Origin of the sequence: Lentibacter sp. (assembly GCF_965658795.1) — a bacterium.
Classification (GTDB): domain Bacteria; phylum Pseudomonadota; class Alphaproteobacteria; order Rhodobacterales; family Rhodobacteraceae; genus Lentibacter.
In genome coordinates this window covers 1-48,109 of sequence record NZ_CBFHTG010000020.1, presented here as the reverse complement: position 1 = coordinate 48,109, position 48,109 = coordinate 1, and the positions used below count along the sequence as shown (strand labels likewise).

Here is a 48,109-nt window from a genome sequence, read left to right as displayed (position 1 = left end):
ATGCGTTCGGTCAAGATGCGAGTTTACACTCAGATGAGATTTGGCTCAGGTTAGTCAACTACGTGAATGAAAGCATTCATCTGGAGCCAATCGAACTATGCCAAATAGTTCTGTATCGCTTGCATCTAGTGGGAGCCATCGGGCTGAAACTGCGCGAAGACCGACCGTGGGATTGGATATTTGACACGAACCGACCAGTGGCAGCGCAGCAAATTGACCAGACAACCAAGCTACGAGTTCATCCTATGTTGTACGCGGCTCTAAACATCAGGAAATAATTCACAGGCCCAAGAGGCTTCGAAAAAACAACGAAGAGTGACTGTCTATTCTTAAGTCTCCAAAGAGCGCGCTGGTGTAACCCACCAGTGGCCGCTTTGGCCCCCTCATCCCCCCCACCGAACGCCCCGTTACCTAATTTTCCGTTACCAAAACTCCGGTTCAGGCGGTGCACGGGGGGTGCACGCATGGTGCACGCTTTTCACCCCCCTGTTTTGCCCCGTCGGGCCACGGGTTAACGCCACCGTGCGGGCACCGGTGGGCGGGGTGTTTAAATATGACGCTCTTAGTCAGCTTTTTGCCGTTGTCTGCCCTATACAATCCCGCGCGCGGGGCTATCTTGTGCGCAAAGACCCCTCAGTCAGGCAGTTGAAAAATGAGCAAAGATCCTCTCGTCGTTTTCACCCCTTCAGGCAAACGTGGCAATTTTCCTGTGGGAACTCCGATACTTACAGCCGCGCGCCAGCTTGGCGTCGATCTTGATTCTGTGTGCGGCGGGCGCGGGATTTGCTCCAAATGCCAGATCACGCCCTCTTACGGCGAGTTCTCCAAGCACGGTGTTACCGTCGCCGACAACGCCCTCAGCGAGTGGAACGCCGTTGAAGAGCGCTACGACAGCAAACGCGGCCTCCCCAAGGGCCGCCGCCTCGGCTGCCAGGCCACCGTCCAAGGCGACATCGTCATCGACGTCCCGCCCGAAAGTCAGGTGCACAAACAGGTCGTGCGCAAGCGCGCCGAGGCGCGTGATATCATAATGAATCCAACGGTTAAGCTCTATTACGTTGAAGTCGTAGAGCCTGATATGCACGAGCCGTCGGGCGACCTTGAGCGCCTGCGTGACGGTCTCAAAGCACAGTGGAATGTCGACGTCCCTCGCGCCGATCCGCATGTGCTAGGGCACCTCCAATCCGCCCTGCGCAAAGGCGCTTGGAAAGTCACCGTCGCCGTGCACCAAGGCCATGCCGAGGCCTCCCCCTCGATCATGCAGGTCTGGCCCGGGTTCCACGAAGGCTCCATCTACGGCCTCGCCGTCGACCTCGGCTCCACCACCATCGCGGGCCACTTGTGTGACCTGCAAACAGGCGAAGTCGTGGCCTCGTCTGGCCTCATGAACCCGCAAATCCGCTTCGGCGAAGACCTCATGAGCCGCGTCAGCTACTCCATGATGAACGCGGGCGGCGCGGCCGAAATGACTGCCTCGGTGCGCGCGGGCATGAACGATCTGTTCGAGCAGGTCGCCACCGAAGCAGGCATTGATAAGACGTTGATTATGGACGCGGTTTTTGTCTGTAACCCAGTCATGCACCACCTCTTTCTCGGCATTGATCCGTTCGAACTGGGCCAGGCCCCCTTTGCACTGGCCACCTCTGATGCCCTGCGCCTTGAGGCCCGTGACCTCGGGCTGAGCCTGCACCCCTCCGCACGCGTTTACCTGCTGCCCTGCATCGCGGGCCACGTGGGGGCTGATGCCGCCGCCGTCGCGCTCTCGGAAGCCCCAGACAAATCAGAAGACCTTGTGCTGGTCGTGGACGTAGGCACCAACGCCGAAATTCTTTTGGGCAACAAATCCAAGGTTCTCGCCTGCTCGTCGCCTACTGGCCCGGCCTTTGAGGGCGCGCAGATCAGCTCAGGCCAGCGCGCTGCCCCCGGAGCCATCGAACGCGTCGAAATTGACCCAGCCACCAAAGAGCCGCGCTTCCGTGTCATCGGCTGTGACCTCTGGTCAGATGAAGACGGCTTCGCCGAAGCTATCGCAACAACAGGCATCACCGGTATCTGCGGCTCAGGCATCATTGAAGCCATCGCCGAGATGCGCATCGCAGGGATCGTCGACGCCTCAGGCCTCATCGGCTCGGCCGAGCAAGTCGGCACGCCGCGTTGCATCACGGACGGGCGCACCCACAGCTACATGATGTGGGATGGGTCCGCCGACGGTGGCCCAACCATCACGGTCACAAACCCAGATATCCGCGCGATCCAGATGGCCAAGGCCGCTCTCTACTCGGGCGCGCGGCTTCTGATGGATAAGTTTGATGTCGCCACGGTGGATCGTGTTGTGCTTGCGGGCGCGTTTGGCGCGCATATCTCGCCCAAACACGCCATGGTGCTCGGCATGATCCCTGATTGCCTCATCGAGAAAGTCACCTCCGCAGGCAACGCCGCAGGCACAGGTGCGCGCATCGCACTTCTCAACAGCGAGGCCCGCGCCGAGATCGAGGCGACCGTGCGCAAGATCATCAAGATCGAAACCGCCGTAGAGCCGCGCTTTCAAGAGCATTTCGTCAATGCCTCTGCCATTCCCAATTCGGTGGAACCCTTCCCGATTTTGGCCGACGTTGTGACGCTGCCCGACGTCAGCTTCAACAGCGGCGATGGCGCAGGTGGCGGCCGCCGCAGACGGCGCGGCTAAAGCTTTGTTTGCAAGGAGATAACGGCTCCGCTAGGGTCGCCTCACTGTAACAGTCAGGCGGCCCTTTATGTCTTTGCGCTCTCTTATTCTGGTGCTTGCCCTCCTTGTGGGGCTCACCGGCCTGACGGCCCTGCGCATCGGCGCGCCTGAGCTTTTCGGCGCTGATGCTGTCTCTTCAGATTATATGATCTTCCATCTGGTGGGCAAGCTGGCTGCCCTTGGCCGCGTGAGTGAGGCCTACGACCCCGACAGCTTCAGGGCGTTTTTGCAGGCCAGCACGGGCAGCGCTGTCTTCATGACATGGACCTACCCACCCCATTTCAATCTCCCCCTGCAGGCGCTGGCGGCCTTGGGCGCGGGCTGGGGCTATCTTGTGTTTATGCTCGCCTCGCTTGCGCTTTTTGTCGCCGCGCTGTTCCGCCTTGGCCGCGAGGCCGCGATATGGGCCATTGCCCTCAGTTTGCCAGCCATGGTCATGAGCCTGCTCACAGGTCAGAACGGCTTGCTTACAGCGGGGCTGATGGCGCTCTTTGCCAGCCTTGCCCTTGCGCCCGTCTCGGCGCGCGCGGGCCTCGTGCTGGGCCTGCTCACCTATAAGCCCCATCTTGGCCTCGGCCTTGGCCTAGCGGCACTCTTGCGTGGCGGCTGGCGCATGGTCACCGTGGCCAGCCTCACAGCACTTGGCCTCGCCCTGCTCGCCGCTCTGGTCTATGGCGCAGATGTCTGGCTCGCCTTTCTGGAGGGGGTCAAAACCTCAGGCACGCTCTTACAGGCAGGCGAATACAAGTTCGCCCGCATGGTCACGCCTTTCACGCTTCTGGCCTCTCTGGGCCTTGAGACATCTGTTGCCATGTTGGCCCATCTGGCGTGGGTCTTCATAAGCTTTGGCGCACTCACCTACGCCTGCCTCAAAGGCTGGCGCATGGCCCACGTGATCAGCCTCGCCATTCTCGCGGGCACAACGCTCAGCCCTTACGCCTATGATTACGACCTTTGCGTGCTCGCGCCTGCCCTGGCGCTATCCTACCCCGCGCTACAAGGCCTCACGCAAGGCTGGCGCATCGCTCTTGGCGCAGCTGTGCTGCTGGCGTCAGGCTACGGGCTTGTGACAGCGCTCTTCGCAGGCTGGCTTGGAGACGGCTTCGGCCTTGTCTCTCTGGGGGGCATCGGGCTGCTCACCACAGCGCTCATCTGCTTTTACGCTATGGTCCAAAACGAAGCCTCTCAACAGCAGAGCGCATAGCGCTTGACCCATGCGCAACCTCGGTCTATCTGCACGCTCAGGGCGCGGGTATGATGTAGTGGTAGCCTGTCAGCTTCCCAAGCTGAACGTGCGGGTTCGATTCCCGCTACCCGCTCCAACCGGCTCTAGCGCCCAATCACGATATCGGCGCGCAGCCCGCCAAGCGCGTGGCTTTCCCCCAGCCTCAGCATTCCGCCATGCGCGCGAGCCACATCCATTGCAATAGACAACCCAAGCCCCACACCCGAGCCACTGTTCTGGTTGCGCGCGGCATCAAGCCGCGCAAAGGGGCGTAAGGCCTCCTCACGGTCTTGCGCTGCAATCCCGGGGCCGTCATCCTCCACCCGTATGCGCAGCACCCGCTCGGTCAGCATCACAGAGACAACGGCTCTGTTGCCGTAGCGCACGGCATTGCCAACCAAGTTTTCGACAGCGCGGCGGATACCGATACGGCGCAAACCAACGGTTCCACCGCCCTCGCCCTCCAGCTCTCCAAGGATCACATCCTGCCCCGCGCGCTGGCAATCCTGAACAATCTCGCGCAAAAAGCCGAACGGCTCTGTTGCCTCTGGCTCACCTTCCGAAGCGCCTTTGGCAAACGAAAGAAATTCATCGACGAGGCGCTGCATTTCTACGACATCGCGCTCCAGCGGCTCCCGCTCTTCATCCTCCAAAAGGGCCAACCCGAGCTTCATCCGCGTCAGCGGCGTGCGCAAATCATGGCTCACGCCCGACAGCATCAGCGTGCGCTGCTCGATCTGGCGCTCGATGCGGTTGCGCATATCCAGAAAAGCATGGCCTGCCGCGCGCACTTCTACGGCTCCTGACGGGCGATACTCAACCACCTGCCCCCGCCCGAAGGCCGCCGCGGCCTTTGCCAGCCGCTTGATCGGGCGCAGCTGGTTGCGCAAATAGATATAGGCCACCACTGTCATCAGCACGCCAACAAGCAACATATTGACCAAGAGCTGATGCGGGTTGGACGCCGAAACGCGCAGCCTGTCAAAGCTCAGGATTACAGGGCCACGCGCACTCTCAACCCCCACACGCAGCACACGGCCATCCGGCATATCAATCGCTGCAAGAGCATCGAGCGAGGCCAAAAGCTCGCGCCGCACAACGAGGCCTGCAAAGTCATACCAGCGCCGCCGCTCCTCGGCGATTGTGCCAGACTGCACCTCAATGGCCAGAGGTGCCGCCGAGGCGCTTACGCCGCTCTGGCTGTATTCATCAATCACCAAGCGCAGCTCAATGGCCATGGAGTGAGACATCTGCGTGGTAACGTCATCAAAGTGTCTCTGAATAAAGATAACAGAAACAACGAGTTGCAGCACCACAATGGGCAAAACCAGAATAAGCGCCGCCCGCCCGTAAAGCGAGCGCGGCATATAGTGTTTGAGCCATCCAAGAAACATGCCTAAACCTAGCGAGACACAGACAAAGAGGGAAGAGCCATGCACGATCTTGAGCGCTTTAATCCGCCAACAGGCGTGGCCGAGTGGCTCGCACCCCGCCTGCGGCGCATTGTGGCCAACAACCCCTCGCCCATGACCTACCGTGGCACCAACACCTACCTAATCGGCACAGGCGATCTGGCGCTGATTGATCCGGGGCCCGACGACCCCGCCCACCTCGCGGCCATTCTCGCAGCGCTTGAGGCAGGTGAAAGGATCACCCATATCTTCGTGACCCACTCCCATATTGACCACTCTCCGCTCGCAGCCGCGCTCTCACAGGCCACGGGCGCACCTGTTCTGGCCTTTGGCGACAGTTTGGCAGGGCGCAGCCACCTTATGACAGCGCTCGCCGCAGAAGGGCTGTCTGGCGGCGGTGAAGGCGTTGATCCCGACTTCGCCCCCGACATCCTCCTGAGCGACGGGCAGACCGTCACAGGCGAAAGCTGGGCACTCACCGCGCTGCATACCCCCGGTCATTTTGGCAACCACCTCTGCTTTGCCTGGGAGGATGCGCTCTTTTGTGGTGATCTGGTCATGGGCTGGGCCAGCTCGCTTGTCAGCCCGCCCGATGGCGACCTCACGGCCTTTATGGCCTCTTGCGCCAAGCTGCAGGCGCATGACTGGCGTATCTTCCATTCTGGCCACGGCGCGCCCATCACAGAGCCCACCGCGCGGCTTGAGTGGCTGATCACCCATCGCAAGAGCCGCGAATCCCAGATTCTTGCGTGTTTGGGCCGAAGCCCGGCTACAGCCACGGCTCTCACAGCCGAAATCTACGCCGACACGCCCAAATCCTTGCTGCCTGCCGCCGAACGCAACGTCTTTGCACATCTGATCGACCTCACAGAAAGAGGCCTCGTTGTGGCGAAACCCCAACTGTCACAGGGCGCAATCTTCACCGCCCTTTAGCGCCGAAACTTTTTCCACCCAAATGCCGAAAAACCGCTGGACGCCCCCAAACGCCATTGCTATATCGCCCACACCGTTCCGGCGTAGCTCAGCGGTAGAGCAGTTGACTGTTAATCAATTGGTCGTAGGTTCGATCCCTACCGCCGGAGCCATTTTCACCCAGTAGAGAATGAAGAGCAAACCCACCCCGTCTTGGGCATGATTTTGCGATCACAGGCTTTTCGCCCGATATGTGCCAAAGTCTGATCTGCCCCCGCTCTCACACCGTAAGTCTTTGAAGAGGCTTAAGATGCGGAGCGAGACAGGTGATAACGACAGCCCATGAAGACAGCCCGACGTTGCGGTTTGACGCAACGCGCGATGCAGGGCTTGCACGGCTCGCAGCCTTTGCCCCCCACGCAGGCGCTGCCTATCAGGCGCGGCGCAACTATGATCTGACCGCCAGTGGCGCAGGCGCGGTTTCGCAGCTGTCGCCGTGGCTGCGGCATCGGCTGATCTCGGAAGAAGAGGTGCTCACCACCGTTCTGCGCCACCACAGCCCACAAGCGGCGATGTCATATGTGCAGGAGGTGTTCTGGCGTGGCTACTTCAAAGGCTGGCTGGAGCAGCGCCCCACCGTCTGGTCATCCGCTCAAAGCCAACAGCCCCCGCTGAAGGGCGCTCAAAAAACGGTCTATGCCCAAGCGGTCGCGGGCGAGACAGGCATCGCCTGCTTTGATCACTGGTGCGAGAGCCTCAAGCGCGCGGGCTACCTGCACAACCACGCCCGCATGTGGTTTGCCTCGATCTGGATCTTCACGCTGCGCCTGCCATGGGAGCTGGGCGCTGCCTTTTTCCTCCAGCATCTGCGCGATGGCGACCCCGCCTCCAACACGCTCAGCTGGCGTTGGGTTGCAGGGTTGCACACCAAAGGCAAACACTACCTCGCCCGCGCCGACAACATCGCCACATTCACCGAAGGCCGCTTTTTCCCGAAAGGCCAGCTGGTCGAAAACGCCGCCCCGCTGGAGGAGGCACAGGAGCACCCGCTCCTGCCCTTTAGCCCCCAGACAGCCGATCACACAGCCCCCCACATCCTTGTCATCACCGAGGAAGACTGCCTCAGCGGCGCAGCCCCTGCGCCAAGCTGCCGTGGTGTTTTGGGGCTTGTCTCGCCAGAGGCCTCGCCCTTTGCACAAGCGGCGGTGCGCAACACAGTCAAAGACCTCGGGGGAGAGGCCTACACAGGCCACACATGGAGCACAGCCATAGGTGACGCCCTTACGCAAGCTGGTGTGCAAACCGCCCTCACAGCCCATATCCCCGTGGGTCATGTCGCAGATGGCATGGCAGAAGCACAGCGCCACCTTGCTCAACAGAGCCAACACCTGTTGTTTCAGACCCGCCCCTATGATGCGCTGGTCTGGCCCCATGCGACCAAGGGGTTTTTCAAAGTCAAAAAACAGATCCCTCACTTTCTGGAGGCGCTCAACCTTGCCTAAAGCGCAGATCCCCCAACACCTTGATGAAGCCCAAGTGAGCGACATCGTCGAAATGGCGCTCTCTGATCATGTGAGCTTCGCCCAGATCAAAGACCACTACGGCCTGTCTGAATCCGAGGTCAAAGCCCTGATGAGCCGCACCCTGCGCCGCGGAAGCTACGTGGCGTGGCGCAAACGCGTGCAGAGCTTTTCGGCCCGCCGCGCGCAGTATAAATAAGCCCATGGCGAGCCTCGCGCCTCATATTGTCTGGTTCAAGCGTGATCTGCGCCTGCAAGACCACGCACCGCTCTTTGAAGCGGCCAAGCAAGGCGCGCCTGTCATTCCGCTCTATATTGTCGAGCCCGAGTACTGGCGTCAGCCCTTCGCAGCACGGCGGCACTGGCACTTTATCCACGATTGCCTGAGCGAGCTTGACCAAGGCTTACAAAAGCTCGGCCAACCGCTCGTTGTGCGTGTCGGCGCGGCCTGCGATGTTGTGAAATCGCTTCATGAGCAACACGGCGCAGCCACGCTCTGGGCACATGAAGAAACCGCCGATCTCTGGACATACCGTCGCGATATCGCGCTGCGCCGCATGTGCCGCAGCCTTGGTGTCACGGTGCATGAGCGGCCGTCAAACGGGGTCGTGCGTGGCCTGAAAAGCCGCGATGACTGGAGCGCGCAGCGCAACCAGCGTGTGGCGCGGCCCGTCACGCCCAAACCTGACAGCTTGATGCCCGCACCAGAGGTCGCGCTTGCGCCGCTTCCCGCCAAAGACGACCCGCTGTTTGGCGCGCCGCTCACAGGCCTCACCCAGCAAGGTGGCCGCAGCGCCGCCATAGCCGATTTGCGCAGCTTTCTGGAAACGCGCGCAACGGGCTATCTCAAACATATATCAGCCCCCGGGCCATCCGAGCACGCCTGCTCGCGCCTGTCAGCACATTTGGCTTGGGGCACCCTCTCGACACGTGAAGTGGTGCAAGCCCTCGCACGGCGCAAGGCCGCGCTCAGCCCACTTGAGAAAGGCCGTTTTGCGCGCAACCTTACGGCCTTTGGCTCGCGCCTTGCGTGGCGCTGCCACTTTATCCAGAAGCTGGAGGACCAACCCAGCCTCGAAACCCACTGTATGCACCGCGCCTTTGAAGGGCTGCGCGAGCCAGAGCACCGCGAAGACCTGTTTGAGGCCTGGAAAACAGGGCAAACAGGCGTGCCATTTGTCGATGCCTGTATGCGCAGCCTCATCCACCAAGGCTGGATCACCTTTCGCATGCGCGCCATGCTTGTAAGCTTCGCCAGCTACCAGCTCTGGCTCGACTGGCGCAAAACAGCGCCCTACATGGCCGGGCTTTTTACCGATTATGAACCCGGCATTCACTACAGCCAGTTCCAGATGCAATCCGGCGTCACAGGTATCAACGCGATCCGTGTCTACAACCCCGTCAAACAGGGCCTCGACCAAGACCCGGAGGCGCGTTTTATCAAGCGCTGGGTACCAGAACTGGCCCACCTGAGCGCACAGGCCGCCCATACGCCTTGGGCGCAAGACGTGACACTCTTTGAAACAGGTGCAGGCGACACCGCCTACCCTGCACCTGTTGTCGACCTCACACAGTCGGCCAAAGCCGCCAAAGACAAGATCGCCGCCGTGCGACAAAGCACAGGCTATTTGCGCTCAAAAGAAGCGGTCTATCAAAAGCACGGCAGTCGCAAACGCAAGAGCAGTAGCCGCAGCAAGCCTGTTTCAAACGACCAGCTCAGCCTGTTTTAAGGCCCTATTCAAAAGTTTATTTGTGAAGAAACACAACCGAAGTACACAAATTTTTGCACCAAAAAACGTCACTTAAAAAGCTTATTGCGACTCTTTTTTGCGACATAGAGTCACAAACTTGGTTCCATTTCAGGAACAGCCCCTCCCCATAAACAGCGAGTGTTTCCAGACCAAAGGGGCATGTCGCACTGTGCTCCTATATTACGGAGCGCGCCACAGGATATTGATAATATATCAATAATATTGAATCTCAGACAGCTGGAGCGATCACAAAAATTTATCAATAATTGTCTATGCCCGCAGCACCAAGGGTTATATAAAGTATCTAAAGACGTATCAATTTCACTATGGAGACATGTGAGTGACATTTTAGGAAGCTGTGGGGGCTTGCGTTATATGTACGGTGACGAAATCTTTCCTGTTGTTGGTGTCGGCGCGTCAGCCGGCGGCCTTGACGCGCTGAAAGCCTTTGCGCGCGCAACGGCCCCCCAAACAGGGGCGGCCTACGTGGTCTTGCAACACCTGCCTCCAAACCAGCCCTCAAGCTTGAGCGAGCTCTTACAAGCCGAAACAAGTTTGCCCGTTCGCGCCGCAGCAGACGGCGACACGCTCCAACCCAACCACCTCTATGTTGTGCCCCCCGGCACAGTCGCCACGCTGGAAGGCGACACGCTCAGACTCAGCCAATACTCCAAACCCGAAGAGCGCCAACACCCGCTGGACATCCTGTTTACATCCCTCGCTGCACGCGGTGCCAGCGCCATTTGCGTTGTGCTGTCCGGCTCGGGCCACGACGGCGCCGAGGGATTGGTGCGGATCAAAGCAGCAGGCGGCCTCGCACTGGCCCAGGACAGTGCCGAAGCCCAGTTTTCCTCCATGCCCGCAAGCGCCATCGCCACGGGGATGGTCGATTATATTCTGCCCGCAAGCCAGATTGCCACATACGTTGAAGAGGCCTTGGGCAACAGCACCGAAGGCCTCACAACCGCCGACATCGCCAACGAAGACATAGAGCGCGCCCTCCCCGAGCTGACGGCCCGCCTCGCCGAGATCACCGGCAACGACTTTTCCAGCTACAAGCCCGGCACCCTCGTGCGCCGCATCAAACGCCGGATGCACCTTCTGCGCATTTCCGATGTGACAGATCTGCAAACGATCCTGCAAGACGAGCAGCAGGCGCTGCTTCTGGCACAAGAGTTTCTGATCGGCGTGACCTCGTTTTTCCGTGATCCAGAGGCTTTTGAGGCGCTGCGCAAGCTGGTGATCACGCCGCGTCTTGAGAGCAGTGAAGACACGCTCCGTATCTGGGTTCCCGGCTGCTCGACAGGCGAGGAAGCCTACTCTGTCGCCATGCTCTGTATCGAGGAGATGGAAGCCCGTGGCGATCCGCGTGTGCTTCAGGTGTTTGGCACCGATATCAACGCCGCCGCCCTCCTCGCAGCGCGCGCAGGCATCTTCGGCCCCTCCGCGATCGACAGCCTGTCAGCCGACCGCAAGGCGCGGTTCTTTCAGTTTGAAAACGGCCTCTACCGCGCGACACCACAGCTGCGGGAAGTTTGCATCTTCGCGCCCCACAACCTCCTGCAAGACCCGCCTTTCTCGCGCCTTGATCTGATCTGCTGCCGCAACATGCTGATCTATTTTGACAGCCAGCTCCAAAAGCAGGTCATCCCCAAGCTCCACTTCGCCCTGAAGCCCGGTGGCCACCTGTTTCTCGGTCCGTCCGAAGGTCTCGCAGGCCAGGACGCGTTCTTTGATGTGTGCGACAAGCGCCACCGCATCTACCAAAGAAACAACGACGCCAAGACAACCTTTTCCTCCACTCAGGATATCCGACGCAAGTCCGGCCAGAAACTAAGCTTTCAACCGGCTGCACTACATCCGTCACCCAAGTATGACCTGTCTCAAGAGAGCTTGGCCGAAGCAGAGTTTCTGCGCAGCTTTGCCGCGCCCTTTGCGCTTGTCTCAGGCTTCGGTGAGGTCCTATACACCTCCCAGAACATGAGCGGATTGATCCAGCCGTCCCACGGGGTGCCCTCCAATCTCATCGACACCTATCTGGCGCCCGAATTGCGCCAGCCTGTGCGCAGCTGCCTCAACACCGCCCAAGAGACAAACACAGTTCAACAGCGCAAAAGCGTTGTCGTGGCCAGCGGGGCCAACACAACGATCTATGATGTCAAAGTCGCGCCCGCAGGCACCGAGTTTCTCCTGATACTGGCCGAGGTGCGCGTCAGCGACATGCAAGAGCTGGCAATTTTGATGCAGCAAAACGAAGTGTCCGACAAAACAGCTCTCGAGCTCGAGAACATCAAGCTGCGCAAACAACTCGCCAACACGATGGCCGAATTTGACGCCAAAGGCCAAGAGCTGATGAGCATGAATGAAGAGCTCATGAGCATGAACGAGGAGTTACAGTCTACCAACGAAGAGCTGGAAGCCTCGCGTGAAAGCCTCCAGACCAGCAACGAAGACCTCGAAGCGCTCAATGCCGAGCTTGAAAACCTCTATGACACAACCCCGGTTGGCCTTTCCCTCGTAGATCGTGATTTGCGCTTTCTGCGCATGAACAAAAGCCTCGCAAAGATCAACGGATTTGAACGCCGTGATCATATCGGCAAAACCATCAAGCAGCTTCTTCCTGACCTAGACCCCAAGCTTGTCGAGATTTATGATAAAGTCTTCACAACGGGCCAGGCGGTGAGAGATATCAAAATCTCGGGCATAACCGAAGCCGCCCCTGGCAAAACACGCCACTGGATGACCGACTATTACCCCGTCTGGAAGCGCCAGCAGGTGGTGGCAGCAGGCTCTTGTGTGCGCGAAATCACGGATCAAGTCGAACTGCTAGAGCACGTTCAAGGCCAGAACGAGCATCAGAAACTGCTCATGGCCGAGCTTCAACACCGCGTGAAAAATACCCTCGCCATCATCAGCTCTATTTCCAAACTTCTGCTCAAAGATGTTGATGACCCCCGGGTCTATCAAAAGCGCCTTGAAAACCGGCTCGACGCGATCTCGCGCACCCATGACCTGCTGACATCCTCCAACTGGACAAAAGCCTCGCTCGCCGAAATCATCGCGAACGAGGCAGCGCCCTTTGAAGGCGACAAAGAGAAAAGAGTTGTGCTCAGCGGGCCTGATCTCATGCTGAGTGCAGAACATGCGCTCTCTATGGGCATGGGGATTCACGAGCTTATGACAAACGCCGCAAAATATGGCGCGCTCTCATCAGAACAAGGCCTTGTCACGATTCAAACAGACGTAACACACGATGGCCCCGGCCGTATCGCCCATATCGCCTGGAGCGAAAAAGACGGGCCTGAAATATTGGCCAAACCCGATCACAAAGGCTTCGGCAGCCTCGTTCTGGAGCGTGTGCTTGAGCGAGACCTGGGGGGAAGCGTGTCTGTCAGTTATCGGCCCGAAGGCCTGAGCTTTGAGCTCGAGTTTGAGCTGACCGAAGATCCGCCACAGACTAAATTCACGCCCCTAGCGACGGAAACAGCATGAAATCAGATCTTGGATACTTGATCTAGAAGGACCAAAGTTAAATGCAAGAGAGAGACATTCTTATTGTCGAAGATCACGCCCTCCTCGCGATGTTGATGGAAGAGATATTGCGAGAGGCTGGGTACAATAATATTCATATCTGCAACTCCGCAGATACGGCTCTTCGCTGCATCAAGTCATACAACATCGAGTTCGCGTTTCTTGACTTCAATCTTGGCTATGACAAATTGAGTGTGCCTGTCGCCGAAAAGCTGGGCGAAAAGGCGATCCCCTTCGCGTTCCTCAGTGGCTACACCTCAACAGAAGGCATTATTCCTGATGGCCTCGGTGAGGTCGCGCGCCTCAGCAAGCCGGCCATTCGCGAAGAAATTCTGATGTGTCTCACCGATCAGGCACAGTGCCTTTGACAGCAGCAAGCCCTTCACAGCTGTTTCCGGAGAGGCTCCGCGCCGCTCAGAACGCGTAGTCAACCTCGATGGAGCGCGCCTGAAGAGCCGCAATAACGCCTTTCAGCACATTCTTGCTCGAAATACCTTCGCGCAACGCATCTTCAATCAGCGTATCCTTGGTGGAGTGGTCGACAATATTGAGCAGCACACGCTTGCCAAGAAGCTTGTCATAGACAATCTGTTTGCCAATCCCGGCCTTGCGCCGAAGCCCAACAAACTCTCTTCCATTCTCAGCATGAAAAGCCATTTTGCGTCCTGTTCCATCGTTCAACAGGTGAGTTATAAAAACGATATTAACGAAAAGATAACGTTCAAAAGATACCTCCCCTCGTCGTGTCTTTAGCGACACAGCGCTAAGCAGAATGCCCATATTTTGCGGCAATAACGCGTCGCACCCACGATATTTTTGTCCTCTGAAACGCACCTTTTGGGTCTCATTATAAGCGGCTCTAAACCGGCTATCTAAAGATAGCTATCGGCAACCAAATCGAGCCGCACCGCGTGACACTGTGAAAGCGGCCCTGCGCCAACCCCAAAACCCCGCTTTGCGAGCAGATGCATCTAGGGTAAAGGCTGTCCCATGCGCAGCTTGCCTCCCATATCCGCCGAGCAACCCGTTCTGATTGCGGGGCCAACAGCCTCGGGCAAATCCGCCCTCGCACTCGAGATTGCCGAGGCGCAAGGTGGCCTCATTGTGAACGCTGACGCGCTTCAGGTCTACGCTGACTGGCGCCTGCTCACAGCCCGCCCCTCCGCCGAGGAAGAAGCGCGCGCAGAGCATGCGCTTTATGGCCATGTTGCGGGCACACACCCCTATTCAGTGGGCGAATGGCTTGCCGAGGTGCGCAGGCTTGCAGCAGGCAACACACGGCTGATCATCGTGGGTGGCACAGGGCTTTACTTTGCCGCCCTCACCGAAGGCTTGGCCGAAATCCCTCTCACCCCCCCGGAGGTGCGCGCCGAGGCCGACGCATTGCGCGCCACACCGGCGGGCTTGGCAGAGATGATCGCCGCACTTGATACGGCCACCGCCGCCAGGATCGACCTGCAAAACCCCATGCGCGTGCAGCGGGCTTGGGAGGTCCAGCGCAGCACAGGGCGCGGCCTCGCCGCATGGCAAGCCGACACGCCTCCGCCCGATATGCCGCTTGGCACGGTGCAGCCTTTTGTCCTGAATGCCGGGAAAGACTGGCTCAACGCCCGTATCGAACAGCGCTTTGACATGATGCTCACCCAAGGCGCGCTGGCTGAGGCCGAGGCCAATCTGGCCGATTGGTCCCCCGAGAAGCCCTCATCCAAAGCCATCGGTGCCCCTGAGCTGATCGCCCATCTCAAAGGCGGGATCAGCCTCAAAGAAGCCCGCGCGCGCGCCTGCATTGCCTCGCGCCAATACGCCAAACGCCAGCGCACCTGGTTCCGTGCCCGCATGTCGCGCTGGCATCCGCTTGAGCGCGGCTAGCGGCTCGCAGCGCAAAATGTCGCTTTTGGCACGGAGAAATGTCGCAAAATCGCCAAAATAAGTCACGCAGCCCATTGACGCCGCCCCCCCAGCTGTGGCCGTATAGGTTAACCGATGGGACAAGACCGCAACAAAGCGGCAGGGCCTCGGCCCAAAAGGGAGTGATATATGCCGCAGGTTTTATGCGCGGCTGACACGGGCGTGATCGCCTCGTGCAGCTACAGACTGTTGCCCGCATCCACACCGATGCACCACAGCCTCAAACCAACAGGCACTTTCCCAACCACGCGCGTTGCGCTGCCACATTCGCTGATGCGCCAAAGCGCGCATCACCCAAAACAGACGCCTGCGTCTGACAATCGCCTGATGAACAGGGGAACCTAAATGGGACTATTTATCCTTCGACGGCTCGGCGTGATGCTACTGACAGCGCTCTGCCTGACCTTCGTGGTCTTTTTCTTGACCAACCTCTACCCGAACCTCGAAAAACTCGCCAAAACCCAAGGCAACATGCGCATGTCAGACGAGCAAGTCTCCACATGGCTGGGCAACCGTGGCTACACACAGCCCTTGCCGCGCAAATACGCCGAGTGGCTCGGAGTGGCCCCGGGGTTCACCTACACAACAGCCGAAGGCGAGCTGACAGGCCGCTGCCTGCGCCCGGGCGTCGAGCCTGCAACAGCCCCGCGCTACTGCGGCATTCTCCAGGGCGACTGGGGCTACTCAACCGTCTTTAAAGCCCCCGTCACCGAGATCATCAGCACACGCCTTGGCCTCACCGCCAAGCTCATGTTCTGGGTCATGGTGCTGATGGTGCCCTCGGCGCTGCTTGTCGGCGTCCTCGCGGGGATGCGCGAAGGCTCCCGCACCGACCGCACCCTCTCAACCGCCTCCATCGCCACAACGGCCACACCAGAATATGTCTCGGGCGTCATCTTCATTGCCCTTCTGGCAAGCTCGCGGTTCGGCCTCTCGCCCATTCTCGCCGATGCAGGGCTGATTGAGGGCAAGACGCTCTTCAAAGGCACAGCCACATCCGCAATGGAAAGTGCCAATTTCGAGAACTTCTTCCTGCCCGTGCTCACCATCGCACTCTACGGCATGGGCTATATCGCGCGCATGACACGCGCCTCCATGGCCGAAGTCATGACCGCGCAATATATCCGCACCGCAAGGCTCAAGGGCGTCGCGTTCCGCAATATTGTCATGCAACACGCCCTGCGCAACGCACTCATCGCGCCGTTCACAGTGATCATGTTGCAGCTCCCGTGGCTGCTCAACGGTGTGGTCATCGTCGAGACGCTCTTCAACTATAAGGGCTTTGGCTGGACGCTCGTCGCGGCAGCAGGCAACAATGATATCGAGCTTCTGCTCGGGGTCTCGGTTGTCTCCGTCTTCGTGGTTCTCATCACCCAGCTTCTGAGTGATATCGGCTACGTCTTCCTCAACCCGCGCATCCGCATTTCGTAAGGGATAATGATTATGGAACCTCTTACATGGTTTGGCGCATACGCAGGCTTTTTCGGAAGCTTCCTCGCCGTCTTCGCAACCCTCGCTGTGCTGGCTGGCCTCTGTGCCATGCTGCTCTCGCTCACAGGCAACTCGGCCAAAGGCAGCTTCTCGCTGTTCAATGGCATCGCCGTGGTCACTCTGCTCGTTGTTGGCATAGGCTATATCTACAACGCGCTCAGCCCCTCGCTGAGCGGTGGCATGGAGCTGGCCGCCTTGGGCAAGATCCTTCTGGGCCTTGCTGGCCTGGGCCTCTTTGCCGCGATGCTGAGCGTGTTTTTGAACTCGCTGTTTGATGACCCCGCCGAGACACTGGGCTGGGTCTTTGGTCTCGCGCTTAAGCTCATTGGCCTCACCGTCGCCGCATGGCTGGCCTACACGCTCCTCTTTGCGGGGGCTGCCTTCCGCGAGCAGCTCGCCACGATGGACCCGTCAGCGCTGCCCACAGGCGACGCGCTTGCCCAACAAAAGAACATCGCCGTCATGCAAGGCCGCGGCATCCTCGCCTCGATCTTCATGCGCTTCATGCCTGTCTGGGTCGCGCTCACCCTGCTCTTTGCGGTCTCGATCCGCTACAAGCGCAAGCTTGGCCTCTACGGCAAGCTCTTTGACAACGCGATCGGCATGTTCGGCTTCGCTCTTGTGATGTTCTGGGTCTTCACAGCGGGCTTTAACGGCCTCTTTGACATGATCGCCACTCATGGCCCGCTTGATCAGGCCTCGGGGATGAAAAACAAAGTGCCCGGCACGCCCCTGCGCGGTGCGGAGCTTGGCGAATACCCCTACTACCTGCTCGGCGGTGACAACCTCGCGCGCGATGTCTTCTCGCGCATGGTCACAGGCTCGGTCATCGTGATCATGATCGCGCCACTGGCCACGCTCTTTGCCTTCATGGTCGGGATCACACTGGGCTTGCCTGCGGGCTACTTCTCGGGGCCAGCGCTGCGCAAAGGCAGCTTGGGCATGATCGCCACAGGCGTTGTCTTTGCCCTCGCCACCCTCGCAGCGGGCTACGGCGGCGGCTTGGCCAACTTTGTCATGCTCGGGGTTATCCTTGCGGTTCTGTTTGCGATGATGTTTCGCGCCTCGCTCGACACGGTGCTGAGCTTCTTGGCAAACCTCATTCTCGCCTTCCCGGTGATCTTGCTGTTTTACCTGCTCGTCACCCCCGAAATCGTCGAGACAGGCCTGCCGCAATATATGGCGATTGTGCTCTTCATCTTTCCCATCGTCTTTGCGGGTGTCCTGATCAGCTCACGCTTCCAGACCGACCCTGCGAAAAACAAGTTCTGGCTCTTGGTCGTGCTGATCCCCATGGTCATCCTCTATATGGTCACGATCAATGCACCTGACAGCCAGATCGACATTCTCGGCGCGCTCGATTTCTTTAACCCCGCCCCCGGTGTTCTCGTGGTCTTCGTCTCGGTGGTGTTTGTAAACTCGCCCACAGTCTTCCGCATCGTGCGCGGCCTCGCGCTCGACATTCACAGCCGCGACTATGTGGCAGCGGCGCAGACCCGTGGGGAAGGCCCGTGGTACATCATGCTCTGGGAGATCCTGCCCAACGCGCGCGGCCCGCTCATCGTCGATTTCTGCCTGCGCATCGGCTACACCACGATCCTGCTCGGCACCCTCGGCTTCTTCGGCCTCGGCCTGCCGCCAGAAAGCCCGGACTGGGGCAGCACGATCAACGAGGGCCGCAAGCTCTTGGCCATCTATGCGCACCCCGCTCTGCCGCCTGCCTTCGCGCTTCTGACGCTCGTTCTGGGCCTCAACCTCTTGGCCGACGGTCTGCGCGAAGAGAGCCTGAAAGACTGACACTTCGGCGCGGCGGCTCAGTCTGCCGCGTCACCACCAAAATGAACAAGACATTAAGGACGCAACGGAATGGTTAACGCTCACACCCCTCAAGAAGCCTCATCAGGCGGTGCACGCATGGTGCACGGGGTGTGCACGCTTATCACCCCCCCGTTTTGCGCCACACAGGGAGAACGTTAATGGCTAAAATCCAGTATGAAGGCCCGATCCTTGAGATCGACAAACTCTCGATTTCTTTCTTCACGCGGCTCAGGGAAATCCCCGCTGTGATGGACTTTTCTGTCAAGGTTGCTCCGGGCGAAGCCGTTGGTTTGGTTGGAGAATCTGGCTGCGGCAAGTCAACAGTGGCGCTCGGCGTCATGCGCGACCTTGGCAAAAACGGCCGCATCGTCGGCGGCTCGATCAAATTCAAGGGCCGCGACATGGCCTCCTTAAGCGATGACGAGCTCCGCGACATCCGCGGAAACGAAATTGCCATGATATATCAAGAGCCTATGGCCTCTTTGAACCCCGCAATGAAGATCGGCAAACAGCTCATGGAAGTGCCGATGATCCATGAGGGCGTGTCAGAAGAAGAGGCCTACAACCGCGCTCTGGAGGTGGTCACAGACGTCAAACTCCCCGACCCCGCGCGCATGCTCTCAAGCTATCCCCACCAGCTTTCTGGCGGCCAGCAGCAGCGCATCGTGATCGCTATGGCCTTGATGTCAAAGCCTTCTTTGCTGATCCTCGATGAGCCGACCACCGCGCTTGATGTGACCGTCGAGGCGGCGGTTGTGGAGCTTGTGAAGGATCTGGGCAAGAAATACGGCACCTCGATGCTGTTTATCTCCCACAACCTCGGGCTGGTGCTTGAAACCTGTGACCGTATCTGTGTGATGTATTCGGGCGAAGCCGTCGAGCGCGGCGACATCGAGACCGTGTTCAACAACATGCAACACCCTTATACACAAGCCCTTTTCCGCTCTATCCCCCTCCCCGGCGCCGACAAAAACGCGCGCCCCTTGGTGGCTATTCCGGGGAACTTTCCCCTGCCCCACGAGCGCCCGAAAGGCTGCAATTTCGGCCCGCGATGTGACTATTTCCAAGAAGGCCTCTGCGACGAAGGCTTTGTGCCCATGTCTTCTGTCGATGACACAGGCAGCCATGAAACCCGCTGCCTGAAGTTCAAAGAGATCGACTGGAACGCCCCTCTGATTGCCGCAGATACAAAGACCAAAGGCGAGATCGGCGAGGTCGTTCTTTCAATGAAAAACCTCAAGAAATACTACGAAGTTGCGGCAAATGCCCTCTTTGGCGGTGGTGACGTGCGCGTGGTCAAAGCCAACGAAACCCTCAGCTTTGAGGCCCGCGAAAGCGAGACATTGGCCATTGTGGGTGAGTCTGGCTGTGGCAAATCAACCTTTGCCAAAGTGCTGATGGGGCTTGAGACCGCAACCGACGGCACCATCGAACTGGATGGCAACAGCATCGGCAACACACCCATCGAAAAGCGCGGCTCAAAGACCGTCGCCGATATCCAGATGGTGTTCCAGAACCCGTTTGATACCCTCAACCCCTCCATGTCGGTGGGGCGTCAGATCATCCGCGCGCTCGAGGTCTTTGACATTGGCGACAGTGACGCCGACCGCCGTGAACGGATGCTGAAACTGCTGGATCTGGTGAAGCTGCCCCGCGCCTTCGCCGACCGCATGCCACGTCAGCTCTCGGGTGGGCAAAAGCAGCGCGTCGGCATCGCCCGCGCCTTTGCCGGCGATGCCCGCATCGTGGTGGCTGACGAGCCGGTCTCAGCGCTCGATGTGTCCGTCCAAGCCGCAGTTACAGACCTTCTGATGGAGATCCAGCGCGAGCATAAAACCACGCTGCTTTTCATCAGTCACGACTTGAGCATCGTCCGCTATCTCTCTGATCGCGTTATGGTAATGTACCTTGGGCATGTGGTTGAACTCGGCAAAACAGACGAAGTTTTCGCACCGCCCTACCACCCGTATACAGAAGCGCTGCTCTCGGCTGTGCCTATTGCCGACACCAGCATCCAGAAAAAGCACATCGTATTGGAAGGCGATATTCCATCCGCGATGAACCCGCCCTCAGGCTGCCCCTTCCAAACCCGCTGTAACTGGAAGAGCAAGGTCGCTGGCGGCCTTTGTGAGACAGAAGTGCCCCCTGTCAAAGACATGGGCAACGGTCACCAGATCAAATGCCACCTCTCTGATGAAGCTCTGAAAGAGATGGAGCCCGTGATCAAGCTCGCAGCAGCCGAGTAAACTTTGAGGGGAAGCGCCTAGCTTCCCCAGATAACCTTGACGTAGTTGCGCGTCTCTTTGAAGGGCGGTACGCCGCCATATTTCTTCACCGCGCCAGGCCCAGCATTGTAAGCCGCAAGCGCCAAGCGCCACGAGCCAAACTCGCTATACTGGGTTTTCAGATAGCGGGCCCCGCCTTCAAGGTTCTCATAGGGGTCATGGGGATTCACCCGCAAGGCCCGTGCCGTGCCTGGCATCAGCTGGGCCAGCCCCAAAGCGCCCTTGTGTGAGCGCGCAGACGCGTTCCAGCCGCTTTCCTGCTGCACCAGTCTCAAGAACAGATCAACAGGGACACCGTGCTTGCGCGCAACGCTCTTGGCCATGTCTACGTAAGGCCCGTTCTGGCCCTGATAGGGCTTGAACGCCTCAGTGCCCCACTTTGTCGGCGCAACCACTTTGGCTGGCTGTAGCCTGATCGAAGAGGAATACTGGGATTTCGCCCGCGTATCCAGAATCCGGGTTTGGGTTTTGAAGTGAGACTTGCTTTTCGATCCGAACAATTCGGCCGATGCGCCCGCAGGCACAAGCGAGACCGCCAAGACAGCGCTCAAGAGCATTTTGTGCATCTTCATTTCCCCCAAAAAACTTGCGGGCACATTATAGCTCACAGCTCAGATTTCCAGCATCCATTGGCTTTACGCCCCCATTTCGCAGTTTCTCGCTCATTTACGTCAAGTTTTATGCTTTCATTAACGCGGCCGTGATGATGTAAGCTCTGTCAAACACCACAGAGATTCTCAAGAAAGGCGCAACATGGCAGGCTCGGTTAACAAAGTCATTCTCATCGGCAACTTGGGGCGCGACCCCGAAGTGCGCACTTTTCAGAATGGCGGCAAGGTCTGCAACCTGCGCATTGCAACGTCAGAAACCTGGAAAGACAAATCTTCCGGCGAGCGCCGCGAGCGCACAGAATGGCACTCTGTCGCGATCTTCTCAGAACCTCTGGCACGCGTTGCCGAGCAATATCTGAAAAAAGGCTCCAAAGTTTACATCGAAGGCCAGCTTGAAACCCGCAAGTGGCAGGACCAATCTGGCGCTGACCGCTACAGCACCGAAGTTGTTCTGCGCCCCTACACCAGCACACTCACCATGCTCGACGGGCGCGGCGAAGGTGGCGGCAATGGCGGCAGCTTTGGTGGCGGCGGTGGCGGCTCCTACGGTGGCGGCCAAGACGACCGCTTCGGTGGCCCGTCAGAGCCACAGCAAGTTGGGAACAACTCCGACTTTGACGACGAAATCCCCTTCTAAATAGGGTTATTCGGGCAAAGGCCCGATCAGGCGCATATATTCCTGAGTGGCAAACCGGTCGGTCATGCCACTCAGGTAATCCGAGACAATCCGCGCAGTCTCAAGCTGCTCTCCCAAAGCATCGCTCAAAGCGTCGTGCCACTCTTCCGGCAAAAGCTCGGGGGTGGCGAGATAGCCTTCAAACAAGCCCTCCACAATCAATGAGGCGCGCGCGCGCATTCGCACAACCGACGGCGCACGATACATGCGCTCAAACAGAAATGCGCGAATGACCTTCAAGTCAGCCCAAAGCGCTGGCGAAAACCGCACAAGCGGCCGCCCCGCATGGCGCACATCAAACGCGCTTTCAGCGGCAATCTCGCCAGCCGTCGCACGGCTCGTAGAAATGACATCCTCCACCAAAACTCCGAAGAAGCGCCGCAACGCCTCGTGCTGGCGGCGCGCAGGGTCAAGCGCAGGATAGCGCGCATCAACCTCCCGAAAACACGCACCCACAATGGGCAAACCAAGCAGCTCTTCGACCTCGAACAGCCCTGCGCGCAGGCCATCGTGAATATCGTGATGGTTATAGGCAATATCATCAGACAAGGCGGCCACCTGAGCCTCTGCACTGGCATGGGTGCCCAGTTCCAGATCATGGCGCGCATCATACTCGGCCAAGGCGTAAGGCACAGGCGCCGCGACGGGCCCGTTGTGCTTGGCAATCCCTTCAAGACAATCCCACGTCAGGTTCAGCCCGTCCCAGTCCGCATAGTGGCGCTCAAGCGAGGTGACAATGCGAATGGCCTGCGCATTGTGGTCAAAGCCGCCGTAAGGTTGCATCAACGCATCCAGGCTGTCTTCGCCCGTGTGGCCAAAGGGCGTATGCCCGAGGTCATGGGCAAGCGCGACCGCTTCGGTCAGCTCCGAGTTCAGCCCCAATGCGCCACAGATCGTCCGTGCCACTTGGGCCACCTCGATAGAATGCGTCAGCCGCGTGCGGTAATAGTCGCCCTCATGTTCAAGAAAGACCTGTGTCTTGTGCTTGAGCCTGCGAAAGGCGCTGGAGTGAATAATCCTGTCACGATCCCGCTGAAAACACGTGCGAAACGCGCTTTCTGCCTCGGGGAAAAGACGGCCACGGGCTGTCTCGGGGCGGCTTGCGAAGGGCGCCATTTCAAATTGCATTGCGTCTCATCCTTGCCGCCGCTTACATCGCCCCATATATATGGCACTGAGCCGTCAGGTAAACCCGCCAGCCCGTAAGGATCCGAGCCCATGTTCGTCCCCCCCGCCGTCACAGAAAAAGCCTTTGAGCAACTCGCCGCCATTGGAGCCAGCAAAGAAGGCAAAGCCCTGCGCGTTGCCGTTGAGGGCGGTGGCTGTTCGGGCTTTCAATATGAAATCAAACTTGATGATCCGGCTGCCGATGATCTGGTGCTGGAAGGCGCTGGTGAAAAAGTGGTGATTGACGAGGTCAGCCAGCCTTTTCTCACGGGAGCCAAAATCGACTACGTCGAAGAGCTGATCGGTGCGCGGTTTGTGATCGAAAACCCGAACGCCTCTAGCTCCTGTGGCTGCGGCGTGTCCTTTTCGATGTAGGCTCAGCCACCCGCCCGCGCAAACAGCGCAAAAAAAGCGTCAAACTCGGGATAGGCCGCTTCGGCCTCCAAGAGGTGGGCATAGGCCTCTCCTGCCAGCATCCCCTCTAGCTGCAGCCGCATGGCGCCCCAGTCATCGACACGGCGCTCAGCAAGGTTGTAAAGGTATTCCGACATCGCCCGCAGCACGCCATGATGGCCGTGTGACCTGCGAAAAATCATCCGCTCGGCGCTCATCGGCTGCTCAAAGCTCGCACAGCCCGTCACCATGGCGTGCCAATTGCTCATCAGAAACTCGTGGTAGTCGTCAATCGGCGGCGTGGCTTCAGCGCTGACATCAAAGCTTCTGCGCACAGCCTGCACCCAATCTTCCCAAGCCTGAGGCACAGGGCGGCGCGCAAAGCGAAGCGCGATACAGATTTCCGCCAGCAAATCAGCGTTTTCGTCAATCAGCGCCAGCGTGCCCGCAAACATGAGGCTGCGGGCCGCCTCTTCGCTCAACTCCGGGTCGCGGCGGCCATATTCACTCAGATAAAACACAATATGTGTCAGCTCGTATGCGGCCTTCTTGTTGGGCACCGAAAACGTCTCACTGCGCGAAATAAACCGGCGCAGGCGGTCTGGCAGTCCCGTGTCCTCACCGCCAAGCGCAATGCCCCGACGGCCCAACAGCCGCGCGGCTTCAGCGCGCTGCAAATCGGACAGTTCCACATCGGCCAGCTGCATCTTCTGGGCATAGTGACAGAGGCGCTCCCCCACATCGCCGTCAAGGCCAAGCGCCTCAAGATCAAGCGTGATAGACAAAAAGAAGCGGTAGTATTGTGGAAAGAAGGTCAGCCGGCTTTCCACGTTGGCATAAAAACTTTCATAAGCGCTTAAGGTTTCAGGGCTGAAGCGCTTCCCGATCGTCTCATGGACATTGAGAAGCTCGGCATTTTCCTTGAGCCAGAACACATCATCCCCGATGCGCCGATGGCGGGCAAAGCAATGCGCCAAAGCTGTCTGTTGCGTCTTTTCCGACAGCGCAGGTTTGGAAAAATCAAGCGTGATGACATTGCCCATAACATAACCTCGATACTCTTTAAAAAAATGGCGGGGAGCCTGCCTTGCCCCCCGCCGATACGCCCGACTTTACAGCATCGGGAGAGAGACCTGTCAGTCGGCCGCAGGGGAAGACCCGCTGATATAGGCCCCTGTGGCATCGCCCGTGAGTGTGTGTGAGCTTGTTGGAGCCGATCCACTGATAAATGCGCCTGTCGCGTCACCTGCCAGCGCGTCTGTGGTTGTTGGGGCCGATCCGCTGATAAAGGCATCAGTGGCATCCCCTGCCATAAGATCAGATGAGCTTGGCGCAGAGCCGCTGATGAAAAGTTCAGAGCCGACACCGTCAAACAGGCTTGTCTCTGTGATCTCTTGAGTTGGTGTGATGAGTTTACGAAGTGCAGTCATGTTTAATCCCTCCAAGGTTGATGTTCCTTTAGCGTTATCTACTTTTGATTGTTAATCAACAACTTTCGATACCGTTAAAGTTGTATTTATAACATCCTGAAGTATGGGCACTTTTAGCCTCAAGCCGGGCCGCCCCACGGCAAAGCTCACGATACATCTCCTCCCGAATTGCCCTCTGCGCCGCCCGGAATACCCCCGCACTCCGGCTCTGGCGGAACGGTGATTCTTCCGCTACACCTGCCCCGAAGTGCACAAAGGCGGGCCCCATGAAGATCGCGACATTCAACATCAACGGCGTCAAAGCCCGATACGAAACCCTGATCACATGGCTCAAAGAAGACGCCCCCGATGTAGCGATCTTGCAAGAGATCAAATCGGTCGATGAAGCATTCCCGCGCGACGAGATCGAGGCGCTCGGGTATCAGCTGGAAACCCACGGTCAGAAATCCTTCAACGGCGTTGCCCTGCTCTCCAAAGTGCCACTGGAAGATGTCATGCGCGGCTTGCCCGGCGATGAAACCGACGAGCAGGCCCGCTATATCGAGGCCACAGTCGTCGGCGAAAAGACAGCGCTGCGCATCTGCGGTCTGTACCTGCCCAATGGCAACCCGACCCCGGGCCCGAAATATGACTATAAACTGGCGTGGATGAAGCGGCTTCACACCCGCGCCGAAGAGCTTCTGGCGCTGGAAGAGCCCTTCTTCATGGCGGGCGACTACAACGTGATCCCGCAAGACGAAGACGCCGCCAAACCCGAGAGCTGGCAGCAAGACGCGCTCGCCCTGCCCCAAACACGCGAAGCCTACCGCCGCCTTTTGGCGCTTGGCCTCACAGAAGCCTTCCGCGCCCAAACCCAAGGTGGCGGGCACTACAGCTTCTGGGATTATCAAGCAGGCGCATGGCAGCGCAACAATGGCATCCGCATTGACCACTTCCTGCTCAGCCCGGAATGTGCCGATCTCATGGTCAAATGCGAAATTCAGGCCGAAATGCGGGGCCGCGAAAAGCCGTCCGACCACGTACCAGTTTGGCTCACGCTAGACGTCTAGCTCTGAAAAGAGCGGTAAAACGCTGCCAATCGAGCGGTTGAGCTGTCCAGACCTTCCGCGGCTGCACCGTCAAGAACAGGGTGCAGAGCGGTCGCCATCTCTTTGCCAAGCTCGACCCCGAACTGGTCAAACGAGTTGATCCCGAGGATCGCCCCCTCGACAAACACACGGTGTTCATAGAGCGCAATAATCCGCCCCAACATCTTTGGCGTGAGTCTCTCATACGCCATCGTCACAGAGGGGCGATTGCCTTCAAACACACGCTGCGGATCTTCATGGCTGCGCCCCAACATCAAGGCTTGCGACTGCGCAAGACAGTTCGCCACAAGCAACGCATGGTGGTCGGCCAGATCTGGCTCATGCCCCTGCATCGCCACAAGAAACTCCGCAGGCACCACTTCTGTGCCTTGGTGCAAAAGCTGGTAAAACGCGTGCTGCCCGTTGGTGCCTGGTTCCCCCCAGACGACAGGCCCCGACCCAAAGGCCAGCGCCTGCCCCGTCTGGCTCACGCGCTTGCCATTGCTCTCCATCTCAAGCTGCTGCAGATAGGCGGGCAAGCGCGCCAAGCGCTGCTCGTAGGGCAGCACCGCGCGCGTGGCGTGGCCACAGACCTGATGATGCCAAAGCCCGACAAGCGCGTGTAAAACAGGTATGTTTTCACGCAAAGGCGCAGTCGTAAAATGTGTATCCATCTCGCGTGCGCCCGCCAAAAAAGCCTCAAACTGCTCAGGCCCGATGGCCAGCATCAAGCTCAGCCCGATCGGCCCCCAAACCGAGTAGCGCCCACCAACCCAGTCTTCAAAGCCAAACACCCGCTCCGCAGGAATCCCAAACGCCGCCGCCTTCTCCTCAGCGCTGGAGATGGCCACAAACTGTGCCGCAGGCTCAGCCACATGTGCCGCCAACCAGCGCCGCGCGGTCTTGGCGTTTGTCATCGTCTCAATCGTGGTAAAGGTCTTGGACGCCACCACCACAAGGGTCTTTGCAGGCGTCAGTTCTTTGAGCACATCGTGAATATGCGCGCCGTCAATGTTGGAGACAAAATGCACACGCGGCCCGTCGCCATAAGGCGCAAGCGCCTGCGTGGCCATGACAGGCCCAAGATCTGAGCCGCCAATGCCGATGTTGACAACATCGGTGATGTCGCTGGCCCGTATCTTGCGGGCAAAAGCCTGCATCCGCGCAAGCGTTGCGCGCACATCAGGCATCACATCGTGCCCATCGACCTTGACCACAGCCGCAGGCCCTGCCCGCAACGCTGTATGAAGCACAGCACGGCCTTCGCTTGCGTTGATCTTCTCTCCCGCAAACATCGCGGCGCGCTTGGCCTCCACATCGGCGGCCTCGGCCAGATCAAGCAGCGCTGTCAGGCTTTGCTCTGTCAGCGCGGTTTTGCTGAAATCATACAGAAGCCCGCAGGCCTCACGGCTAAATCCCTTGGCGCGCGCAGGATCCGCCTCAAAGAGCGCCGCAATCTTCGGCCGCGCCTTGCCCAGCGTAAAGACACGCGCCCACTCGGCCGCAACCTGCGCTTCAAACATCAGGGCGCCCAATGCACCGTTGTGCCTTCCAGGATCGCATTCACAGGGGCCTTTTCCGGCGGCAACGTCGCCGCGCGCTCCAGAGCTGCGCGTTTTTCATCCCCGATGATGATCAGGTGTTTCTTCATCGCCCCGTTGAGCACATTGGCCGTGAGGCTCACGCGCGGCTCAGGCTCCCCCGCCGCCGTGATCGGCACAAGCAGGGCTGTGGTCGTATCACTCAGGCCCGCCTCCAAGCCCTCGGCACCGGGAAAGAGCGAGGCAGTGTGCATATCCGTGCCCATCCCGAGCAAAACAACAGAGAGCGGCAGACAGGGGTAAAGCGTGCTTTCAACATCTGCCAATGTCTCGTCAGGCGTGTCTGCGCCCGTGTAAAACGGGTGAAACACGGCCTCCGCCGCCCGCCCCTGCAGCAGCCGCTCGCGCAACAGCCGCGCATTGGAGCGCACATGCACTTCAGGGCGCCAGCGCTCGTCTGTCAGCATCACGTCAACACGGCTCCACTCAAGCGACGCCGCACACAACGCATCAAAGATCGGCCCCGGCGTCGTGCCACCGGGCACAGCAAGGCTCGCGCGCTCCTCATGGAACAGCACATTCTCAAGCTCTCCCGCCAAAACATTGGCCACGCCAATGGCGAGCATTTCATCATCAGGATAGGTTACAAACTTCATTCTCTTATCTCTCTCCAGCGGCGCCCGTCACGGTGCATCAACATAAGCGCGTCATCAGGCCCCGCGCTATCAGGCTCATAAGCCAGTGGCACATCGCGCCGCGCTTCCCAATCTGCAATAATAGGATCGCTCCAGCGCCATGCAGCTTCAACTTCATCATCCCGCATAAACAGCGTCTGGTTGCCGCGGATCACATCCATGATCAGCCGCTCGTAGGCATCTGGCACATCTTCGCCCTCTGGCCCGAGCGCCTCGGCAAAGCTCATATCCAGCGGCACATCAATCAGCCGCATCCCCCCCGGGCCGGGCTCTTTGATGGTCACGCCGAGCTCGATGCCCTCGTTGGGCTGCAAGCGAATGCTCAGGATATTGCGGTGTCGGCCACTGTCTTCCCCAAAGATGTTGTGAGGCGTATCCTTGAACACAACGGCAATCTCGCTCGCGCGGTGCTTCAGGCGCTTGCCTGTACGCATATAAATAGGCGTGCCAGCCCACCGCCAATTTGAAATATGCGCCTTAAGGGCAATAAAGCTCTCGGTCGTGCTTTCTGCATCCCCCACATCATCGGCATAGCTCGCCCGCGCCTCATCGCCCGCGTATTGGCCACGCACACACTCTTTCGGCCCGACAGGCTCAAGCGCGCGAATAACCTTGAGCTTCTCATCCCGCACCGCATCAGGCTCAAAGCGCGCAGGCGGCTCCATCGCGATCAGGCACAAAAGCTGCATCAAGTGGTTCTGCACCATATCGCGCATCGCACCCGCGCGGTCATAATATTCGCCGCGCCCGCCAACACCCACGGTTTCGGCCACCGTGATCTGGATATGATCAATATACTGACTGTTCCAGAGCGGCTCGAACAACATATTGCCAAAGCGCACCGCCATCAGGTTTTGCACGGTCTCTTTGCCGAGATAGTGGTCAATGCGGTAGATCTGGCTCTCGTCAAAATGCTTGGCCAAGGCCGCATTCAGCGCCTGCGCGCTTGCCAGATCACGCCCGAAAGGCTTCTCCACCACAATCCGCGTTTCATCCCCTGCCAGCCCGTATTTGTGCAACCGCTTGGCAAGGTCTTCAAAGAGGCTCGGCCCGACCGAGAAGTAAAACGCCCGCGTCACGCTGCGCCCACATAGCGCCTTGAGCGCATCCCAGCCGTCGGTGCCGCGCGCATCGAGCGCCACGTAGTCCAGACGCGCGACAAAAGCTTTGTAATCAGATGCTTTTGCCCCTTTAACCTTGGCAAACTCCTTCAAAGCCTCCAGCACCAAAGCGCGAAAGCTCGCCTCATCATGATCAGAGCGCGCAGCCCCGATGACGCGCGCATCGTCCGGCATCTGCCCCGCATAAAAGCGGCGGAACAGGCTCGGCAATATCTTGCGGCGCGCAAGGTCTCCCGTTGCGCCGAATATCACCAGATCAAAATCATCGACGGGAATGACGCGCGAAACCATTTGCAAACCTTGCGTATTTCTCTTTGCGCAAAGATAACAGGACTGCGCGCGTTCACAATGGCGTCAAAGCCGATCTCGGCCCTTTTTTGCCCGCTCCATCTGCGGTAGCCACAACAAAACACGAACGAGAGGCACCGCTCACATGGAAGATTTTGCACGCACCGCCAATACGGGCAAATTTGCCGATCCCTTTGTGACCGCCAAAGGCGAGGCCCGCGCCTCTGTGGCGCTCACCAAGCCCGAGACGCTTTGGTTCAACACGGGCACCCTCTGCAACATCACCTGCGCCAATTGCTATATTGAAAGCTCGCCCACAAATGATGCGCTGGTGTATCTCACCCGCGCCGAAGTCGAGCCCTATCTGGACGAGATAGAGACCCTCGGCTGGCCCATCCGCGAAATTGCCTTCACTGGCGGTGAGCCCTTTATGAACCCTGAAATGGCAGGGATGATGGAAGCCGCTCTTGAGCGCGGGTTTGACGTGCTGGTTCTCACCAACGCCATGCGCCCGATGATGCGAAAATCGGTTCAGAAGGCCTTGCTGGGCTTGGCCGAGCGTTTCCGCGACAAGATGACCTTCCGCATCTCGGTCGATCACTGGTCAGAAGAGCTGCACAATGCCGAACGCGGCAAAGACGCCTTCGCGCGCACGCTTGAGGGCATGGCATGGCTGCGCGACGCAGGCTTCCCCATGGCTGTTGCGGGGCGCATTGCCTTTCACGAAAGCGAGGCTGACGCGCGCGCAGGCTATGGCCGTCTTTACCAAGAGAACAACTTCAACATCGACGCGCAATCCCCCGGCCAAACCGTGCTTTTCCCTGAAATGGACATGAGCGTCGAAGTGCCCGAAATCACCACAGACTGCTGGGGCATCCTGAACAAATCGCCAGAGGATGTCATGTGCGCCTCATCTCGCATGGTGGTAAAGCGCAAGGGGGCCACCGCCCCCGCCGTCCTCGCCTGCACGCTTCTGGCCTATGCACCCGAGTTCGAGCTGGGCACAACTCTGGCGGACGCCAGTGGCCCTGTGCAGCTCAACCACCCGCATTGCGCCAAGTTCTGTGTTCTGGGCGGCGCCTCCTGCTCAGCGTGACGGGCGGCTGACAATCCCGCCGCCCACTGCCGCGCGCACGCCTGTGGTGCTGGGGCAAGAGGTGGGCAAGCCGCGCGCCACGCGCACTGCCAGATAGCCGAAGGCCTGCGCTTCCAGCATGTCGCCGTTCAGCCCTGTGTCGTCAATGTTGCGCACAGGGCAGTCGAGCGCTGCCGCCAACATCTGCATCATCACAGGGTTGTGCCGCCCCCCACCTGTGACCAGGACTTCAACAGGCGGCTCAGGCGCATGGTCCATGCCCTGCAAAACCGAGGCGGCCACCATACCCGTCAGCGTTGCCGCCGCATCCGCATCTGACAGCTCAAGCACCAGCTCGCGCATCTCCGCAAACGCATCGCGGTCAAGTGACTTGGGCGGTATGCGGTAAAAATACGGATCAGCCAGAAACAGCTCCAGCGCCCCCGTCTCTACTGTGCCTTGCCGCGCCAGCGCGCCCCCCGCGTCATAGGGTTTGCCCAGCCGCTCGTTGCACAAGTCGTTGATCGGCGCATTCGCTGGCCCCGTGTCAAAGGCCAGCACAGCGCCCTCCGCCTCAGGCGCCACGATGCGCGGATCGGCAAAGGTGATGTTGCCAACGCCCCCAAGATTGAGGAAGGCCACGGGGCGCTCATATCCCAGATAGCGCGCGCAGGCGTGGTGGAAAAAAGGGGCCAGCGGCGCGCCCTCGCCGCCAAGCTCTACATCGGATGAGCGAAAATCCCATACCACAGTCTTGCCGAGCGCCTCGGCCAAAGCGGCCCCGTCGCCCATCTGGTGTGTGCCCCGCCCGCGCGGCTCATGTGCCAGCGTCTGGCCATGAAAGCCCACGATGTCCGTCGCCATCTCAGCGAGCGCCTCGACATGGGCCCGCTGCACGACCTCAAACGCCGCCTCTAGCCCTTCGGCCTGATGCCACTTGCCAAGAGCGGCGCGCAAAACACTGTGTTCCTCGGCCGAATACCCGCGATAGCCCGTCGCCCCGAAGCCAAAGATATCGTGCCCGTCCGTGGTCACTTCGGCCACATCCACGCCATCCAGAGAGGTGCCGCTCATCGCGCCCACCGCTGTCACAGCTCCGCTACGGTTTTTGGCTTTAATCATGGTCTTTTCCTTCGCCCATGAGCGCTCTATACAAGCCCGACATCAGCCAAGGAATATCAAAATGACTTACCACCCCAAATCGGACTTCATGCGTGTCATGATGGAGCGCGGCTTTCTCGCCGATTGCACCGATTATCAAGGCCTCGATGACGCCATGGTTGCGGGTGTGGTTCCGGCTTATATCGGCTTTGATGCCACGGCCAAGTCGCTCCATGTCGGCTCGCTCATCCAGATCATGATGCTGCGCTGGCTGCAAAAAACCGGCCACAAGCCGATCACCCTTATGGGCGGCGGCACCACGAAAGTGGGCGATCCGAGCTTTCGCGCCGATGAACGCCCGCTGCTGACCGAAGACCAGATCAACGACAACATCAGCGGCATCCAGCAGGTCTTTGCCAAATATGTCGATTACAACGAGAGCGCCACAGGCGCATTGATGCTGAACAACGCCGAGTGGCTGGACGGGCTCAACTACCTTGAGTTCCTGCGCGACATTGGCCGCCACTTCTCGGTCAACCGCATGTTGGCCTTTGAAAGCGTGAAAAGCCGCATTGACCGTGAGCAATCCCTGAGCTTCCTTGAGTTCAACTACATGATCTTGCAGGCCTATGACTTCCTCGAGCTCAACCGCCGCTACGGCTGTGCGCTGCAAATGGGCGGCTCTGATCAATGGGGCAATATCGTCAACGGGATAGACCTCACACGCCGCGTTATCGGCAATGAAATCTTCGGCCTGACCTCGCCCCTGCTCACCACATCCGATGGCAAGAAAATGGGCAAATCAGCCGATGGCGCCGTTTGGCTCAACGCGGATATGCGCAGCCCTTACGAGTTCTGGCAGTTCTGGCGCAACACAACCGATGCCGACGTGGGCCGCTTTCTCAAGCTCTACACAGAGCTGCCCGTAGAGGAATGCGACCGCCTCGGCGCGCTTGCAGGCTCCGAGATCAACGAAGCCAAGGTCGTGCTCGCCAATGAGGTCACAACCCTTTGCCATGGCCGCGCCGCAGCCGAGGCCGCCGAAGCCACAGCGCGCGAAGTCTTCGAGCGGGGCGGCGTTGGCGAAGAGCTGACAACCGTTGCCCTCCCCGCCGCCGATGTGGCCGAGGGCATCTCCGCAGCACAGCTCTTTGTGCGCGCGGGTCTTGTCGGCTCGGGCAAAGAAGCCAAACGCCTCATCAGCGAGGGTGGCGCACGTGTGAACGACGACGCCGTCACAGAAGCAGGCCAGATGTTTTCTGCCGAGGATGTGGCCGCCACACTCAAGCTCACCGCAGGCAAGAAACGCCATGCGCTTGTGAAGCTTGACAGCTAAGCCTGTCTGAGCGTCTCAGCGCCAAAAATCGGGCGGATCGGTGCACTCCGACCCGCCCAAACCCGGCTTAAAGCGGGCGGATTTTAAGCTTGGTGATACGGTTGTCTTCCCGTTCTTCCACAGTGAAGCGGAACCCGTGGAAGGCAAAAACCTGCCCCTCTTCAGGGATCATCTGCGCCTCATGGATCACAAGGCCTGCCACGGTGTTGGCATCCTCGTCCGGCAGGCTCCACTCGGTCGTGCGGTTGAGGTCACGAATGGTCATCGCACCATCGACAAAGAAGAACCCGTCTTCTCCCTTTGTCACCGTATGGTCAGCCGCAGGGTCGTGTTCGTCGGTGATTTCGCCAACGATTTCTTCCAGAATATCCTCCAGCGTGATCAGCCCCTGCAACACCCCATATTCATCCACCACCAACGCAAAATGCGTACGGCGGCGCAAGAACTGGCGCATCTGCTCATCCAGCGTTGTGGTTTCAGGCACAAAATAGGGCTCCATCGCCACTTCTGCGAGGTCAAAGTCGTTAAACGCCGCCTCGACCGTGCCCGCCGCCAGCATATGCTTGTGCATGGAGCGCAGCAGGTCTTTGGCGTGGATCACACCGATGATATTGTCCTGATCCCCGCGGTAAACAGGCAAGCGTGTGTGGTTGCTGTTCAAACAGCGCTCAAGGATCTCTTGTGGCTCAAGGTCTGCATCAATCATCTCGATGCCCGAGCGGTGCAACATGATCTCTTCCACAGCCCGTTCCGCCAGATCGAGCGCACCCAGGATACGGTCACGGTCTTCTTTTTCCACAATCCCTTCAGAGTGGCCGAGCGAAAGCGCCCCCGCGATTTCCTCACGCACCGCCAGAATATGGCTGTCAGGGTCGGCCTGAATGCCGATTGCGCGCAAAAGCAGGCGCACAAACCAGCGCACGGCCGTCACAATCGGAGCAAAGACCAAAACAACAATGCGAATGGGCGCGCTCACAAGGGCCGCAGCCCGTTCTGCATTGGTGATGGCATATGTCTTGGGCAAAACTTCTGCAAAGACCAGAACAAGCATGGTCATCACCAGCGTCGCCATCGCCACGCCGCTCTCTCCAAAAATCGCCGTAAACAGCGATGTGGCCAGCGAGGCCGCCAGAATATTGACAAGGTTGTTGCCCAGCAGAACCGAGCCGATCAGGCGCTCGTTGTCCTCGGTGATGTCCAGCGCACGCTTGGCGCCCGAGTTGCCCTTGTCGGCCTGATTGCGCAGCTTGCCCCGCGAGGCCGCTGTCAAAGCGGTTTCACTGCCAGAAAAGAAGCCCGACAAAACCAGCAAAAAGCCGATCGCCGCAGCGGTTATCCAATACGCCCCATCAGGTGAGGCCACGTTCGGATCCATTGATCCCTCCACATAAAGTCTCTTGCTTATGAAACGCTTACAGCCCCAATTTCAAGGGCCATGCAGGCTTTTGGCGACACTTGCGGCGCTTGGGTGTCAGTCCTGCGCCATCGGGTGATGCAGCAACACCAAGTCTTGCAGGCGTTTTTCCAGAACATGGGTGTAAATCTCGGTCGTCGCCACGTCAGCATGGCCCAAGAGCATCTGGATCGCACGCAGATCAGCCCCATTGGCCAAAAGATGGGTGGCAAAAGCATGGCGCAGCTTGTGCGGGCTCACTTTGGCGGGGCTGATCCCTGCCTGCACCGCGATCTCCTTCATCAAGAGATAGAACCTGTTGCGCGTCATATGGCCTGCCTTGGAGCGGCTCGGAAAGAGAAAGCGCGAGGCGGCCTGCCCCTTTTCGCGTGCCAGCTCTTCGGCTGCGTCCCGCGCAACAAGCCAGTCTTGCAACAGCTCCCGCGCATCAGGCGACAGAGGCACGATACGTTCTTTGCCCCCCTTGCCCATGATCAGCAGAACCTTGGGGTCGCCCCGCGCCGCCGCCACTGGCAGCCCCACAAGCTCGCTCACACGCATACCCGTAGCATAAAGCAGCTCCAGAAGGCACCGGTTGCGCAGCTGCTCCACAGGGCCACGCCCCACCGCGCGGGCCCCCTCCAACAAGCGCGTCACCTCGTCCTCGCTCAACACCTGCGGCAGTGCTTTGCTGCGCCCCGGGCCGGATATCTCCAGCGCAGGGTTGTCGCTGCGAATGCGCTCTTCATAGGCAAAGCGATAATACTGCTTGATCGCAGAGAGCCTGCGCGCACGGGTTGATTTGGCCAAGCCTTGCGCATCACAAGCAATCAGATAGGCCTCGATATCAGGCTTTCCCAGAGCCTCGGGGGCGTGTCCGTGGTGGGCGCACCAGCCCAAAAAATCGTTGAGATCGCGGCCATAGGCCTCAAGCGTGTTTTTGGCGGCCCCCGCCTCGGCGGCCTTCGTTTCCAGAAACATGCCGAGCCAGTTTTGCATCTCAGTCGCGCGGCTTCAGATACATCATTTGCAGACAGGCGCGGCGCACGATATCTTCCAGCCCCATCTGGCGCATGGCCGCGATCCCGCTTTTCAAAGCAGTTGTGTTGCCATTCAACCCCGATGCCATCTGCGCAGACGCCAGTAAAATAGCCTCACCCAGCCGGCCCTCGGCCATCATCGTGGTGAGTGCCTCATCAGGGCGCGCAGCCCCAAAGCCGTCTTCTATCGCCACAGCAAGAGGCGAGTTGAGCGCAGAAGCCCCCTCGGGCGCCCCCGCCGCAAGGCTCTGCATAAAGCGGCTGTGCGCTGTCACATGCGCAGGCTCAACGCGCGCACGTTCGTAGCCATCGCTCATCAGCGTCAGCATAAAGCGCAGCTCATCGCCTCTTTGGGTGAGTTCAAACTCGGCAAGCTCTGGCGCATAAATCTCGGCCAAGGCAGGCGTCAGCCCATATTCCGCCACCTCGCGCTGCGCCTGAATCAGGGCTTGGCTCAGCGCCTCTGGCGCGCGTGCTTCCAGCGCAGCCTCTAGGTTTTGCACCGCGCGCACCCGTTCCCAGACCCCGCCAGAGGCCGCAGGCTTGCGTTCGGTGTAAAGCCCGAGAAGCGTGTTGGCCGACAAAGCCCCATTGCGCACCAAGCGCTCCGCCGCCTCAATCTGGGCCTTCCAGCCCGCCAGATCGCGCAGATCGGCCACAGAGTAGGCAATCGGAAGATTGGCCGTGGGCAGCGGATTTCCGACCGCCTCATAGAGCCTGAATTCCAGCGCGGAAATATCCCGTGGCGGCGCAAGGTTTTGGGTGGTTTCGGCATAGTCCGGATCAAGAAACGCCAGTAAAAGCTCGCGTTCGGTTGTGCTCAGCAGGCCAAGCGCATCGGCAGAGTCAAACAAGAGCGCCGCACTGTCCCAGTCTTGCCCCCGCAACGCACAGAATATCTGCGCCGCATAGTCACTGGAGAGCCCACGCTGGGCGTTGAGCGTGACACAGGCCTTATCCTCAAGGCCCGCAAGCAAGGTCAGATCAAACCAAAGCGCAAAATGCTCAGGGCTCGCCAGAGGCAAGCGCGCAACCAGAGCCTCTGCGGCCTCTATCGCCCCAAAATGGCGCAACTGGCCTGCACGCGCGGTCAGAAAATCTTCCGCATCCAGCCCATCGGGCGGCACAGCTTCTGCCAACATCAAGGTGTAAAACAGCTTTTGGAGCGCCAGAACCTCACGCAAATCCGCACGCTTGATCGCAGCCAGCAAGCTATCGGCCCCGCTCTCGCTCCAGAGTGTCTCAGGCAGCCCTGTCACCGAGCTTGGCAACAAACCGACGCTAAGCTGCTGGCTGGCCTCCTCAATCGCGGTGACACTGACATCAGGGGTCACAACCCCGCCTGCCACGGGGGATTCAACCACCTCGGGTTCGGGCGGTGCAACCATCACAGGGGCCGGAGATTGAAGCCAGTCTATCGCGGACAGAGGCGTCTCCGCTCTCAGCGGCAAGGCGCCAAAACAGCAGCAGAGAAGAAGCCTAATGCGCATCCAGCTCCACCGGAATACGAATCTCTTGCGCTGCAGGTGCAAATTCGGCGTCCAGAAACGGCCCGAGATATGCATAGCCCAAAAGTCCGATAAACCCCAGAATGATCAAATAAAACAACCATTTGAGAAGTTTGCCCATATATGCCCTGCTTTCGCTTTATCGCGTTTGCCCCACTTTATATCTGGCATTTTAGCAAAGATCACGCCATTCAGGCAGAGATTGAGATAAATCTGCAAACTTACGCCGACCGACAGGGAGAACCATGCCGCTCAGACTGAAAAAGACAGTCGTCCTCGTCGGGATGATGGGCGCAGGCAAGACCGCCGTTGGCCGCGCGCTTGCGGCAAAAATAGGCGCCCCGTTTCTGGATTCCGATGCCGAAATCGTCAGCGCCGCCCATCGGTCGATCCCCGAAATATTTGAGCGCGATGGCGAGGCGTTTTTTCGCGCCCGCGAAACCGAGGTGATCCGCAGGTTGCTCACCGCGCGCGGCAAAAGCATTCTCTCCACAGGCGGGGGTGCCTTCCTTTCAGCTGAGAACCGCGAGATGATATCAGAGCTTGGCGTCTCGGTCTTTCTCGCCGCCGACCTCGATCTTCTCTGGAGCCGTGTCGGCAACAAAGACACCCGCCCGCTCCTGCGCACGGCCAATCCGCGCGCCACGCTGGCCGAAATCTTTGCTGCACGCGCGCCGGTCTATGCCCGCGCCGATATCGAGGTCGCAGGCCACCCCACCTACTCTATCGCCCAAATGGCCGAGAAAGTGCTCGCAGCCCTTCACAGCCAGGGCGACATCCTTGAGGAACTGCCATGACCCTTGCAAAAGTCCCCGTCGCGCTCGGCGATCGCAGCTATGAGGTTCTGATTGGTGCGGGGCTTCTTGGTGGGGCGGGTGCGCATATCGCCCCTCTGCTCAAGCGCCCCAAAGTGGCCATCGTCAGCGACGCGCACGTCGCAGATCTGCACCTCACCACCCTCACAGCCTCGCTCGACGCCGCAGGCATCAGCCACTCAAACCTGTCCTTGCCCCAAGGCGAGTCCACAAAGAGCTGGCCGCACCTGCAAGAGGTCGTGCACTGGCTGCTGTCAGAGCAGATAGAGCGCAACGATATCGTCATCGCCTTTGGCGGCGGTGTCATCGGCGACCTTGTCGGCTTTGCCGCCTCGATCCTGCGCCGGGGTGTGCGCTTTGTGCAAATCCCGACATCGCTCCTCGCCCAAGTCGATAGCTCCGTAGGTGGCAAAACAGGGATAAACGCCCCCCACGGCAAAAACCTGATCGGCGCGTTTCACCAGCCCAGCCTCGTGCTGGCCGATATCGCCGTGCTCGGCACACTCACCGCGCGGGATTTTCTCGCAGGCTATGGCGAAGTCGCCAAATACGGCCTCTTGGGCGATGCCGGCTTCTTCAGCTGGCTGGAAGCCAACGGCCCTGCTCTTGCCTCGGGCGATGAAGCGCTGCGCCTTGAAGCCGTCAAGCGCTCGGTCGCCATGAAAGCCGGCATCGTTGCGCGCGACGAAACCGAACAAGGCGAGCGCGCCCTGCTCAACTTGGGCCACACCTTCTGCCACGCGCTTGAGGCCGCCACAGGCTACTCGGGCCGCCTCCTTCACGGCGAAGGCGTCGCAATAGGTTGCGCCTTGGCTTTTGAAACATCCGCGCGTCTGGGCTTGTGCAGCCAGGAGGCTCCGAGCCGCGTGCGCGCGCACCTCAAAGACATGAAGATGAAGACAGATCTCTCTGATATCGCGGGTGATTTGCCCGATGCAGAGGGGCTCATCGCGCTCATGATGCAAGACAAAAAAGTCAGCGCCGGCACCCTCAACTTCATCATGGCGCGCGATATCGGCTCGGCTTTCGTAACAGCCGATGTGGACACAGCCGTGCTCAAATCTGTCCTCACAGACGCTCTGGCCACACGCGCCTAGCTCTTTCTTTTTGCCACAAATATCCTGGGGAGGGTCAAAAGCCACACGGCTTTTGACCCGGGGCGAAGCCCCCCAAAATATCCTGTGCGGCGAAGCCGCGCCTTTGGGTCAGGCGCGCAGCTTTTCGCCTTTCGGATCAAACGGCGCCTCATGCAAAATCCGCGCTTTGTGCGGCTGGCCCAGCACCATCACCTCAACAGCGTCACCTGCCGCCGCCATACCTGCCTTCACAAACCCAAGCGCCAAGCTCATGCCCACGGTATAGCCATAAGCCCCCGAGCTCACACGCCCGACAGGCACACCGCCCTTAAAGATCGGCTCCCCGCCCGTCGCGTCAGCGTTGGAGGCGTTTACATCGGCCTCCTCCAGCGCGATGATCACAAGCTCTTCGCGTGCGGGCTTGCCCATCGCGTCGGCACATGCCGCTTTGTGCAAGAAGTCTTTCTCCAGCTTGCAGAGCCGTTCGAGGCCCACTTCCTGCGGCCAGTATTCAGGGCTATATTCACGGCTCCACGAGCCATAGCCTTTCTCGATCCGCAGGCTCATCAGCGCACGGCTGCCCACGGGGCCTGCCCCAAGCGCCTTGCCCGCCGCAAGGAGCGCCTCCCAAAGCCGCAGCTGGTCTTGCGCCGCGCAATGCAGCTCCCAGCCCAAATCGCCCGTAAAGCTCACCCGCAGCGCAAGACAGTCGACCCCCGCAATCTCGATCCGCTTTGAGCGCATGAACTTGAAGTCCTCGGTCTCAAAGCTCGCGTTGGAAAGCCGCTGAAGCAGCTCACGGCTCTTTGGCCCCGCAACATTGAAACCGCACATGGCTTCGGTCATGCTCTCAAATGTCGTGCCTTGTGGCAGCGGCACCATGTCATAAAAGCGCTTCTGATAGCGCTCTGCCATGCCCGAGCTGACAATCCAGTATTCATCCTCTGCGAGTTTCGTGACCGTCGCATCCCCCGCAATGCCGCCGCGCACCCCAATCAAGGGCGTCAGGCAGGAGCGCCCCACCTCGCTTGGCATCTTGTTGGCAAAAACTGCGTTCAGCCACGCCTCAGCGCCTGCGCCTTTGCAGCGGTATTTGGCAAAATTGCTGATATCAATGATACCCGCATGCTCGCGCAGCCGCTTGCATTCTTCGCCCACGGGCGCCCACCAGTTCTGGCGCGTGAACCCATCGGTGTCTTCCGTGCCCTCCACACCCGAATACCAGAGCGGATGCTCCCAGCCGTAGTTCAGCCCGAAGACCGCGCCCATGGCTTTCTGGCTTGCGTAAGCGGGCCGCGTGCGCACAGGCCGCCCGGCTGCGCGCTCTTCCCCGGGGAAGTGGATTTTGAAGCGGTTTGCATAAACATCCTGCACCCGCGCTTTGGTAAATGTCTTGCTCGCCCAGTCGCCATAGCGCGCCATGTCCCAGGCAAACATGTCATACTCCATCTCACCCGTGGTGAGCCACTGCGCCACCATCAGCCCCATGCCCGCCGATTGGCTGAAGCCCGGAATGATCCCGTTGCAGCAGAAATAGCCTTTCAGCTCGGGCACTGGCCCCAGAATGACGTTGCTGTCAGGCGACCAGATCATCGGGCCGTTGATCACCCGCTTGATCCCCGCTGTGCCCGCCACGGGCACACGGTCAATGGCGCGCATGATGTTGTCTTCAATGCGCTCCAGATCGTCGGGGAAAAGGTCGTGCGCAAAGTCTAGCGGCGTGCCCTCTTCAGCCCAGAACCGCATGTCTTTCTCATAAGCCCCGATGAGCAGCCCCTTTCCTTCCTGGCGCATGTAATATTCGCCATCGCGGTCTGCGACCGAGGGCAAACGGCGGTCAATCGCTGCAATCTCGGGGATGCTCTCGGTGACAAAATACTGGTGCTCGGTCGGCTGCAACGGCAGCTCGATCCCTGCCATAGCGGCCACTTCCCGCCCCCAAAGGCCCGCGGCGTTGATCACCCAGTCGGTGTGAATATCGCCCTTGGGCGTGCGCACGATCCAGCTTCCATCGGCCTGCGCCTCTGTGGCCGTCACAGGCGTAAAGCGGTGGATTTCAGCCCCGCGCTGGCGCGCGCCTGCGGCATAGGCATTGGTCACGCCTGAGGGGTCAACATTGCCACCTGCGGGTTCCCACATGATAGATTTGATACCGTCAAAGTTGACAAGCGGGTGCAGCTCTTCGGCGCGCTCGCGGCTGATCTCGGAGAAATCCATACCATAGAGCTTGGCCTTGGCTTCTTGCAGCTTGAGCTGGTGCACACGCTCTTGGGTTTGCGCCAGATAGAGCGAGCCGGGTTGAAACACACCACAGCTCTGGCCCGTTTCTTCCTCAAGACTGTTGTAAAGGTTCATCGTATAGTGCTGCAAACGGCTGATATTGGCACTGTCATGCAAGCCATGGATGCCCGCCGCCGCGTGCCATGTCGAGCCGCTTGTCAGCTCGTCGCGCTCCAGCAAAACCACATCTTTCCAGCCCAGCTTGGTCAGATGATAGAGAATGGAGCAGCCGATAAGCCCGCCCCCGATAACAACAGCCTGAGCCTCTGTGCGCATGATTTTGCCTTTGCATTTGCGTTCACTTGCAGCGCAGTCTGGCCGAAGCAAAACCGATTCATTTGCCAATCTCCGACACTTCCCGTCGCTGTGAGGCAAACAGACCAGAAACTCATTCGCGACATATCATGTCGCCGGGAGCAAAGAGATAGCGCGCTGGCTATTGCTTGCTTCGGACCAAACAAAAGGGCGATCTCATGAAAACAACCACCCGCGTAGCCATCATTGGCGGAGGCGTCGTTGGCGCATCCGTGCTCTACCACCTCACCAAGCTTGGCTGGTCTGATGTCATGCTGCTTGAGCGCTCCGAGCTGACAAGCGGCTCCACATGGCACGCCGCGGGCGGCTTTCACACGCTCAACGGCGATACAAACATGGCCGCGCTGCAAGGCTACACCATTCGCCTCTATAAAGAGCTCGAAGAGCTGACAGGCCTGTCTTGCGGGCTGCACCACGTGGGCGGCGTCACATTGGCCGACAATCAGGACCGCTTTGATATGCTCCTCGCCGAGCGCGCCAAGCACCGTTTCATGGGCCTTGAAACAGAGATCGTCACCCCCGAAGAGATCAAGAAAATCGCCCCCGTCACCAACCTTGATGGCATCATCGGGGGCTTGTATGATCCGCTTGATGGCCACCTTGACCCGTCAGGCACAACCCATGCCTACGCCAAGGCCGCGCGCATGGGCGGCGCCACCATCGAGACCCACACCATGGTCAAAGAGACCAACCAGCGCCCCGATGGCACATGGGATGTGGTCACAGACAAAGGCACCATCCACGCCGAACATATCGTCAACGCCGCAGGCCTCTGGGCGCGCGAAGTTGGTGCGCTCGCGGGCGTCTACTTCCCGCTGCACCCGATGGAGCACCAGTATATCGTCACCGACGAAGTGCCCCTCATCAAAGAGATGATGGCCGACGGAAAAGAGCACCCCCACGTGATGGACCCGGCAGGCGAGAGCTATCTGCGTCAGGAAGGCATGGGCCTCTGCATCGGCTTTTATGAGCAAACCTGCCGCCCTTGGGCGGTTGATGGCACAAGCTACACCTTTGGTCAGGAGCTTCTGGCCGATGATTTCGACAAGATCGAAGACAGCATCAACTTCGCCTACAAGCGCTTCCCCGATCTCGAAAAAGCAGGTGTCAAATCGGTCATCCACGGCCCCTTCACCTTTGCACCCGATGGCAACCCGCTGGTTGGCCCTGTGCCGGGAATGCGCAACTACTGGTCTGCCTGTGGCGTCATGGCGGGCTTTAGCCAAGGCGGCGGCGTAGGCCTCATGCTGGCGCAATGGATGGTTGAGGGCGAATGCGAGCGCGACACCATGGCCATGGATGTCGCCCGCTTCGGCGACTGGATCACACCGGGCTACACGCTGCCCAAAGTGATCGAAAACTACCAAACCCGCTTCTCCGTGGCCTACCCCAACGAAGAGCTGCCCGCCGCGCGCCCCTTCCGCCAGACGCCCATGTATGATGTGTTTGACCAGATGGGCGCAGTCTGGGGCCAGCAGTTCGGGCTGGAAGTGCCCAACTACTTCACAATCGGCGATGAGCCACGCTTTGAGACACCCAGCTTCCGCCGCTCCAATGCTTGGGAGGCCGCCAAGCGCGAGGTCAAGGCCGTGCGTGAGGCCGTCGGTATCAACGAGACGCACAACTTTGGCAAATACCTTGTCACAGGCCCCAATGCCCGCGCATGGCTGGATCGGGTTATGGCTGGCCGCGTGCCCAAAGCGGGCCGCCTCAGCCTCACCCCCATGCTCAGCCACAAGGGCCGCCTGATCGGTGATTTCACTATTTCTTGCCTGGGTGAAGAAGCCTTCCAACTCACTGCAAGCTATGGCTCGCAAGCCTACCACATGCGCTGGTTTGAGCAGAACGAGATGGAGGGTGTGACCGTTGAAAACGTCTCCGACAAGCTCAACGGCTTCCAGCTGGCAGGCCCAAAGGCGCGCGATGTGCTCGCCGCCTGCACCCGCAGCGATATCTCCACCATGAAGTTTATGGATGTGCGCCACATGACTGTGGGGATGGTCGACTGTGTTGTGCAGCGGGTCAGCTACACGGGCGATCTGGGGTTTGAAATCTACTGTGACCCCATGGCCCAACGCGCCCTTTGGAACACGCTCTGGGCAGCAGGCCAAGAGCACGGCATGCTCCCCTTCGGCATGCGCGCCATGATGTCGTTGCGCCTTGATAAGTTCTTTGGCAGCTGGCTGTCGGAGTTCTCGCCCGACTATACCGCAGCCGAAACGGGCCTTGACCGCTTTATCAGCTTCAAAAAAGAGGCTGATTTCATAGGTCGCGCCGCGGCCGAGGCCGAGCGCGAGGCAGGCGCGGCCCGCAAGCTCTGCGCCTTTGAGGTTGAGGCCGATGATGCCGACGTCAACGCCTATGAGCCGATCTGGCTTGATGGCACGGTCGTTGGCTTCTGCACCTCGGGGGGCTACTCCCACCATGCCGAAAAATCTGTCGCCTTGGGGTTTGTCCCCACCGATCAGGCCAAAGCAGGCCTACAAGTGGAGATCGAGATCTTGGGCAAAATGCACAAGGCCACGCTCATCACAGAGCCGCTCTTTGATGCCGATGGCGCGCGGATGCGCGGCTGATGTCTCTGCGGGCGGTTCTTCTGCCCGCCGCTGGCGCCTCCTCACGCATGAGGGGGCGCGACAAGCTTTTGGAGGATGTGCACGGCACGCCCTGCCTGCGCCATATGGCCAAAGCCGCCCGCGCCAGTGCTGATCTGGTGTTTGTCACCCTGCCTTCAGCAGACCACCCCCGCGCAGACGCGCTGGCCGGCCTTGATGTGAGGGTGCTCATTGTGGCCGATGCCGCAACTGGCATGTCTGCCTCGCTCAAGGCGGGTGCAAAAGCTGCCATCAGCGCGCGAGCAGACGCACTGATGGTGCTACCTGCCGATATGCCCGACCTTAGCCAAGATCTGGCCCATATCTGGCAGGCCTATGAGGCCCTCCCCGAGGGCCACAGTCTGCGCGCCTGCACCGAGAGCGGCGACGAGGGCCATCCCGTTGTTTTTGCGGCGCAAACCTTGCCCGACTTTCAAGCCCTGGATGGCGACCGAGGCGCCGAGCCTATTCTGCAGCAAAACGCGGCATCTCTGCACAGGCTGGCTCTACCAGCCGAACGTGCACGCCGTGATCTGAACACGCCTGAAGACTGGGCGCAGTGGCGTCGATCAACCCCTCAGGCAGAATGATCTCCTCCACCCCTTGAAAAACGATGCTGTCGATCCCGTCACTGATCACCCCCGCGCCCTGCTCTGTGCACTCAAGTGTCACCGCACACTCTAGCCCGCGCAGATCAATGACCGCAGCTGGTGTCCCGCCTGTGCCACCGAGCAAATAGTCGCCTCCCAAGCCACCGCGCCGCAACTGCGGGCGAAATACCCCCGCATCCAGCGGAATCTCGCGCTGCGCGGCGCGACATTGGTAGTTGGGGTCATAATTCTCAAAGTAGGAGCGGTAGATGGCCATAAAATTTGCCTCACATCTGTTCACCCCCGTCTCTAGGGGCGCGCTGCGGCAAGATTGCGGCGACTTTAAGGATTTAGCTAAAAAACAAGTTAAATCCTGCCCAAACCGTTAACGCGCACGACGGGCCAAACAAAACGGGAGGGCATGTAAAAACACGCCCTCCCAAGGCGCTCCGGTCGTGTGGAGCGCAGCTGCATATTCGTAAAACGCGTAAAAATGGCCCGCACACCTCGCGAGAGGCGTGCGGAGCCGAACTTGTTACCGCACCAGCAGTTTGGCTTCGTGCTTCTTCAGAGCGCGGCGGGCAGCGGTGTAATCCTTGATGCCCTCTTCTGTCTTCAGCTCGGGGAAGAGCTGGAAGATTTCGTCGCGTTGCTCTGTGCCCAGCCCGTCGATCACCGACTGACCCGGCTGGAAGCTCTCGGTCCATGCCCCGTTGCTCAAAACCACTTCGTGGTTGTCGAACATAAAGTGCACATAGCTCACACCCAGCGTGCCAACTTCATCAACGCCTTTCAGCCCTGTGAGGTGTTTGGCCGCCGCGAGCACTTCTGTCTCCTCAAAGTACAGCGAGGTGCGCTCGTTGTTGATCAGGATACGGTGCTGCGGGCTGACAAGAATGTCATGCTCGGGCAGGTTGTTGCCCAGCGAGCCCTTCTGGATCAGGATCGGGCGCAAGTTCGGTGAGCGTGCCAGCTCATGGCCCGAAAGCGTCTTCTGTCCAATCCAGCGGATCTCCTGAATGCCGTTGTCACGCGTGATGATCTTGTCACCAACCCGGAGGTCTTCCACAAGGCGCTCGCCCCGCGGTGTCGCAATCGCTGTGCCGGGCGTAAAGCAAGGCACCACGTTTTCGATCTCCTCAAAGTTCATGGTTGATGTGATGTTGCCATCCGCATCGCGGAATTCGACAAAGCCATCTTCACGGTCACCAGAGGTAAAGGTGATGTTCAGGCTGCCACCGGGGTTCTCGGCTTCGGCAGCCCCCGTCAAATCGAGCGTGTCAAAGTCGTTGGGCGAGCCATCAGGGCGCACACCATCCGGGCCTGAGCCACCATCAACAACGTCACCACCTGTGATGTTGATGAAGGTATCCTGCCCTTGGCCACCAGACATGGTGTCAGCTCCTGCCCCCCCCGAGAGCAAGTCGTCGCCGACCACACCATCAAGGAAGTCATCGCCATCGCCACCGATCAGCGTGTCGTTGCCGAGTGCGCCAATCGCGGTGTCGTCACCTTCGCCGCCAATGATGCTGTCGTTGCCGGTGCCACCGATGATGCTGTCATCGTCAATGCCCGCATCGATCACATCGTCACCAGCATCGCCCAGGATCGTGTCCGCGTCGTCGCCCGTGAAGATCGTATCGTTGCCAGCCCCGCCAATCACGCTGTCGCGGTCATCTTCGGGATCAGGGTCAACATCATCGGTCAGCGGCGTGCCACCCGAAGTGTCGATCAGGTCATCGCCAGTGCCACCGTCCACAATATCTGCGCCATCAGCGCCTGTGATGCTGTCGTTGCCTTGGCCCCCAAGGATGCTGTCATTGCCAGCGCCCCCGTCGATCAAGTCATCGTCGATGCCCGCGTCGATGGTGTCATCGCCCGCCCCACCAAGAATGGTGTCATCATCATCCCCTGTGGTGATCACGTCATCACCCGTGCCCGCATCCACGCTGTCGCGGTCATTGTCGGGGAAAGGGTCTTCCTCATCAATCAGCGGCAGGAACGTCCCTGACGTGTCGATGGTGTCGTTGCCTTGGCCGCCGAGCACCGTGTCAGAGCCGTCACCGGTGCTGACAAAGTCATCATCAATACCCGCATCCACAACATCATTGCCCGCGCCCGAGAGGATGGTGTCATCATCATCGCCCGTGGTGATGGTGTCATCACCAGTGCCACCAATGATGCTGTCACGGTCGTCTTCAGGGTCGGTGTCCACATCATCGGTCAGGTTATCGCCGCCCGAGCTGTCGATCACATCGTTGCCGTCGCCACCGTCGATGGTGTCGGCCCCGTCACCGCCGATGACCGAGTCATCGTCAATGCCTGCATCCACAAGGTCATTGCCCGCCCCCGCAACAATCGTGTCGCGGTCATCACCCGTTGTGATGGTGTCGTTGCCAGCACCCGCAATCACGCTGTCGCGGTCGTTCTCGGTGTCAAGGTCTTCACTGTCAGGCGCGTTGTCAAAGTCTGGGCCAGACGTGTCGATAAGGTCGTCGCCCTGCCCTGCATCGACGGTGTCGCTGCCAGCGCCTGTTGTGATGATATCGTCATCAATACCCGCATCGACACTGTCGTCGCCTTGACCCGCATCAATCGTGTCACGGTCATCGCCCGTGATGATGGTGTCGTTGCCAACACCGCCAATGATGCTGTCGCGGTCATCTTCGGGGTCAGGGTCGGTTGCGTCGAGCTCTTCGGTTGTGCCAGAGGCGTCGATAAAGTCATCGCCGTCGCTGCCATCAATCGTATCAGAACCGTCACCGCCAATGACGCTGTCATCGTCAACACCCGAGTTGATGCTGTCGTTGCCTGCGCCACCAATGATGGTGTCGTCGTCATCCCCCGTGAGGATCGTGTCATCCCCCGCGCCGCCTTGGGCAAGGTCACGGTCGTTCTCAGGGTCAAGGTCGGTGTCGTCTGGTTCTTCATCAAAGCCTGACAGATCGATAAAGTCATCGCCCTGCCCGCCAAGGCCCGTATCAGACCCCGCGCCGCCAAGAAGGCTGTCTTCGTCAATACCACCGTCGAGCCAGTCGTCCCCGTCGCCGCCGATGAGCGTATCATCGTCGTCTTCCCCAAGGATCGTGTCGTTGCCCGCACCACCATCGGCAAAGTCGCGGTCGTTTTCTGGCACAGGGTCGGTCGCGTCAATCTCGTTGCCGCCGTAGGTGCTGCCACCTGCGTTGATGAAATCATCGCCATCATTGCCAAAGATACTGTCAGAGCCGTGCTGGCCGATGATGCTGTCATCGCCTTCGCCACCCGTGATGGTGTCGTCATCGATACCACCATCAATGGTGTCGTTGCCCGTGCCACCATCGATCTCGTCAGCGTCATCGCCCGTGCTGATCACATCGTTACCCGCACCGCCAAAGACCGTGTCCAGCCCGTCGGTTGTGTTGGGGTCAGACAGAATA

General features: G+C 59.5%; 35 protein-coding genes, 2 tRNA genes and 2 pseudogenes. 23 read left to right on the top strand and 16 right to left on the bottom strand.

The window, feature by feature from the left end:
* The first annotated feature begins 652 nt into the window (after positions 1 to 652).
* From ACTG3X_RS12505 to ACTG3X_RS12495, 3 genes are all read left to right on the top strand, one after another.
* Entirely contained in the window at positions 653 to 2,686 is a 2,034-nt protein-coding gene (locus ACTG3X_RS12505) for an ASKHA domain-containing protein (protein ID WP_439111609.1), read from the top strand.
* 67 nt (positions 2,687 to 2,753) lie between these two features.
* Positions 2,754 to 3,929: a glycosyltransferase family 87 protein gene (locus ACTG3X_RS12500; RefSeq protein WP_439111608.1), complete on the top strand. Its 1,176-nt coding sequence runs from the start codon at positions 2,754 to 2,756 to the stop codon at positions 3,927 to 3,929.
* A 44-nt stretch (positions 3,930 to 3,973) separates the two neighbouring features.
* Positions 3,974 to 4,047, top strand: a tRNA-Gly gene (locus ACTG3X_RS12495).
* 7 nt (positions 4,048 to 4,054) lie between these two features.
* Here the strand turns inward: ACTG3X_RS12495 and ACTG3X_RS12490 are convergent.
* Positions 4,055 to 5,344, bottom strand: a complete 1,290-nt coding sequence (locus ACTG3X_RS12490) for an ATP-binding protein (protein ID WP_439111607.1) — start codon at positions 5,342 to 5,344, stop codon at positions 4,055 to 4,057.
* A 39-nt stretch (positions 5,345 to 5,383) separates the two neighbouring features.
* Between ACTG3X_RS12490 and ACTG3X_RS12485 the strand changes: the two genes are divergently transcribed.
* The 7 genes from ACTG3X_RS12485 (at position 5,384) to ACTG3X_RS12455 (ending at position 13,444) form a co-directional block, all read left to right on the top strand.
* Positions 5,384 to 6,295 carry an MBL fold metallo-hydrolase gene (locus ACTG3X_RS12485; protein WP_439111606.1) on the top strand — a complete coding sequence of 304 codons (912 nt, stop codon included), beginning with the start codon at positions 5,384 to 5,386 and terminating at the stop codon, positions 6,293 to 6,295.
* 77 nt (positions 6,296 to 6,372) lie between these two features.
* A tRNA-Asn gene (locus ACTG3X_RS12480) sits at positions 6,373 to 6,447 on the top strand.
* Positions 6,448 to 6,600: 153 nt separating this feature from the next.
* A complete protein-coding gene (locus tag ACTG3X_RS12475) occupies positions 6,601 to 7,776 on the top strand; it encodes an FAD-binding domain-containing protein (RefSeq protein ID WP_439111605.1) in 1,176 nt (391 codons plus the stop codon).
* Positions 7,777 to 7,828: 52 nt separating this feature from the next.
* Positions 7,829 to 7,993: a DUF2805 domain-containing protein gene (locus ACTG3X_RS12470; protein ID WP_439111610.1), complete on the top strand. Its 165-nt coding sequence runs from the start codon at positions 7,829 to 7,831 to the stop codon at positions 7,991 to 7,993.
* A 4-nt stretch (positions 7,994 to 7,997) separates the two neighbouring features.
* Positions 7,998 to 9,524 (top strand): FAD-binding domain-containing protein, encoded by a 1,527-nt coding sequence (locus ACTG3X_RS12465; RefSeq protein WP_439111604.1) that lies wholly within the window; start codon positions 7,998 to 8,000, stop codon positions 9,522 to 9,524.
* A gap of 357 nt (positions 9,525 to 9,881) precedes the next feature.
* The gene (locus tag ACTG3X_RS12460) at positions 9,882 to 13,037 is read left to right on the top strand and encodes a chemotaxis protein CheB (RefSeq protein ID WP_439111603.1); all 3,156 of its coding nucleotides are present in this window, start codon (positions 9,882 to 9,884) and stop codon (positions 13,035 to 13,037) included.
* A 41-nt stretch (positions 13,038 to 13,078) separates the two neighbouring features.
* Complete coding sequence (locus ACTG3X_RS12455) at positions 13,079 to 13,444, top strand: response regulator (RefSeq protein ID WP_439111602.1); 366 nt, start codon at positions 13,079 to 13,081, stop codon at positions 13,442 to 13,444.
* A gap of 46 nt (positions 13,445 to 13,490) precedes the next feature.
* Here ACTG3X_RS12455 and ACTG3X_RS12450 read toward each other — a convergent pair whose 3' ends face one another.
* Positions 13,491 to 13,733, bottom strand: coding sequence for a hypothetical protein (locus tag ACTG3X_RS12450; protein WP_439111601.1), 243 nt, complete (start codon positions 13,731 to 13,733; stop codon positions 13,491 to 13,493).
* 333 nt (positions 13,734 to 14,066) lie between these two features.
* Between ACTG3X_RS12450 and miaA the strand changes: the two genes are divergently transcribed.
* From miaA to ACTG3X_RS12430, 4 genes are all read left to right on the top strand, one after another.
* Positions 14,067 to 14,945, top strand: a complete 879-nt coding sequence (miaA, locus tag ACTG3X_RS12445) for a tRNA (adenosine(37)-N6)-dimethylallyltransferase MiaA (RefSeq protein ID WP_439111600.1) — start codon at positions 14,067 to 14,069, stop codon at positions 14,943 to 14,945.
* A gap of 384 nt (positions 14,946 to 15,329) precedes the next feature.
* The gene (locus ACTG3X_RS12440; RefSeq protein WP_439111599.1) at positions 15,330 to 16,415 is read left to right on the top strand and encodes an ABC transporter permease; all 1,086 of its coding nucleotides are present in this window, start codon (positions 15,330 to 15,332) and stop codon (positions 16,413 to 16,415) included.
* Between the two features lie 12 nt (positions 16,416 to 16,427).
* The gene (locus ACTG3X_RS12435; RefSeq protein ID WP_439111598.1) at positions 16,428 to 18,272 is read left to right on the top strand and encodes an ABC transporter permease; all 1,845 of its coding nucleotides are present in this window, start codon (positions 16,428 to 16,430) and stop codon (positions 18,270 to 18,272) included.
* A gap of 179 nt (positions 18,273 to 18,451) precedes the next feature.
* Entirely contained in the window at positions 18,452 to 20,539 is a 2,088-nt protein-coding gene (locus ACTG3X_RS12430) for a dipeptide ABC transporter ATP-binding protein (RefSeq protein WP_439111597.1), read from the top strand.
* 17 nt (positions 20,540 to 20,556) lie between these two features.
* Here the strand turns inward: ACTG3X_RS12430 and ACTG3X_RS12425 are convergent, their stop codons facing one another.
* Complete coding sequence (locus tag ACTG3X_RS12425) at positions 20,557 to 21,144, bottom strand: lytic transglycosylase domain-containing protein (RefSeq protein WP_439111596.1); 588 nt, start codon at positions 21,142 to 21,144, stop codon at positions 20,557 to 20,559.
* Positions 21,145 to 21,331: 187 nt separating this feature from the next.
* Here ACTG3X_RS12425 and ssb point away from each other — a divergent pair, with 187 nt between their 5' ends.
* Complete coding sequence (gene ssb / locus ACTG3X_RS12420) at positions 21,332 to 21,826, top strand: single-stranded DNA-binding protein (RefSeq protein ID WP_439111595.1); 495 nt, start codon at positions 21,332 to 21,334, stop codon at positions 21,824 to 21,826.
* Positions 21,827 to 21,832: 6 nt separating this feature from the next.
* On the opposite strand, the gene ACTG3X_RS12415 is transcribed toward ssb, so the two are convergent.
* Complete coding sequence (locus ACTG3X_RS12415) at positions 21,833 to 22,993, bottom strand: deoxyguanosinetriphosphate triphosphohydrolase (RefSeq protein ID WP_439111594.1); 1,161 nt, start codon at positions 22,991 to 22,993, stop codon at positions 21,833 to 21,835.
* Positions 22,994 to 23,083: 90 nt separating this feature from the next.
* On the opposite strand from ACTG3X_RS12415, the gene ACTG3X_RS12410 reads away from it, so the two are divergent.
* Positions 23,084 to 23,407: a HesB/IscA family protein gene (locus tag ACTG3X_RS12410; protein ID WP_439111593.1), complete on the top strand. Its 324-nt coding sequence runs from the start codon at positions 23,084 to 23,086 to the stop codon at positions 23,405 to 23,407.
* Between the two features lie 2 nt (positions 23,408 to 23,409).
* On the opposite strand, the gene ACTG3X_RS12405 is transcribed toward ACTG3X_RS12410, so the two are convergent.
* Together ACTG3X_RS12405 and ACTG3X_RS12400 are read right to left on the bottom strand one after the other, a co-directional pair.
* Positions 23,410 to 24,468: a DUF6902 family protein gene (locus tag ACTG3X_RS12405; RefSeq protein ID WP_439111592.1), complete on the bottom strand. Its 1,059-nt coding sequence runs from the start codon at positions 24,466 to 24,468 to the stop codon at positions 23,410 to 23,412.
* A gap of 93 nt (positions 24,469 to 24,561) precedes the next feature.
* Positions 24,562 to 24,855 carry a hypothetical protein gene (locus tag ACTG3X_RS12400; RefSeq protein WP_439111591.1) on the bottom strand — a complete coding sequence of 98 codons (294 nt, stop codon included), beginning with the start codon at positions 24,853 to 24,855 and terminating at the stop codon, positions 24,562 to 24,564.
* Positions 24,856 to 25,121: 266 nt separating this feature from the next.
* Between ACTG3X_RS12400 and xth the strand changes: the two genes are divergently transcribed.
* Positions 25,122 to 25,904, top strand: a complete 783-nt coding sequence (xth, locus tag ACTG3X_RS12395; protein WP_439111590.1) for an exodeoxyribonuclease III — start codon at positions 25,122 to 25,124, stop codon at positions 25,902 to 25,904.
* On the opposite strand, the gene pgi is transcribed toward xth, so the two are convergent.
* From pgi to zwf, 3 genes are read right to left on the bottom strand one after another with little or no spacing between them, the layout of a single operon-like run.
* Entirely contained in the window at positions 25,901 to 27,445 is a 1,545-nt protein-coding gene (gene pgi, locus ACTG3X_RS12390; protein WP_439111589.1) for a glucose-6-phosphate isomerase, read from the bottom strand. The genes xth and pgi overlap by 4 nt on opposite strands.
* Positions 27,445 to 28,119, bottom strand: coding sequence for a 6-phosphogluconolactonase (gene pgl, locus ACTG3X_RS12385; protein WP_439111588.1), 675 nt, complete (start codon positions 28,117 to 28,119; stop codon positions 27,445 to 27,447). The genes pgi and pgl overlap by 1 nt, the downstream gene beginning before the upstream one ends.
* Complete coding sequence (zwf, locus tag ACTG3X_RS12380; protein ID WP_439111587.1) at positions 28,116 to 29,570, bottom strand: glucose-6-phosphate dehydrogenase; 1,455 nt, start codon at positions 29,568 to 29,570, stop codon at positions 28,116 to 28,118. Before zwf ends, pgl begins: the two co-directional genes overlap by 4 nt.
* Positions 29,571 to 29,712: 142 nt before the next feature.
* Between zwf and ACTG3X_RS12375 the strand changes: the two genes are divergently transcribed.
* Positions 29,713 to 30,663: a radical SAM protein gene (locus tag ACTG3X_RS12375; RefSeq protein WP_439111586.1), complete on the top strand. Its 951-nt coding sequence runs from the start codon at positions 29,713 to 29,715 to the stop codon at positions 30,661 to 30,663.
* Here the strand turns inward: ACTG3X_RS12375 and ACTG3X_RS12370 are convergent.
* Positions 30,655 to 31,764 carry an anhydro-N-acetylmuramic acid kinase gene (locus ACTG3X_RS12370; protein ID WP_439111585.1) on the bottom strand — a complete coding sequence of 370 codons (1,110 nt, stop codon included), beginning with the start codon at positions 31,762 to 31,764 and terminating at the stop codon, positions 30,655 to 30,657. The genes ACTG3X_RS12375 and ACTG3X_RS12370 overlap by 9 nt on opposite strands.
* A 61-nt stretch (positions 31,765 to 31,825) precedes the next feature.
* Between ACTG3X_RS12370 and tyrS the strand changes: the two genes are divergently transcribed.
* Positions 31,826 to 33,079, top strand: a complete 1,254-nt coding sequence (tyrS, locus tag ACTG3X_RS12365) for a tyrosine--tRNA ligase (protein ID WP_439111584.1) — start codon at positions 31,826 to 31,828, stop codon at positions 33,077 to 33,079.
* Between the two features lie 67 nt (positions 33,080 to 33,146).
* Here tyrS and ACTG3X_RS12360 read toward each other — a convergent pair whose 3' ends face one another.
* The 4 genes from ACTG3X_RS12360 to ACTG3X_RS12345 form a co-directional block, all read right to left on the bottom strand.
* Complete coding sequence (locus ACTG3X_RS12360) at positions 33,147 to 34,454, bottom strand: HlyC/CorC family transporter (RefSeq protein ID WP_439111583.1); 1,308 nt, start codon at positions 34,452 to 34,454, stop codon at positions 33,147 to 33,149.
* Between the two features lie 96 nt (positions 34,455 to 34,550).
* Positions 34,551 to 35,471 carry a site-specific tyrosine recombinase XerD gene (locus ACTG3X_RS12355; protein WP_439111582.1) on the bottom strand — a complete coding sequence of 307 codons (921 nt, stop codon included), beginning with the start codon at positions 35,469 to 35,471 and terminating at the stop codon, positions 34,551 to 34,553.
* A gap of 1 nt (position 35,472) precedes the next feature.
* Positions 35,473 to 36,900, bottom strand: coding sequence for a hypothetical protein (locus ACTG3X_RS12350; protein ID WP_439111581.1), 1,428 nt, complete (start codon positions 36,898 to 36,900; stop codon positions 35,473 to 35,475).
* 91 nt (positions 36,901 to 36,991) lie between these two features.
* Positions 36,992 to 37,141: a hypothetical protein gene (locus ACTG3X_RS12345; RefSeq protein WP_439111580.1), complete on the bottom strand. Its 150-nt coding sequence runs from the start codon at positions 37,139 to 37,141 to the stop codon at positions 36,992 to 36,994.
* Positions 37,142 to 37,250: 109 nt separating this feature from the next.
* Between ACTG3X_RS12345 and ACTG3X_RS12340 the strand changes: the two are divergent.
* Together ACTG3X_RS12340 and aroB are read left to right on the top strand one after the other, a co-directional pair.
* Positions 37,251 to 37,817 (top strand): annotated as a pseudogene (locus ACTG3X_RS12340) (shikimate kinase); the annotation flags it as partial.
* Complete coding sequence (gene aroB / locus ACTG3X_RS12335; protein ID WP_439111579.1) at positions 37,814 to 38,932, top strand: 3-dehydroquinate synthase; 1,119 nt, start codon at positions 37,814 to 37,816, stop codon at positions 38,930 to 38,932. The pseudogene ACTG3X_RS12340 and the gene aroB, both read left to right, overlap by 4 nt.
* A 108-nt stretch (positions 38,933 to 39,040) precedes the next feature.
* Here aroB and ACTG3X_RS12330 read toward each other — a convergent pair whose 3' ends face one another.
* Positions 39,041 to 41,467 carry a GcvT family protein gene (locus ACTG3X_RS12330; protein WP_439111578.1) on the bottom strand — a complete coding sequence of 809 codons (2,427 nt, stop codon included), beginning with the start codon at positions 41,465 to 41,467 and terminating at the stop codon, positions 39,041 to 39,043.
* A gap of 197 nt (positions 41,468 to 41,664) precedes the next feature.
* Between ACTG3X_RS12330 and ACTG3X_RS12325 the strand changes: the two genes are divergently transcribed.
* On the top strand, positions 41,665 to 44,082 hold the full coding sequence (locus ACTG3X_RS12325; RefSeq protein ID WP_439111577.1) for a GcvT family protein: 2,418 nt from the start codon (positions 41,665 to 41,667) through the stop codon (positions 44,080 to 44,082).
* The gene (locus ACTG3X_RS12320) at positions 44,082 to 44,690 is read left to right on the top strand and encodes a nucleotidyltransferase family protein (protein WP_439111576.1); all 609 of its coding nucleotides are present in this window, start codon (positions 44,082 to 44,084) and stop codon (positions 44,688 to 44,690) included. The genes ACTG3X_RS12325 and ACTG3X_RS12320 overlap by 1 nt, the downstream gene beginning before the upstream one ends.
* 535 nt (positions 44,691 to 45,225) lie before the next feature.
* Here the strand turns inward: ACTG3X_RS12320 and ACTG3X_RS12315 are convergent.
* A pseudogene (locus tag ACTG3X_RS12315) lies at positions 45,226 to 48,099 on the bottom strand (Hint domain-containing protein); the annotation flags it as partial.
* Between the last annotated feature and the right edge of the window lie 10 nt (positions 48,100 to 48,109).

Bases quoted from the DNA above. Each gene is read 5' to 3' on its own strand.
- ACTG3X_RS12465 (WP_439111604.1), top strand. From the start codon at position 7,998: ATGGCGAGCCTCGCGCCTCATATTGTCTGGTTCAAGCGTGATCTGCGC.
- pgl (WP_439111588.1), bottom strand. From the start codon at position 28,119: ATGAAGTTTGTAACCTATCCTGATGATGAAATGCTCGCCATTGGCGTG.
- ACTG3X_RS12430 (WP_439111597.1), top strand. From the start codon at position 18,452: ATGGCTAAAATCCAGTATGAAGGCCCGATCCTTGAGATCGACAAACTC.
- ACTG3X_RS12490 (WP_439111607.1), bottom strand. From the start codon at position 5,344: ATGTTTCTTGGATGGCTCAAACACTATATGCCGCGCTCGCTTTACGGG.
- ACTG3X_RS12470 (WP_439111610.1), top strand. From the start codon at position 7,829: ATGGCGCTCTCTGATCATGTGAGCTTCGCCCAGATCAAAGACCACTAC.
- ssb (WP_439111595.1), top strand. From the start codon at position 21,332: ATGGCAGGCTCGGTTAACAAAGTCATTCTCATCGGCAACTTGGGGCGC.
- ACTG3X_RS12450 (WP_439111601.1), bottom strand. From the start codon at position 13,733: ATGGCTTTTCATGCTGAGAATGGAAGAGAGTTTGTTGGGCTTCGGCGC.
- ACTG3X_RS12455 (WP_439111602.1), top strand. From the start codon at position 13,079: ATGCAAGAGAGAGACATTCTTATTGTCGAAGATCACGCCCTCCTCGCG.
- tyrS (WP_439111584.1), top strand. From the start codon at position 31,826: ATGACTTACCACCCCAAATCGGACTTCATGCGTGTCATGATGGAGCGC.
- ACTG3X_RS12440 (WP_439111599.1), top strand. From the start codon at position 15,330: ATGGGACTATTTATCCTTCGACGGCTCGGCGTGATGCTACTGACAGCG.
- ACTG3X_RS12400 (WP_439111591.1), bottom strand. From the start codon at position 24,855: ATGACTGCACTTCGTAAACTCATCACACCAACTCAAGAGATCACAGAG.
- aroB (WP_439111579.1), top strand. From the start codon at position 37,814: ATGACCCTTGCAAAAGTCCCCGTCGCGCTCGGCGATCGCAGCTATGAG.
- ACTG3X_RS12425 (WP_439111596.1), bottom strand. From the start codon at position 21,144: ATGCACAAAATGCTCTTGAGCGCTGTCTTGGCGGTCTCGCTTGTGCCT.
- xth (WP_439111590.1), top strand. From the start codon at position 25,122: ATGAAGATCGCGACATTCAACATCAACGGCGTCAAAGCCCGATACGAA.
- ACTG3X_RS12320 (WP_439111576.1), top strand. From the start codon at position 44,082: ATGTCTCTGCGGGCGGTTCTTCTGCCCGCCGCTGGCGCCTCCTCACGC.
- ACTG3X_RS12350 (WP_439111581.1), bottom strand. From the start codon at position 36,900: ATGGTTGCACCGCCCGAACCCGAGGTGGTTGAATCCCCCGTGGCAGGC.
- ACTG3X_RS12405 (WP_439111592.1), bottom strand. From the start codon at position 24,468: ATGGGCAATGTCATCACGCTTGATTTTTCCAAACCTGCGCTGTCGGAA.
- ACTG3X_RS12370 (WP_439111585.1), bottom strand. From the start codon at position 31,764: ATGATTAAAGCCAAAAACCGTAGCGGAGCTGTGACAGCGGTGGGCGCG.
- ACTG3X_RS12325 (WP_439111577.1), top strand. From the start codon at position 41,665: ATGAAAACAACCACCCGCGTAGCCATCATTGGCGGAGGCGTCGTTGGC.
- ACTG3X_RS12500 (WP_439111608.1), top strand. From the start codon at position 2,754: ATGTCTTTGCGCTCTCTTATTCTGGTGCTTGCCCTCCTTGTGGGGCTC.
- pgi (WP_439111589.1), bottom strand. From the start codon at position 27,445: ATGTTTGAAGCGCAGGTTGCGGCCGAGTGGGCGCGTGTCTTTACGCTG.
- ACTG3X_RS12410 (WP_439111593.1), top strand. From the start codon at position 23,084: ATGTTCGTCCCCCCCGCCGTCACAGAAAAAGCCTTTGAGCAACTCGCC.
- ACTG3X_RS12345 (WP_439111580.1), bottom strand. From the start codon at position 37,141: ATGGGCAAACTTCTCAAATGGTTGTTTTATTTGATCATTCTGGGGTTT.
- zwf (WP_439111587.1), bottom strand. From the start codon at position 29,570: ATGGTTTCGCGCGTCATTCCCGTCGATGATTTTGATCTGGTGATATTC.
- ACTG3X_RS12435 (WP_439111598.1), top strand. From the start codon at position 16,428: ATGGAACCTCTTACATGGTTTGGCGCATACGCAGGCTTTTTCGGAAGC.
- ACTG3X_RS12505 (WP_439111609.1), top strand. From the start codon at position 653: ATGAGCAAAGATCCTCTCGTCGTTTTCACCCCTTCAGGCAAACGTGGC.
- miaA (WP_439111600.1), top strand. From the start codon at position 14,067: ATGCGCAGCTTGCCTCCCATATCCGCCGAGCAACCCGTTCTGATTGCG.
- ACTG3X_RS12485 (WP_439111606.1), top strand. From the start codon at position 5,384: ATGCACGATCTTGAGCGCTTTAATCCGCCAACAGGCGTGGCCGAGTGG.
- ACTG3X_RS12415 (WP_439111594.1), bottom strand. From the start codon at position 22,993: ATGCAATTTGAAATGGCGCCCTTCGCAAGCCGCCCCGAGACAGCCCGT.
- ACTG3X_RS12355 (WP_439111582.1), bottom strand. From the start codon at position 35,471: ATGCAAAACTGGCTCGGCATGTTTCTGGAAACGAAGGCCGCCGAGGCG.
- ACTG3X_RS12360 (WP_439111583.1), bottom strand. From the start codon at position 34,454: ATGGATCCGAACGTGGCCTCACCTGATGGGGCGTATTGGATAACCGCT.
- ACTG3X_RS12330 (WP_439111578.1), bottom strand. From the start codon at position 41,467: ATGCGCACAGAGGCTCAGGCTGTTGTTATCGGGGGCGGGCTTATCGGC.
- ACTG3X_RS12375 (WP_439111586.1), top strand. From the start codon at position 29,713: ATGGAAGATTTTGCACGCACCGCCAATACGGGCAAATTTGCCGATCCC.